General features: G+C 63.2%; 44 protein-coding genes, 1 tRNA gene and 1 pseudogene (1 of these 46 running past the window's edge). 31 read left to right on the top strand and 15 right to left on the bottom strand.

Going from position 1 to position 57,671, the window contains the following annotated elements:
* The 3 genes in view from tssK to tagH are tightly spaced (at most 50 nt apart) and all read right to left on the bottom strand, a layout consistent with a single transcriptional unit that may run on beyond the window.
* On the bottom strand, positions 1-1,179 hold the 5' portion of the coding sequence (gene tssK, locus QBK88_RS24560) for a type VI secretion system baseplate subunit TssK (RefSeq protein ID WP_268146537.1). 156 nt of this gene lie to the left of the window's left edge; 1,179 of the gene's 1,335 nt are visible here — the first part of the coding sequence; its start codon is at positions 1,177-1,179; the stop codon falls past the left edge of the window.
* 15 nt (positions 1,180-1,194) lie between these two features.
* Positions 1,195-1,677: a type VI secretion system lipoprotein TssJ gene (tssJ, locus tag QBK88_RS24555; protein WP_277964049.1), complete on the bottom strand. Its 483-nt coding sequence runs from the start codon at positions 1,675-1,677 to the stop codon at positions 1,195-1,197.
* Positions 1,678-1,727: 50 nt separating this feature from the next.
* Positions 1,728-3,065 carry a type VI secretion system-associated FHA domain protein TagH gene (gene tagH, locus QBK88_RS24550; protein WP_268146533.1) on the bottom strand — a complete coding sequence of 446 codons (1,338 nt, stop codon included), beginning with the start codon at positions 3,063-3,065 and terminating at the stop codon, positions 1,728-1,730.
* Positions 3,066-3,398: 333 nt separating this feature from the next.
* Between tagH and tssA the strand changes: the two genes are divergently transcribed.
* The 16 genes from tssA (at position 3,399) to QBK88_RS24470 (ending at position 25,640) form a co-directional block, all read left to right on the top strand.
* Positions 3,399-4,403 carry a type VI secretion system protein TssA gene (tssA, locus tag QBK88_RS24545; protein ID WP_277964056.1) on the top strand — a complete coding sequence of 335 codons (1,005 nt, stop codon included), beginning with the start codon at positions 3,399-3,401 and terminating at the stop codon, positions 4,401-4,403.
* Positions 4,404-4,492: 89 nt separating this feature from the next.
* A complete protein-coding gene (gene tssB / locus QBK88_RS24540; protein ID WP_268146531.1) occupies positions 4,493-5,008 on the top strand; it encodes a type VI secretion system contractile sheath small subunit in 516 nt (171 codons plus the stop codon).
* 13 nt (positions 5,009-5,021) lie between these two features.
* Positions 5,022-6,515, top strand: a complete 1,494-nt coding sequence (gene tssC, locus QBK88_RS24535) for a type VI secretion system contractile sheath large subunit (protein WP_268146529.1) — start codon at positions 5,022-5,024, stop codon at positions 6,513-6,515.
* Positions 6,516-6,582: 67 nt separating this feature from the next.
* Positions 6,583-7,071, top strand: a complete 489-nt coding sequence (locus QBK88_RS24530) for an Hcp family type VI secretion system effector (protein ID WP_268146527.1) — start codon at positions 6,583-6,585, stop codon at positions 7,069-7,071.
* Positions 7,072-7,138: 67 nt separating this feature from the next.
* Entirely contained in the window at positions 7,139-7,660 is a 522-nt protein-coding gene (gene tssE, locus QBK88_RS24525) for a type VI secretion system baseplate subunit TssE (protein WP_277964048.1), read from the top strand.
* Complete coding sequence (tssF, locus tag QBK88_RS24520; protein ID WP_268146523.1) at positions 7,657-9,516, top strand: type VI secretion system baseplate subunit TssF; 1,860 nt, start codon at positions 7,657-7,659, stop codon at positions 9,514-9,516. The genes tssE and tssF overlap by 4 nt, the downstream gene beginning before the upstream one ends.
* The gene (gene tssG, locus QBK88_RS24515) at positions 9,480-10,520 is read left to right on the top strand and encodes a type VI secretion system baseplate subunit TssG (protein ID WP_277964047.1); all 1,041 of its coding nucleotides are present in this window, start codon (positions 9,480-9,482) and stop codon (positions 10,518-10,520) included. The genes tssF and tssG overlap by 37 nt, the downstream gene beginning before the upstream one ends.
* Positions 10,513-13,179, top strand: coding sequence for a type VI secretion system ATPase TssH (tssH, locus tag QBK88_RS24510; RefSeq protein ID WP_277964046.1), 2,667 nt, complete (start codon positions 10,513-10,515; stop codon positions 13,177-13,179). Before tssG ends, tssH begins: the two co-directional genes overlap by 8 nt.
* A 2-nt stretch (positions 13,180-13,181) precedes the next feature.
* Positions 13,182-15,128 carry a type VI secretion system Vgr family protein gene (locus QBK88_RS24505; RefSeq protein WP_277964045.1) on the top strand — a complete coding sequence of 649 codons (1,947 nt, stop codon included), beginning with the start codon at positions 13,182-13,184 and terminating at the stop codon, positions 15,126-15,128.
* Complete coding sequence (locus QBK88_RS24500; protein WP_277964044.1) at positions 15,125-15,559, top strand: DcrB-related protein; 435 nt, start codon at positions 15,125-15,127, stop codon at positions 15,557-15,559. Before QBK88_RS24505 ends, QBK88_RS24500 begins: the two co-directional genes overlap by 4 nt.
* 2 nt (positions 15,560-15,561) lie before the next feature.
* Positions 15,562-19,947, top strand: a complete 4,386-nt coding sequence (locus tag QBK88_RS24495; protein ID WP_277964043.1) for an RHS repeat-associated core domain-containing protein — start codon at positions 15,562-15,564, stop codon at positions 19,945-19,947.
* 7 nt (positions 19,948-19,954) lie between these two features.
* Complete coding sequence (locus tag QBK88_RS24490) at positions 19,955-20,494, top strand: imm11 family protein (protein ID WP_277964042.1); 540 nt, start codon at positions 19,955-19,957, stop codon at positions 20,492-20,494.
* A 24-nt stretch (positions 20,495-20,518) separates the two neighbouring features.
* Positions 20,519-21,754 carry a sel1 repeat family protein gene (locus tag QBK88_RS24485; RefSeq protein WP_277964041.1) on the top strand — a complete coding sequence of 412 codons (1,236 nt, stop codon included), beginning with the start codon at positions 20,519-20,521 and terminating at the stop codon, positions 21,752-21,754.
* Positions 21,709-22,911: a DUF3142 domain-containing protein gene (locus tag QBK88_RS24480; protein WP_277964040.1), complete on the top strand. Its 1,203-nt coding sequence runs from the start codon at positions 21,709-21,711 to the stop codon at positions 22,909-22,911. The genes QBK88_RS24485 and QBK88_RS24480 overlap by 46 nt, the downstream gene beginning before the upstream one ends.
* Entirely contained in the window at positions 22,898-25,285 is a 2,388-nt protein-coding gene (locus tag QBK88_RS24475; RefSeq protein WP_277964039.1) for a hypothetical protein, read from the top strand. The genes QBK88_RS24480 and QBK88_RS24475 overlap by 14 nt, the downstream gene beginning before the upstream one ends.
* A gap of 1 nt (position 25,286) precedes the next feature.
* The gene (locus QBK88_RS24470) at positions 25,287-25,640 is read left to right on the top strand and encodes a hypothetical protein (protein WP_277964038.1); all 354 of its coding nucleotides are present in this window, start codon (positions 25,287-25,289) and stop codon (positions 25,638-25,640) included.
* Between the two features lie 184 nt (positions 25,641-25,824).
* Here QBK88_RS24470 and QBK88_RS24465 read toward each other — a convergent pair.
* Positions 25,825-25,901, bottom strand: a tRNA-Arg gene (locus QBK88_RS24465).
* Positions 25,902-26,251: 350 nt separating this feature from the next.
* Here QBK88_RS24465 and gabD point away from each other — a divergent pair.
* The 3 genes from gabD (at position 26,252) to QBK88_RS24450 (ending at position 30,517) form a co-directional block, all read left to right on the top strand.
* On the top strand, positions 26,252-27,694 hold the full coding sequence (gene gabD / locus QBK88_RS24460; RefSeq protein ID WP_158154145.1) for an NADP-dependent succinate-semialdehyde dehydrogenase: 1,443 nt from the start codon (positions 26,252-26,254) through the stop codon (positions 27,692-27,694).
* A gap of 180 nt (positions 27,695-27,874) precedes the next feature.
* Positions 27,875-29,155: a 4-aminobutyrate--2-oxoglutarate transaminase gene (gene gabT, locus QBK88_RS24455; protein WP_277964037.1), complete on the top strand. Its 1,281-nt coding sequence runs from the start codon at positions 27,875-27,877 to the stop codon at positions 29,153-29,155.
* A gap of 153 nt (positions 29,156-29,308) precedes the next feature.
* Positions 29,309-30,517, top strand: a complete 1,209-nt coding sequence (locus tag QBK88_RS24450) for a response regulator (RefSeq protein ID WP_277964036.1) — start codon at positions 29,309-29,311, stop codon at positions 30,515-30,517.
* A 24-nt stretch (positions 30,518-30,541) separates the two neighbouring features.
* Here the strand turns inward: QBK88_RS24450 and QBK88_RS24445 are convergent, their stop codons facing one another.
* Entirely contained in the window at positions 30,542-31,531 is a 990-nt protein-coding gene (locus QBK88_RS24445; protein ID WP_268151248.1) for a GGDEF domain-containing protein, read from the bottom strand.
* Between the two features lie 150 nt (positions 31,532-31,681).
* Positions 31,682-32,866, bottom strand: a complete 1,185-nt coding sequence (gene desA / locus QBK88_RS24440; protein WP_277964035.1) for a delta-9 fatty acid desaturase DesA — start codon at positions 32,864-32,866, stop codon at positions 31,682-31,684.
* Positions 32,867-33,014: 148 nt separating this feature from the next.
* Between desA and dibA the strand changes: the two genes are divergently transcribed.
* The 6 genes from dibA (at position 33,015) to QBK88_RS24410 (ending at position 39,094) form a co-directional block, all read left to right on the top strand.
* Positions 33,015-34,916, top strand: a complete 1,902-nt coding sequence (gene dibA / locus QBK88_RS24435; RefSeq protein ID WP_277964034.1) for a phosphodiesterase DibA — start codon at positions 33,015-33,017, stop codon at positions 34,914-34,916.
* A 120-nt stretch (positions 34,917-35,036) separates the two neighbouring features.
* Entirely contained in the window at positions 35,037-35,219 is a 183-nt protein-coding gene (oscA, locus tag QBK88_RS24430) for a sulfur starvation response protein OscA (RefSeq protein WP_007941032.1), read from the top strand.
* Positions 35,220-35,282: 63 nt separating this feature from the next.
* The gene (locus QBK88_RS24425) at positions 35,283-36,296 is read left to right on the top strand and encodes a sulfate ABC transporter substrate-binding protein (RefSeq protein WP_277964033.1); all 1,014 of its coding nucleotides are present in this window, start codon (positions 35,283-35,285) and stop codon (positions 36,294-36,296) included.
* Between the two features lie 99 nt (positions 36,297-36,395).
* Complete coding sequence (gene cysT / locus QBK88_RS24420) at positions 36,396-37,214, top strand: sulfate ABC transporter permease subunit CysT (protein ID WP_277964032.1); 819 nt, start codon at positions 36,396-36,398, stop codon at positions 37,212-37,214.
* 14 nt (positions 37,215-37,228) lie between these two features.
* Entirely contained in the window at positions 37,229-38,101 is an 873-nt protein-coding gene (cysW, locus tag QBK88_RS24415; RefSeq protein WP_158154137.1) for a sulfate ABC transporter permease subunit CysW, read from the top strand.
* 3 nt (positions 38,102-38,104) lie between these two features.
* Positions 38,105-39,094 carry a sulfate/molybdate ABC transporter ATP-binding protein gene (locus QBK88_RS24410; RefSeq protein WP_176569585.1) on the top strand — a complete coding sequence of 330 codons (990 nt, stop codon included), beginning with the start codon at positions 38,105-38,107 and terminating at the stop codon, positions 39,092-39,094.
* A gap of 34 nt (positions 39,095-39,128) precedes the next feature.
* Here QBK88_RS24410 and QBK88_RS24405 read toward each other — a convergent pair whose 3' ends face one another.
* Both QBK88_RS24405 and QBK88_RS24400 read right to left on the bottom strand, forming a co-directional pair.
* Positions 39,129-39,626 carry an Mpo1-like protein gene (locus tag QBK88_RS24405; RefSeq protein WP_277964031.1) on the bottom strand — a complete coding sequence of 166 codons (498 nt, stop codon included), beginning with the start codon at positions 39,624-39,626 and terminating at the stop codon, positions 39,129-39,131.
* A 25-nt stretch (positions 39,627-39,651) separates the two neighbouring features.
* A complete protein-coding gene (locus QBK88_RS24400) occupies positions 39,652-40,656 on the bottom strand; it encodes an AraC family transcriptional regulator (RefSeq protein WP_277964030.1) in 1,005 nt (334 codons plus the stop codon).
* Between the two features lie 100 nt (positions 40,657-40,756).
* Between QBK88_RS24400 and QBK88_RS24395 the strand changes: the two genes are divergently transcribed.
* Positions 40,757-41,827 (top strand): fatty acid desaturase, encoded by a 1,071-nt coding sequence (locus tag QBK88_RS24395; RefSeq protein WP_277964029.1) that lies wholly within the window; start codon positions 40,757-40,759, stop codon positions 41,825-41,827.
* 75 nt (positions 41,828-41,902) lie between these two features.
* Here the strand turns inward: QBK88_RS24395 and QBK88_RS24390 are convergent, their stop codons facing one another.
* Genes QBK88_RS24390 through QBK88_RS24380 form a run of 3 tightly spaced genes read right to left on the bottom strand, consistent with a single transcriptional unit; the run spans position 41,903 to position 45,950 of the window.
* Positions 41,903-43,513: an arylsulfatase gene (locus tag QBK88_RS24390; RefSeq protein WP_277964028.1), complete on the bottom strand. Its 1,611-nt coding sequence runs from the start codon at positions 43,511-43,513 to the stop codon at positions 41,903-41,905.
* A 17-nt stretch (positions 43,514-43,530) separates the two neighbouring features.
* Positions 43,531-44,346 carry an ABC transporter ATP-binding protein gene (locus tag QBK88_RS24385; protein WP_445764992.1) on the bottom strand — a complete coding sequence of 272 codons (816 nt, stop codon included), beginning with the start codon at positions 44,344-44,346 and terminating at the stop codon, positions 43,531-43,533.
* A gap of 5 nt (positions 44,347-44,351) precedes the next feature.
* A complete protein-coding gene (locus QBK88_RS24380; RefSeq protein WP_277964026.1) occupies positions 44,352-45,950 on the bottom strand; it encodes an ABC transporter permease in 1,599 nt (532 codons plus the stop codon).
* 295 nt (positions 45,951-46,245) lie between these two features.
* Here QBK88_RS24380 and QBK88_RS24375 point away from each other — a divergent pair, with 295 nt between their 5' ends.
* Positions 46,246-47,238, top strand: a complete 993-nt coding sequence (locus QBK88_RS24375) for an ABC transporter substrate-binding protein (protein WP_277964025.1) — start codon at positions 46,246-46,248, stop codon at positions 47,236-47,238.
* Positions 47,239-47,349: 111 nt separating this feature from the next.
* Here QBK88_RS24375 and QBK88_RS24370 read toward each other — a convergent pair whose 3' ends face one another.
* Positions 47,350-48,270 carry a LysR family transcriptional regulator gene (locus QBK88_RS24370; RefSeq protein ID WP_268146475.1) on the bottom strand — a complete coding sequence of 307 codons (921 nt, stop codon included), beginning with the start codon at positions 48,268-48,270 and terminating at the stop codon, positions 47,350-47,352.
* 149 nt (positions 48,271-48,419) lie between these two features.
* On the opposite strand from QBK88_RS24370, the gene QBK88_RS24365 reads away from it, so the two are divergent.
* Positions 48,420-49,325 (top strand): TauD/TfdA dioxygenase family protein, encoded by a 906-nt coding sequence (locus tag QBK88_RS24365; RefSeq protein ID WP_277964024.1) that lies wholly within the window; start codon positions 48,420-48,422, stop codon positions 49,323-49,325.
* 19 nt (positions 49,326-49,344) lie between these two features.
* Here the strand turns inward: QBK88_RS24365 and QBK88_RS24360 are convergent, their stop codons facing one another.
* From QBK88_RS24360 to QBK88_RS24350, 3 genes are all read right to left on the bottom strand, one after another.
* Positions 49,345-50,949, bottom strand: a complete 1,605-nt coding sequence (locus QBK88_RS24360; RefSeq protein WP_277964023.1) for an alkaline phosphatase family protein — start codon at positions 50,947-50,949, stop codon at positions 49,345-49,347.
* Positions 50,950-50,964: 15 nt separating this feature from the next.
* Positions 50,965-52,014, bottom strand: a complete 1,050-nt coding sequence (locus tag QBK88_RS24355; RefSeq protein WP_277964022.1) for an ABC transporter substrate-binding protein — start codon at positions 52,012-52,014, stop codon at positions 50,965-50,967.
* Between the two features lie 146 nt (positions 52,015-52,160).
* Positions 52,161-53,111, bottom strand: coding sequence for a LysR family transcriptional regulator (locus tag QBK88_RS24350; RefSeq protein WP_277964021.1), 951 nt, complete (start codon positions 53,109-53,111; stop codon positions 52,161-52,163).
* A 177-nt stretch (positions 53,112-53,288) separates the two neighbouring features.
* On the opposite strand from QBK88_RS24350, the gene QBK88_RS24345 reads away from it, so the two are divergent.
* From QBK88_RS24345 to QBK88_RS24335, 3 genes and pseudogenes are all read left to right on the top strand, one after another.
* Positions 53,289-55,652, top strand: a complete 2,364-nt coding sequence (locus QBK88_RS24345; RefSeq protein WP_277964020.1) for a TonB-dependent receptor — start codon at positions 53,289-53,291, stop codon at positions 55,650-55,652.
* Positions 55,653-55,672: 20 nt separating this feature from the next.
* Positions 55,673-57,007, top strand: a complete 1,335-nt coding sequence (locus QBK88_RS24340; RefSeq protein ID WP_277964019.1) for an aryl-sulfate sulfotransferase — start codon at positions 55,673-55,675, stop codon at positions 57,005-57,007.
* 227 nt (positions 57,008-57,234) lie between these two features.
* Positions 57,235-57,671, top strand: a pseudogene (locus QBK88_RS24335) (energy transducer TonB); the annotation flags it as partial.

The raw sequence follows: 57,671 nt of genomic DNA, 5'->3' as shown, positions 1-57,671 counted from the left end.
GGCCACGGGCAACGGCAGCAAGCCGATGCCGGGCAGTTGCAGGTTCACCAGGTCGCGGATGTGCTCAACCGACCCTACCTTGCTCTGCTGGGCGAAGCGTCCGCGAAGGGTTTCCCCAGGTACGTCGGCGCGCACCACCAGAATGAAGCTGGCGTTGTCGATCAGGGTGCGGTCGGCGAGCATCGCCACGTGCACCCCATAAGCTTTCTCGACGATAGGAATCGGCGTGGCCTTGCTGTCCATCAGCATCGAGAGCGCGGCACGCAACGCGAGCATCACCGGCTCGAAACTCGGCGCCAGGTTGTCGTGCTGGTATAGCCCGAAGTCTTCGGGGCGGCGGTTGTCGCTGGCAAACGTGGCGAATTCGCCGGCCAGGCTGACCAGCTCGCTGTACAGCCGCTCGGGGTGCAGGGGGCTCAAGCGTGCAAGATGGGCGACCAGAGGCTGGGCGCGGTTGACCAGTTGCAGCAGCATGAAATCGGCGATTTCCGAGGCGCCACCGGCGTTGCTGGCCACCACCCGGCCGCCCAACGCTTCGCCACGCTGATGCAGCAGGCCTTGCAGTTCCCGGGTAAAGGCGCTGAGCACTTTGCTGGCGGCCACATCCAGTACCGGCGGGATGTAGCGCTCGTCCAGCACCAGCGCGCGGTCGGCACGCTTTTCCACCACTCGCACCACGCCCAGCGCAGCCTGGTCGTCCAGGCCATCCTGATCGGTCAGCAGGCGCAAGGCGCGGTTGCCAACGGCCACGGGGGCGCGGTTCTCGAAGGGGGCATTATCGTCACGCACTTCGCGAACCTGGCTCTGATAACGCGCCGCACCTGCGGCCTCGCCTTCCTCCACAGTGTCGCGCACGCCTGCGCGCTTGAGCGGCAAGGCCAGGTAAACCAGCCCGTCGCGCAGGTGTTCGTCGATATCCAGGGGCGCTGGCGCCGGGTCATCTGCCGGAATGTTGAACGGTGTGCCGTCGGGCAGCAGGCCGCGGGCGCTGAGGATCGCCAGCTTGCCTTGGCCCAGCAATGCCTGGTCAACCAGCAACTCCGAGAAACCCCAGCTACCCGCCACGAATGGCCGGCTGCGGGCGTCGATCAGGGTTTCCAGATAGCGGTCGTGCTGCTGGAAATGCTGCGGGCGCAGGAACATCCCCTCCGACCACACCACTCGATTGTTCCAGGACATGGGTTCTCCTCAGGATTAGGGGGTGACGACCGCGGCGCTGCGCACCGCATTGACGTCGAGGCTGATCTGCAATTCACCGCCTTCGCCGGGCGCTACCGCAATCACGTCGCGCCACAACGCCTGGTCAAGGGCGCGATAGCCCACCACCAAGCCGAGGTGACGGGTACCTGGGTTCAGGTGGCGGGTGACCTGGCGGTATTCACCGGGCTGCACCAGCACTTCATCCTGGTCCAGCAGGTCGCTGCCCAAGGTGGCCTGGGCACGGTCGGCCAGGGCGAAATAATCGGCCCGGGAAAACACCGCAGCGTTCTTCAGCTCGTACAGCCGCACGCGCACGGGGGCTGGCTGGCCGTCCGCGCCGGGGTTGAGCCCGGCGATGGCCTGCAGGTGCAATACCAGGGGCGCCGCGGACGTATCGGCCACCGCGGGCGCCGGGTCCTTGGCACAGGCTGCCAGCAGCAGGGTCGCCGCAACGGCCAGTAAAACGCTGATCCTCATCCTTTGTCCTCAATGACAACTGCTACGTATCCGTTTGTTCCTGTTGCCGCTCAGGGGCGACGCAGTCGGCTGGTGTGTTCCTCGTAGGCGCGGCTGAATTCGCGGCCGAACAGGTCGTGGAAATCGTCCTCGGCTTCGCCGGCGATCTGCTGGTAAAGCTCGGTGAATTGCTGCCAGTAGCGCGCCTGCCGCGAGCCGGCCAGCAACCCGGCCAGCCCCCCGGGGCTTTCCAGCCGGGCTTGCAGTGCGGCGGGTTCGAAACGCTTGAGCAGGTGGCCGATGGCGGCCTGCACCCCCGCCATCACCGCCAACTGATGAGCCTTGAGGTCTGCAAAGCTGTCGGTGATGGCCTGCTCGGGGGCCATGAATGCCTGGTTGCCATGGCGCAGCAACAGCAGCAGGGCTTCGTCGGCATTGGGGGCGAACTTCAGTGGGTTGTTTTCCACTGGGCGGATCAGAGTCTGCTGCATACGGAACTCGCCCTTGAGGCTGGCCCGTGCGCGCAATACGTCGATAAGCCCTTCAACCATCAGCCGATAACTGCGACCCAGGTTTTCCATCTGGGCCGCGGCCTGTTGGTCGTCGATGCGCAACTGGCCCAGGCCAGCGCCACGCAGAAACGCCTGCAGTGACGCATCGCCGGTGCCCGGTTGGGGCGCTGGCGGCGTGGCCGCCGTCTGTAACGGCTCGGGAGGCAGGGCAACGTGCTGCGCAACGGGCTCAGGCGTGGGCTGGGGTTGGGGCGCCGGGGTATTGCCCAGCAAGTCCCAGCCCTCGGGAATCAAGGCGGCCGGTTGCCGCGGCTCCGGCACAGGTGCCGGTGCGGTTGGTTGGGGCGGGGTAAACGCATGCTGCTGGGCCGGTACATGGTCTGGCTGGGTGGCAGGTGCCAAAGGCGCAGGGGCGAGAAAATCGAACAGGTCGGGCAAGGTGTCGCCGGCCGAGGCCTGCTCGAATTGAGCGGGCAGGCGCACGGGGCTTGCCGGCTGGGCCTGCGCACCCATCAACGCATCGAAACTGATGGCTTCACTGTTATGGCTAGCACTATCACCCATGAACGCAAGTTCTGCGCTGATACTGGCCTGTATCTCGTAATCGCCGATACGAATAACTTCGCCGTCAACAAGACGCTCGCTGTTCCCTCTGCGCAAACGGATAGCTGAGGTGACCAGTTCCACTCCATTTGTACTGTTATCGGTCAGCAGGTAATTGCCGTCACGATATTGAACAGTGCAGTGGCTAGTTGATATCAGTCGTTCAGGGTCTGGTAATACCCAATCATTCTCGGGGCCGCGGCCTATTTTCAGGACGCCACTGTCCAGCATCACTTCCGAACATTGGCCGGGCGTGATCTTGTGATAGCTGGTAATTGTCAAACGCAGTGACATCGAGCCTCCTTGCTGCCATGCGCCTCGCTTCCGAGTAAGAGCGTAGTGCGCATTTTAATGCTGATTTTCCGTTTTTAAGGCGCTTTAATCAGCATTTTCGTCGAATTTAATATCTGTGTAGCCAGTTGCCACAGGAGGTGACCCAGTGGCAAGGGGCCATAGCTTACCTTGACAAGGCCCCTTAACTACACCAAAAATGTCGGACTTTCTACAATGCAGTAGTGGCTCGGTGATATCGCCGTGTTCATTTCTGGCGCGAGGCAGTTCGATAAAGCAACTGGAACTTCCGTGCCATTACCCGCCCGCCAGCGGGGATAAGGAGATCAAATCTTGGTGGATGTCGCGTTGCTGTTGGCGCCTGTTTCCGAAGACTTCCCGTGTGGTGAAGATTTGGAATACGACCCGCAGTTCCTGCAATTGGAACGGGCCGCGGTTGGGCAACCGGAACGCATCATGGGCGACGCCGTACTTGCAGCCGAACCCCCGCAATGGCGCGATATAAGCCAGCAGGCCGAGCAACTTCTGCAACGCAGCAAAGACCTGCGAATCTGCCATTTCCTGCTTCAGGGCTCATTGGCCGTCGAAGGCCTGAAAGGTCTGGCCGACAGCCTGCTGCTGGTGCAGGGTCTGCTTGAAAACCACTGGCCCCATCTGCACCCGTTGCTCGATGCCGACGACGATGATGACCCTACCTTGCGCCTCAATGCCCTGGTGGGGCTGGCCGGCGATATCACCCTGACCCTGCTGCGCGATACCCCACTGGTGCGTTCGCGGGCATTCGGCAACATCAGCCTGAGGGCCGCCGCCAACGCCAGCGGCTTGCAGCATTTCCAGGGGGAAAACCTGGGCGCTGAGCAGTTGCGTGGTGCCCTGCAGGATAGCGATCCCGAGCAATTGCAGGCCACTCGTGAGGCGCTGCAGCAGGCGCGCCAGGCCTTGCAGGGCATCGAAACCCAGGTGGCCGCGCAGTTGGGTGTGGCACAGGGTGTCGACCTGAGCGCACTCGACCGGCCCTTGAAACTCGCTCAGCAGATCCTCGGCACGGGTGTGCCCGAAGCCGAGCCTGCACAGCCGGCTGCGGCCGGCGTGGGTGCGCAGGTGCATCACCTGCCTGCAGCCCCGCGTAACCACGGTGAAATCAACAACCGTGACGATGTGCAGCAAAGCCTGCAGAAAATCCTCGATTACTACGCCCGCCACGAGCCCTCCAGTCCCGTGCCGGTATTGCTCACCCGCGCCCGCCAACTGGTCAGCGCGGATTTTGCCGCCATCGTGCGCAACCTGATTCCCGATGGCATGCACCAATTCGAAAACTTGCGCGGTCCCGACGCCGAATAGGCGCCGAAGACCTCGTCGTACAGTCAGTGGCCGGCTGCCTCAGCAGGCCATGACCTCAACAGGTCGCCCAGGCGACAAGGAGGAGCAACGTGGCCACTACCAGTTCCCAGAAGTTCATTGCGCGCAACCGCGCCCCGCGCGTGCAGATCGAATATGACGTCGAGCTGTACGGCGCCGAGAAGAAGGTCCAACTGCCCTTCGTCATGGGTGTGATGGCCGACCTCGCCGGCAAGCCGGAAGAGCCCCTGGCCCCTGTCGCCGAGCGCAAGTTCCTGGAAATCGACGTCGACAATTTCGATTCGCGCCTCAAGGCCATGAAGCCACGCGTGGCCTTTCACGTGCCCAACGAGCTGACTGGCGAAGGCAACCTCAGCCTGGACATTACCTTCGAAAGCTTGGACGACTTCAGCCCGGCTGCCGTGGCCCGCAAGGTCGACGCCCTGAACCAACTGCTGGAGGCCCGTACCCAGCTGGCCAACCTGCTGACCTACATGGACGGCAAGACCGGCGCCGAGGACGTGATCATGAAGGCCATCCAGGACCCAGCGCTGCTGCAGGCCCTGGCCAGTGCGCCGAAACCCCGCGACTCCGAGCCCAACACCTGATCAGGAACCCCCCATGTCCGAGTTGATGAAAGACAGTCAGCCGCAACCGGCGGTGACCGAGCAGGCCAGCGAGTTCGCCTCTCTGTTGCTGCAGGAATTCAAGCCCAAGACCGAGCGTGCCCGCGAAGCGGTGGAAACTGCTGTGCGCACCCTGGCCGAGCAGGCACTGGCGCAGACCAACCTGGTGTCCAACGACGCCATCAAGTCGATCGAATCGATCATCGCCGCCATCGACGCCAAGCTCACCGCTCAGGTCAACCAGGTGATCCATCACCCCGAGTTCCAGAAACTGGAAAGCGCCTGGCGGGGCCTGCACTACCTGGTGAACAACACCGAATCCGATGAGCAACTGAAGATTCGCGTGCTTAACATCGCCAAGCCGGAGCTGCACAAGACCTTGAAGAAATTCAAGGGTACGGCCTGGGACCAGAGCCCGATCTTCAAGAAGATGTACGAGGAAGAGTACGGCCAGTTCGGCGGCGAACCTTACGGTTGCCTGGTGGGCGATTACTATTTCGACCAGTCGCCACCCGATGTCGAACTGCTGGGCGAGCTGTCCAAGGTCTGCGCGGCCATGCACGCGCCTTTCATCGCCGCGGCCTCGCCAACGGTGATGGGCATGGGGTCATGGCAGGAACTGTCGAACCCGCGCGACCTGACCAAGATCTTCACCACCCCGGAATATGCTGGCTGGCGCTCGCTGCGTGAGTCCGAGGATTCACGCTACATCGGCCTTACCATGCCGCGCTTCCTGGCGCGCCTGCCGTATGGCGCCAAGACCGACCCGGTGGAAGCCTTCGCTTTCGAAGAAAACACCGACGGCGCCGACAGCAGCAAATACACCTGGGCGAACGCCGCCTACGCCATGGCCGTGAACATCAACCGATCGTTCAAGCACTATGGCTGGTGCTCGCGCATTCGCGGCGTTGAATCGGGTGGTGAAGTACAGAACCTGCCGGCGCATACCTTCCCCACCGATGACGGTGGCGTGGACATGAAGTGCCCGACCGAAATCGCCATTTCCGACCGTCGCGAAGCGGAACTGGCCAAGAACGGCTTCATGCCGTTGCTGCACAAGAAGAATACTGACTTCGCCGCATTCATCGGCGCCCAGTCTTTGCAGAAGCCGGCCGAATACGATGACCCGGACGCCACCGCCAACGCCAACCTGGCCGCGCGGCTGCCGTACCTGTTCGCCACCTGCCGCTTCGCGCATTACCTGAAGTGCATCGTGCGCGACAAGATCGGCTCGTTCAAAGAGAAGGATGACATGCAGCGCTGGCTGCAGGACTGGATTCTCAACTACGTCGACGGCGATCCAGCGCACTCCACCGAAACCACCAAGGCCCAGCACCCGCTGGCCGCCGCCGAGGTGGTGGTGGAGGAAGTGGAAGGCAACCCGGGTTACTACAACTCCAAGTTCTTCCTGCGCCCGCATTACCAGCTTGAGGGCCTCACCGTTTCCCTGCGCCTGGTTTCCAAGCTGCCATCGGCCAAAGGCGCCTGACACCGACACAGCGACGCGGCGCGCCAAGGCGCCGTGTCATCGCCACTAACGCATTCCAGGAGGAATCATGGCAGTAGACATGTTCATCAAGATCGGCGACATCAAGGGTGAGTCCCAGGACTCGGCCCACAAAGACGAAATCGACGTCCTGTCATGGACCTGGGGCATGTCCCAGAGCGGTTCCATGCACATGGGCAGCGGCGGCGGTGCCGGCAAGGTCAATGTCCAGGACCTGTCGATCACCAAGTACGTCGACAAGTCGTCGCCGAACCTGATGATGGCGTGCTCCAGCGGCAAGCATTACCCGGAAGCCAAGTTGGTGATCCGCAAGGCCGGCGGCGAAAGCCAGGTCGAGTACATGATCATCACCCTCAAGGAAGTACTGATCTCCTCCCTGAGCACCGGCGGCACCAACCATGATGACCGTCTGACCGAAAACGTCACCCTCAACTTCGCCCAGGTGCTGGTTGACTACCAGCCGCAGAAAGCCGACGGCAGCAAGGATGGCGGCCCGGTCAAGTACGGCTGGAACATCCGTCAGAACGTCAAGCTCTGATAGCCCCGGCAGCGGCGTTCTGGCGCCGTTGCCGCTTGTCTGCCCTTGCCCCTTCGGTGCCTGAACCATGGCCACGCCTTCCAATGTCCTCAACCCCCGCGAGCGCTTGCAGCCGTCGCTGCTCGACCGCCTGAGCGACGACCGGCCGGGCGTGCTCGATGAACCGGCCGAACAGCGCGCGCTGTCGCTCAACCAGCTCAAGGAGTCGGTGCTGCGCGACCTGACCTGGCTGCTCAACAGCACGTGCCTGTTCGATGCCGACACCAGCCAGAACACCCCGGCCGGCTCCTCGGTGCTCAACTACGGGTTACCGGCACTGGCGGGCAACAGCGTTTCCAATGTCGATGTCGAAGCACTGGAACGCATGATTCGCCAGACCATCATCACCTTCGAACCGCGCATTCTGGCCGCCAGCGTGCGGGTAAAGGCCGCGCTGGCGCCCGGTGAAATGAACCATAACGCCTTGTGCTTCGCCATCGAAGGTGACCTGTGGGCGCAGCCGGTACCGCTGCGTCTGCTGTTGCAGACGGACCTGGACCTGGAGTCCGGCCATGTGCGCGTGGTGCAGGCCGAGCGGAGGCGTTCATGAACCCGCGCCTGCTGGAATTCTACAATCAGGAACTGCAACACATCCGCGACGGTGCCGCGGAGTTCGCCCAGCAGTACCCCAAAATCGCCGGGCGCCTGTCGCTCAATGGTATCGACTGTGCCGACCCCTATGTGGAGCGGCTGCTGGAAGGATTCGCCTACCTCACGGCGCGGGTGCAGCTCAAGCTGGATGCCGAATACCCGACCTTCACCCACAACCTGCTGGAAATTGCCTACCCGCATTACCTGGCACCGACCCCATCGATGACGGTGGTGCAGTTCAACCCCGATACCGAGGAAGGCACGCTGGGTGCCGGCTTCACCCTCAAGCGTGGCACCGCCTTGCGTGCAACCCTGGGCCGTGACAGCCAGACCTGCTGCGAATACCGCACCGCCCACCCGGTCACGTTGTGGCCGGTGGCGCTGGCCCAGGCCGAGTACTTTGGCAACCCGCAGGCGGTGCTCGGGCGGCTGGCAGCCAGCGAGCCCAAAGCCCGCGCCGGCCTGCGCCTGACCTTGCGCACGGGGGCCGGGCAGGCCTTCAACGAACTGGGCCTGGACGAATTGCCGCTGTACCTGCACGGCGCGGGTGAGCAGCCTTCGCGCTTGTACGAGCAACTGCTTGGCAACGCTTGTGCGGTTTTCATCCGTGAACCCGGCGGTGACTGGCTCGAGCGGCTACCCGCCGACGCACTGCGTTCGCGGGGTTTCGACGACGCCGACGCGGCATTGCCGGTGGTGCCGCAAGCGTTCCAGGGTTATCGGCTGCTGCAGGAATATTTCGCTTTGCCGCAGCGCTTCCTGTTCGTCGAGCTCGCCGGTTTGCAAGGTGCCGTCAAGCGTTGTGCCAGCCAGGCCCTGGAAGTGATCGTGTTGTTCAGCAGCCATGACAAGGCGCTGGACGGGCAGGTCGATGCCAGCCATTTCAAGCTGTGGTGCACCCCGGCCATCAACCTGTTTGCACGGCGCCTGGACCGCATTCACCTGTCGGATCGGGTCAACGAGCACCACGTCATCGCCGACCGCACCCGGCCGATGGATTTCGAGGTGCACTCGCTCACCGACCTCAGCGGCCACGGCACGGGCCCTGACCAGGCTTTCCTGCCGTTCTACGCTGTGCGTGACCCGTCGCGCTACGGCCGTGATCAGGCCTATTACGTTGTGCGCCGGGAGGAACGGGTCCTGTCCAGTAACCAGCGCCGCCTGGGCCCGCGTTCCAACTACGTGGGCAGCGAGACGTTCATCAGCCTGGTGGACGCCACCCAGGCGCCGTACCGTCATGACTTGCGCCAGCTCGGCGTGGGCGCCCTGTGTACCAACCGCGACCTGCCACTGTTCATGAACGTAGGCGGCGGCAGCACCGACTTCACCCTCTCCGACAGCGCCCCCGTGCTGTCGGTGCGCTGCCTGGCCGGGCCGAGCCGGCCACGGGCCAGCCATGCGCACGACGGCAAGGCCTGGCGGTTGATCAGCCAACTGTCGCTCAACTACCTGTCGCTGACCGAGCAGGGCCAGGGCGCTGCGGCCTTGCGCGAGCTGCTGCGCCTTTACGGCGATGACAAGGACCCGGCCCTGCAACTGCAGATCGAAGGCCTGCGCGAGGTCAGTGCCGTGCCCTGTACCCGCCGCCTGCCGATGCCCGGTCCGATCGTGTTCGGGCGCGGCCTGGAAATTACCTTGACCTTCGACGAGAACGCCTTTCGGGGCGCGGGGGTGTTCATGCTGGGCGCGGTGTTCCAGCGGTTCCTGACCCGCTATGTATCGATCAACAGCTTTACCGAAACCGTGGTCAAGACCACCGAACGCGGCGAGATCATGCGATGGAAAGCCCAGCCCGGCGCGCGGCCGACCCTGTGAACAGCCAGCCCGCCATGCACGCGGCCCCTTGGGAGTTCGATTTCTTCCAGGCACTGCGACGCTTGCAATGCGAGGCCCCCGAACTGCCACGGCTAGGGCATTCCCGCCGCCTCAGCGAAGACCCGCTGCGCTTGGGCCAGCGCGCTGACTGCACCTTCGCCCCGGCGACCCTCGCCGCCCTGACCCCAGGTGATGCCGGGCAGGCGCCGCGCCTTGAGCAGTTCTTCTTCGGCCTGGGTGGCCCCAATGGCCCCATGCCGCTGCCCATGACCGAGTACGTACGCGACCGTGAGCGTAACCAGGGCGACAGCACCACCAAGCACTTCCTGGACATGTTCCACCACCGTCTGCTCAGCCTGTTCTACCGGGCCTGGGCCGAAGCGCGGCCGACGGTCAGCCATGACCGCCCCGATGACGACTACTGGTCGGCGCGCCTGGCGGCCTTGTGCGGCCGCGGCATGGACAGCCTGCTCGGCCAGGGGCCGCTCGCCGATAGCGCCAAGTTCCACTACAGCGGCCACCTCGCGGCGCAGACCCGATACCCCGATGGCCTGCGCTCGATCCTGAGCGAGTACTTCGGCGTTCCCGTGAGCATCGAAGAGTTCGTCGGCCAGTGGTTGCCCATCCCTGACCGCAATCGCCTGGGCGTGCAGCACTGCCGCCTGGGTGAAGACCTGTGCCTGGGCAGCCATGTCTGGGACCGTCAGCACAAGTTCCGCCTGCGCATGGGCCCGTTGCCACTGGACCGCTACATGGCCCTGTTGCCCGGGGCCAGCCTGTTCCTCGAGGTGGCGGCCTGGGTGCGCGAGTATCAGGGCGATGAGCTGGACTGGGACCTGAACCTGGTCCTGCAGCAGGGACAGATCCCCCCCGCCACACTGGCCGGCGAAAGCCGCCTGGGCTTCAACACCTGGCTTGGCAGCCCCGGCGCGGATGCTGCCGACCTGCTGCTGTCACGGCATTACGCCGACCCTCACATTGCAAAGGACTTGACCCATGGGTGAAATCAGCCGCGCCGCGCTGTTCGGCAAACTCAACAGCGTGGCCTACAAGGCTATCGAAGCCGCCACCGTATTCTGCAAGCTGCGCGGCAACCCCTATGTGGAGCTGGCGCACTGGTTCCACCAGTTGCTGCAACTGCAGGACAGCGACCTGCACCGTATCATTCGCCAGTTCAACCTGGACCCGGCACGTGTTGCCCAGGGCCTGACCGAAGCCCTGGACCGCTTGCCCCGTGGCTCGACGTCGATCACCGACCTGTCCTCGCAAGTCGAGGAGAGTGTGGAGCGCGGCTGGGTGTACGGCAGCCTGATGTTCGGTGAAAGCCAGGTGCGCACCGGCTATCTGGTTATCGGTATTCTCAAGACCCCAAGCCTGCGCCACGCGCTGCTGGGCCTGAGTGCCGAGTTCGACAAGCTCAAGGTGGAGAGCCTGACCGAGCGCTTCGACGAATACGTGGGCGACTCGCCGGAAAATGCCCTGGCGGCTACCGATGGCTTCACCTCGGCGGCGCCCGGGGAGGCCAGCGGCGCCATTGCCCCCAGCGCGCTGGGCAAGCAGGAAGCACTCAAGCGCTTTACCGTCGACCTCACCGAGCAAGCGCGAAGTGGCAAGCTCGACCCTATCGTGGGGCGCGACGACGAAATCCGCCAACTGGTGGACATCCTCATGCGTCGCCGCCAGAACAATCCCATCCTCACGGGGGAGGCCGGTGTGGGCAAGACCGCCGTGGTCGAGGGCTTTGCCTTGCGCATCGTTGCCGGTGACGTACCGCCCGCGCTCAAGGACGTGGAACTGCGCAGCCTGGACGTTGGCCTGCTGCAAGCCGGTGCCAGCATGAAAGGCGAGTTCGAACAGCGCCTGCGTCAGGTCATCGAAGACGTTCAGGCCTCGCCCAAGCCGATCATCCTGTTCATCGACGAAGCCCACACCTTGGTCGGTGCCGGTGGCGCCGCCGGCACCGGCGATGCTGCCAACCTGCTGAAACCGGCGCTGGCCCGCGGTACCCTGCGCACTGTTGCCGCCACTACCTGGGCGGAGTACAAAAAACACATCGAAAAAGACCCGGCCCTGACCCGTCGCTTCCAGGTGGTGCAGGTGGCCGAGCCTTCCGAGGCCAATGCCTTGCTAATGATGCGCGGCGTGGCCTCGACCATGGAAAAACACCATCAGGTTCAGGTACTCGACGAAGCCCTGGAGGCCGCGGTCAAGCTGTCCCATCGCTACATTCCCGCGCGCCAGTTGCCGGACAAATCGGTCAGCCTGCTGGACACCGCCTGTGCCCGTGTCGCCATCAGTCTGCACGCGGTACCCGCCGAGGTGGATGACAGCCGCCGGCGTATCGAAGCGCTGGAAACCGAGCAGGCCATCATTGCCCGCGAATACGCCGTGGGCGTGGATGTCAGCCAGCGCCAGGCCGCGGTGGACGATGCGCTCGGCACTGAACGCGCGCGGCTGGCCGAGCTGGAAGGCCGATGGAGCGAAGAGAAGGCCCTGGTGGACGAGTTGCTGATGCTGCGTGCCAGCCTGCGTGAAAGCGCCGGTGTGGTAGACAGCGAAGACGGCCACCATGCCCAGCGCGCCCAGTTGCGCGATGTGCAACGACGCTTGGGTGAATTGCAGGGCGAAACACCATTGATTCTGCCTACTGTCGACTACCAGGCCGTGGCCGCGGTGGTCGCCGATTGGACCGGTATTCCGGTGGGGCGCATGGCACGCAATGAAATAGAGACGGTGCTCAAGCTCGACCAGCTCATGGCCAAGCGCATCATTGGCCAGGACCACGCCCTGAAGATGATCGCCAAACGCATCCAGACATCCCGCGCCGGGCTCGACAATCCCAGCAAGCCGATTGGCGTTTTCATGCTCGCCGGCACATCTGGCGTGGGCAAGACCGAAACGGCCCTGGCCCTGGCCGAGGCGTTATATGGCGGTGAGCAGAACATCATCACCATCAACATGAGCGAATTCCAGGAGGCGCATACCGTGTCCACCCTCAAGGGCGCACCGCCCGGTTACGTGGGCTATGGCGAAGGCGGCGTGCTGACCGAAGCGGTACGGCGCAAGCCCTACAGCGTGGTGCTGCTGGACGAGGTGGAAAAAGCCCACCCCGATGTGCATGAGATCTTTTTCCAGGTCTTCGACAAGGGGGTGATGGAAGATGGTGAAGGCCGCTTGATCGACTTCAAGAACACCTTGATCCTGCTGACCACCAACGCCGGCACCGAAACCATCGCCACCCTTTGCCAACCGGGGCGTGCCGCGCCGGACCCGGACGATATCGCCAAGGCCCTGCGCCCGTCGTTGCTGGAAATCTTCCCGCCGGCCTTGTTGGGGCGCCTGGTGACCATTCCGTACTACCCGCTCAGCGATGACATGCTCAAGGCCATCACCCGCCTGCAACTGGACCGCATCAAGCGGCGCGTGGAAAGCACCCACAAAGTAGCGTTCGAGTACGATGACGCGGTTATCGACCAGATCGTCTCGCGCTGCACCGAGAACGAAAGTGGCGGGCGCATGATCGACGCCATTCTTACCAATAGCCTGCTGCCTGACATGAGCCGCGAGTTCCTCACCCGCATGCTCGAAGGCAAGCCCCTGGCCGGGGTGCGTATCACGGCCCGTGACGGCGACCTGCAGTACGACTTCGGTAGCAGCCACTGACCATGTTCTTCAGCCAAAGCTCACGCCTGGTTCAGGTCTACAGCCCCCTCGCCGACAATGTCCTGTTGCTCAAGGACATGGGGGGCGTGGAGGAGCTGGGGCGGCTGTACGCCTACGATCTGCAACTGACCTCTCAGGACCCGGATATCGACCTCAACTTGCTGTTGGGCAAACCCATGTCACTGGGCCTGCAGCTGGATGACGGCAGCACTCGCTATTTTCATGGTGTGGCAGCACGCTGCAGCCAGAACAATGGCCGGGGCCAGTTCGCCAGCTACCAGGTGACCCTGCGACCCTGGCTGTGGCTGTTGACGCGCACCTCGGACTGCCGGATTTTTCAGCACATGACCGTGCCGCAGATCGTCAAGCAGGTATTCCGCGACCTGGGTTTCTCGGATTTCGAAGACTTGCTGACCCTCGCCTATCGCGAGTGGGAATACTGCGTGCAGTACCGGGAAACCAGTTTCGACTTCGTCAGCCGACTGCTGGAAAAGGAAGGTATCTACTACTACTTCCGCCACGAGAAAGACCGCCACGTACTGGTGCTGGCCGACGCTTATGGCGCTCACGTCAGCGCCCCGGGTTATGCGACGGTGCCGTTCTACCCCCGTGACGGCCAGCAGCGTGAGCGCGACCATTTGTTCGACTGGCGCCTGGCGCAAGAGGTGCAGTCCGGCTCGGTGGAGCTCAACGACTACGACTTCCAGCGCCCCAGCGCGCGCATCGACGTGCGTGCCGAAGTGCCGCGGCCGCACGACTACGCCGACTACCCGCTGTATGACTACCCAGGCGCCTACGTGCAGAGCCAGCACGGCGAGCACTACTCGCGCACCCGTGTAGAGGCCCTGCAAAGCCTGCACGAACGCGTGGAATTGACCGGCAACGCCCGCGGCCTCGGCGCAGGGCATCTGTTCAGCCTGAGCAATTTCGCGCGCCAGGACCAGAACCGTGAGTACCTGATCGTCGCCAACCGCTACTTCATCACCCAGGAAGACCTGGAAAGCGGGCAGGGCGCCAGCCAATTGCAGTTCGAAAGCCACCTGAGCTGCATTGATGCCCAGCAAAGTTTCCGGCCGCTGGCACTGACCCACCGGCCTATCGTGCGCGGCCCGCAAACGGCCGTGGTGGTGGGCCCTGCCAACGAGGAAATCTGGACCGACCAATACGGCCGGGTGAAGGTGCACTTCCATTGGGACCGGCACGACCAGTCCAACGAAAACAGCTCCTGCTGGATTCGCGTGTCCCAGGCCTGGGCCGGCAAGAATTGGGGGTCGATGCAGATTCCCCGTATCGGCCAGGAAGTGATCGTCAGCTTTCTGGAAGGCGACCCCGACCGACCGATCATCACCGGGCGGGTGTACAACGCCGAGCAGCCGGTGCCTTACGACCTGCCTGCGAACGCCACCCAGAGCGGCACCAAGAGCCGTTCCAGCAAGGGCGGCACGCCGGCCAACTTCAATGAAATCCGCATGGAAGACAAGAAGGGCGCCGAGCAGTTGTTCATTCATGCCGAGCGTAATCAGGACATTGAGGTGGAGAACGACGAGACCCATTGGGTGGGGCATAACCGCACCAAGACGGTCGACTTCAGCGAGGTCGCGACCATTGGCGAAAACCGTGTGCGCGCCGTGAAGGACAACGACGTGCTGATGGTGGGCGCCACCAAGAAAGACAGTATCAGTGTCAGCTACCTCATCGAGGTGGGTGAAAACCTGCGCCTGGTGTGCGGTGAAAGCGTGCTCGAACTCAACGCCAGCGGCCAGATCAACCTGACCGGCAAAGCCATTAATTTCTTCGCCAGCAAGGACGCGCAGTTCAACACCGGCGGCAACCTCAACCTCAATATCGGCGGCGAAGCCGGTGCTACCCCGGACGGCCAAGGCGTCAAGGGCAGCATCGACAGCAACGTAGCCGCCATGTTTCCCAAGCCCCAAGGCAGTGGCTCATGACTTACCGTACCCACGAACTGCAATTTCAGCTGCCCGATGCTGAAGTGCAGGACGCCTCCATCAACATCCTCAAGTTTGCCGCCCTGGGCACTTCGCTGATCATCAGCCGCAGCGTGCTGGCCGAAGGTGAAACCCTGCAAAGCAACTTCGAAGGCCAACTTCAGCGCATGCAGCAACAAATCCAGGACCTGCGCTTTCAGGCTCCAATGGCGGTGCAGGTAGGTCAGGCGGGGGATGTGCCGGCCTTCGAACTGCAAAGCCAATTCAGCAAAGGCGCTGAAAAGGTATTTCAGTACCAGTTGGCGCTGGTGCTGCCCGGTACCCGCCAGATGCTCGCACTCAGCTATGTGAAGCCGCAGCCCCTTGGCGATGCAGAGGCGGCGCACTGGGCGGCGATCAAGCAGACGCTCGTTCTTCAGCCGACCTCCTGATCATGTCTGACGCCTTGTGGGCCGCTCGCCAGGGCGACGCCCTGATGCATTCGTCGATGATGGCGGACATCCTCGGTGGGGTGCTGGAGGTGGCGGCCTACGCAGCCATCGGTGCGTTGGCGACGGCTGCGGTCGTGGCCGCCACCGGTATCACAGTTGCCACCGGCGGCCTGGGTGCCTGCGTGTTCGGCGCGGTCATGGGCGTGGCCGTGGGCATGGGCATGAGCGCCACGGGGCTGGACAAGGGGCTGACGACTGTCTGCGATGGCATTGCCAATGCCCTGTTTCCGCCAGTGGTTGCGGCCAACATCCTCACCGGCTCCGGCAATGTCTTCATCAATGGCCAGCCTGCTGCCCGCGCCGCCGGGAAACTGGGCACCCCGGCGCAGGCCGCTGGTACCGATATCGCCCAGCCCGAGCCCGAGGAAGGCAGCTTCCTGGACATGGCCAAGGGCTTTTTCTCACAACTGTGGCAGCCCACGGTTGCCATGGCTTCGCCCCTGGCCGTGCCCTGTCCGGACGACATGGTCATCTGCACCAAACACCCACCCGGTGCGCCGCAGTTCCTCGCCGAAGGTTCGAGCAAGGTCAGCATCAATGGGCAGCCGGCGGTGCGCAGTGGCGATCGCAGCACCTGCGAAGCCACGGTCGTCAGCAGCGGCCTGATTTCGTCCAACGTGCGCATCGGTGGTGGGGCGGTAGTGGTGCGCGACATCCGCAGCGGCAAAACGCCCGGCGTCGGCCTGGCGATCAGCGTGTTGCTTGCATTGCGCGGCGGCAAGGGCAAGTTCTTCAGCCGCCTGCCGTGCATGGCCCTGGGGATGGTGCGCGGGTTTGTCGTCGATCAGGCCATCGGCGCGGCGGCCAACGCCATCATCGGCTCGCCCCATCCGGTGCATGCGGCCACGGGCGCCAAAGTGCTCACCGGCGATGACGATACCGATTTCGTCTTGCCCGGCATCATGCCGTTGGCATGGCGACGGTTCTACAGCAGTGCCGACTTGCGCCAGGACGGCCTGTTTGGCGCAGGCTGGAGCGTCGAGTTCGAGGTGCAAGTCGAAGTGCTGGCGCACCCCGAGGGTGGCGATCAGTTGGTCTACACCGATGAGCAGGGCCGGCGCATCGAGATGGGCTCGATCTCCCTTGGCAGCGCGGTGTTCAGCGCGGGCGAGGGCCTGAGCGTACGCCGGCATATAAACGGCCAATTGCTGATCGAAAGCGTGGATGGCCTGTATCGTTTGTTCGAGCCCGTCAGCCCTTCCTTACTGCGACTTTCGCAACTGGGCGACCGTAACGACAACCGCCTGTACCTGACCTACGACGACCTTGGCCGATTGGCGCGTATCCACGATGATCGTGAAGTGGTGCAGGCCGAGGTGCTCTACGACGCGCAGTGGCCGCGCCGCGTGGCGGCCGTGGATCGCGTCTGGCCAGACCACAGCCGCGAGCGTTTGGCATCGTACCGTTACGATCACGCTGGCGACCTGGCCGCAGTCATCGATGCCGAGAACCGTCAGGTACGCCACTTCACCTACGATGGCGGCCGGCGCATGGTCGAGCACCAGCTGCCCACCGGCTTGCGCAGCTTCTACGAATGGGCGTATTTCGCCGACGGCGACTGGCGTGTGACGCGCAGCTGGACCGATGACGGTGAGCACTACCAGTTCGACTACGACCTGGACCTGGGCCTGACCGTCATCACCGATGGGCTGGGCCGCCGCAGCACACGGCAGTGGAACCCGCAGTTCCAGATCATTCGTTCCACGGACAACCTCGGGCAGGCATGGCACTTCGACTGGAACGACGAACGCCAACTGCTGGGCGCCGTCGACCCCAAGGGCGGGCAGTGGACCTTCGCCTATGACGAATCCGGCAACCTTGCCGTTTCCACCGATGCCCTGGGCCAAACCCAGAGCACCGCGTGGCTGGACATCTGGTCGTTGCCGCTGGCCGAAACGGACGCTGCGGGCAACAGCTGGCGCTACCGTTACGACCCACGCGGCAACCTGATCGAAGAAATCGACCCCTTGGGCCATGCCACCTGCTACCGCCATGATGGTCATGGGCAGGTGGTGGAAATCATCGATGCAACCGGCAAGTCCAAGAAGCTACGCTGGAACGATGCCGGGCAGATCGTCCAGCACGTGGACTGCTCGGGCTACCCCACGGAGTTTTCCTACGATAGGCGTGGGCATCTGGAAGCCGTCACCGACGCCTTGGGCGAAAGCTCCCTGTACCACCACGATGCCTTGGGTCGCCTCATCCGCAGCGAATTGCCTGACGGGCGCAGCGAACAATTTCTGCGTGATGCCAGCGGCCAGTTGCTCGCCTACACCGACCCTGCAGGCCACACCACCCGTTACCAGCGAGACAGCCGAGGTCAGGTACGCCAGCGCCTTGATCCCCTCAATCGCCGGGTGCAATTCAGCTACGACGCTTATGGCCGCCTGCAGGCGCTGACCAATGAAAACGGCGAGAGCTACCGCTTCACCTGGGACGCTGGTGACCGCTTGATCGAACAGCAGGACCTGGACGGCAGCGCCCGGCGCTACGGCTACGATGCGATGAACAGCGTGATTGCCGTGCAATACCGCCCGGCGCCCCATGGCACCGGCTTGGCTGTGGTAGAGGATGGCGCACCGATCCTGCATTGGCTGGAGCGCGACGCCATCGGCCAGTTGCGAGCCAAGCTGACCGACGATGGCCGTACTGCCTACACCTACGATCCTGTCGGCCAGCTCACCGAGATTGGTTTCACTGGCTGGGACGGCAGCGAACAGACTTTGAGCTTCGCCTACGATGCCCTCGGCCAATTACTGCAAGACACCAGTGCCGCTGGCACCTTGCAGCACCACTACGACGAACTCGGCAACCTGATCCAGACCCAATTGCCGGACGGCCGCTGGCTGAACCGTCTGTACTACGGCAGCGGCCACCTGCACCAACTCAACCTCGACGGCCGCGTGATCAGCGACTTCGAGCGCGACCGGCTGCACCGCGAAGTACTGCGCACCCAAGGCCAACTCAATACCCGCAGCGACTACGACCGCAGCGGCCGTTTGCTCAGCCGCAAACGCCGGGTAAGCAGCTTGCCGGCCGTGCTGCCGGCACCGGTACAGAAGCGATACGAATATGACCCCAGCGACAACCTGATCGGCCGCTTCGATCAGCAAAACGATGAGCGCCGCCAGGACCTGCTGCACTACGACGCCACCGGCCGAATCATGGCCGCCCAATCCGGCGCCCGCACCGAAACCTTCGCCTACGACGCGGCCGCCAACCTGCTCGACGGCCCGGGCGTGGGCGCAGGACTGGTGGTGCACAACAAACTGCTGACCTATCAGGACAAACGCTACCGCTACGATGGCTTTGGCCGGCTGATCGAGAAGCGCAAGGGCAGCCATGTGGTGCAGCGGTTCAGCTATGACGCTGAGCATCGCATCAAAGAGATTCGGACCCAGGATGGGCACCGCGAGACAGTGCTGCGCATGACGTACGACCCGTTGGGTCGGCGGATTGGCAAAAGCGAGCATGACGCCAAGGGCTTTCCGCTGGGCGAGACGCGGTTTGATTGGGATGGATTGCGGCTGCTGCAGGAGCATCGCCAAGGCCACAGCAGCCTCTATCTCTACTCCAGCGAAGGCAGCTACGACCCGCTGGCGCGGGTCGACGGCATTGGGCCTGAGGCGCGGATTCGCTATTACCACAACGACCTGAACGGGCTGCCTGAACAACTGACCGAAACGGACGGCCATACCGTGTGGCGGGCCAAGTATCAGGTGTGGGGCAACACGGTCGAGGAGGTGCGGGAGCCGTACTACATTGAAGAGCAGAACCTGCGGTTTCAGGGGCAGTACCTGGACCGGGAGACGGGGCTGCACTACAACACGTTTCGGTTTTATGATCCGGATGTGGGGCGGTTTGTTTCGCCGGATCCGATTGGGTTGGTGGGAGGGGAGAACTTATATCAGTACGCCAACAATCCTGTAACTTGGGTTGATCCCGCTGGGCTGTGCTCTATTAAGTTAGGCAATAAGATGGTGGAAAGTGGTGTTTCTAGGCCGCGGAATACCGCTGCGCACCATTTGGTAGGTGATACTTCAAAGATGGCGGATCCAGCCAGGAGGATATTGAGGAATCATGGTATTGATGTCGATGGTGCGGAGAATGGTGTGTTTCTTCCGAATCGACACAATATGGATAGTAGTGTGCCGGGTATATTGCATAACGGAAGGCACCCCAATTCTTATGTGACCGCTGTCAATGATATTATCATTGCCGCAGATAGGGCCGGGGGCAAACAAGCTGTGTTGAAAGCACTCGCCGGTATCCGAGAACAGCTGCTCTCCAGCGGCAGAAATGCGAAATGGTCCGACCTGTTTAATTGAGGTTTTGATGAGAAAATTTTACGTGCTGGTGCAGGATGACAAGTTTAAATCGCTTTTGGATTCTCCGAGCTCTCTTGGACTTTATGAATTCTCTGTCGCCCTTGCGTATGGTGAGGCTACTGTAGATGAGGAGGCCGGGGTCTACGATCTGGTTTACAATACCGAGCACAAGAGAGGGAAATCTGCATCTGATGTTTTTACGTATTTTCGTCCTGTTATTGTTTTTTCTCGGAAGGTCTATGATGGGTTGGATTACTTGAAGAAGTTTCCACAGGTACGTATAAATAGTCCGGTAAAAAGTCATGTTGCAATATTCATTGATACTTCGTTGGTAGGGATTTTTGATAGGCAGCGCTCTAAGTATGATGAGTGGCCTGATGGTTATGTTGTCTATGATTTGGTGTTGCGCGATATGGATGATGTTACTTGTGATATATTCAGGGTGGCGGAGTCGCCAAAGGTGGTAGTGGTCTCGCAAAAATTTAAGGATGATGTGGAGTCGATGAATGTCAAAGGGTTTTCATTTCGAGAGTTGAAAGTTTCTTAATGTATTTGATCCGGAATGCGAGGCATGATTTTTTCTAGGGTTGTAAAGCGCTGGTGTGTGCTGTGTTTCGTATGGCTGATGCTTTTGCTGCCAAGCTTTGGGTATGCCGATCAGCCAGTTAGTCAGTGTCCCTCTAACGATTTTAATCAATTCTTAACCGCCTTCTCCACCAACACAACCCTCCAATCCAACTACCACCAACACTACATCCGCAAACTCACCCTACTCAAATCCCCCTCCGGCCCCCTGCTTCCCTACCAGCCGCTGGTGGACTCCCGCGCCCTGCATTACCCCCTGATGCCTGCCGCCGAGCCATCCGTGACGTCAGTCGTCATCAGCCCGGACGGCAACTCAGCCACCTACACCGACAAACGGGGCGGGCTGGGCAACATCAAGATCTACACGTTCCAGCACAGCAACACCTGCTGGCTGCTGTCAGGCATTGAAGACTGGTCCGTCCGCGATGCCCAACTAACCCTGCCCGACAGACCAGGCATGTCCCCTGTCGAGCAGCGTTGTGCGGGCAGAGCAGACTTGTACGGTCAATTGGGCGGCCCGGAACGTTATCCACTGACGGCCGAGTTTTTTCAGGCGTCCATGGATTACCTTGTCTGCGCAGCCGCATCCGGGGACCCGGAGTCAAGTTATGGTGCCGCAGGCCTCGGGCTTTCGGGCATGGCGGCGTATCCGGGCTATGCCGAGACGGAGCGGCTTTTCAAGGCGGCGGCCAAGACCATCCCGGATGCGACATTGGCGTTGGCCACTTTCTACTGCGATGGGGGCGATACGCCGCGTGAAGGTGCATGCGTTGCGCCGCAGAAAGCCCAGGGTGTGCTGGAAGCGGCGGCAATGTCCGGAAGCGCGAGAGGGCTTCACGATTTAGCCGAGGCACTCGGGGCGGGCGACCTGATTGCGAAGAACCCGCCACGCGCTTTGGCGTGCTACCGGGCGGCGATGAAGGCAGGAGATACCGCCGCGCAAGCCTCCATTGACCGGCTGCTGTCCAGCGGCGTGAAGAACGATGCATCGGTACCCTGCCTGGCAGCGAACCCGCAGCCGCTGCCGAAGGCTGCGCTGGCCCTGTGCCTCACTGCATATCTCCAGCGCACATGGGGGCCAGCGCAGCCTGTCGGCAGCGGCTACAGGGCTGACCGTGCACACGGCCCATGGGGTAAACTCCCCACCCCGCGACACGGAATTCGCCTCTCCCCATCATGCCCCTATCCCTCGTCCGCCTTGCCCTGGCCACGCTGCTGCTGACCATCGCCCAAGGCTGCTCACGCCCACCCGTGGTGCTGCCCAACGACGCCTATATCTGGCAACGCCAGTGGACGCCCGCGCTGGTAGCCGCCGTGCAGTCCAACAGCGACATCATCAGCCACTGGCGCGTGCTGGCCGCGCAGGCCGATGCCAACGGGCAGTGGCAAACCACGGCGCCGGACTGGGCTGCACTGAAGGCCAGCGGCAAACCGATCATCGCCGTCATACGCATCGACGGCCAGCTCGCCAAGTTCGATGAGAAGGTCCTGCTGCAACAAGTCGAGGGTACCCTGCAGACATGGCGCGCCAGCGGCGTCCCGTTGGCCGGGATAGAAATCGACCATGACTGCGCCACCGCCCGGCTCCCAGCCTACGCTCACTGGCTGGCCAGCCTGCGCGCCACGCTGCACGGCAACGAACATCTGTCGATCACCGCCTTGCCCACCTGGCTCAACAGCGCTGCGCTAGACAGCCTGCTGGGCCAGGTTGACGAAGCCGTGCTGCAAGTCCACGCCGTACAGAACCCCCGGGTAGGGCTGTTCGACCCCAAGGCCGCCCGCACCTGGCTCGACGCATTCGCCGCCCATATGCACAACCCCTGGCGCGTCGCGCTGCCTGCCTATGGCAGCCGTGTGGCCTGGGACCGCGACGGTCGCGTGGTCAGCATCGAAAGCGAGCGCTCGATGCTGGTCACCGGGATGGAATCCCACGAACTGATGGCCGACCCGCAAAACCTTCAGGATTTCACCCGCCAGCTGTCAGCCGATCCGCCCAAAGGGTTGGCGGGCATTGTCTGGTTTCGCCTGCCCACCGAGCAGGACACCCGCGCCTGGAGCCCGTCGACGTGGCGCGCGGTATTGACGAACTCGCCCATCGATCCGGTCATCTCCGCGCAATTGCGTGGCACCGGTGACGCGCAGTTGTTCGACCTGGTGCTCACCAATACCGGCGTAGGTGATGGCTTGCCCCCTGCCGCCGTCAAGGTGTCCGGGCGCTGCGCGGCGGCAGACGGTATCAATGGTTATTTCATGGAGCGCACGGCCGATGGCTTGTTGTTCCAGGCGCGCGAACCCGGGCTGCTTCGGCCTGGCAAGCAGCGCCCCATCGGTTGGCTTCGTTGTGAACAAGGAAAGGAATCGCTGCATGTGGAATCGTAAAAAACTGGCGACGGTCATCGCCGTCGCCCTGTCGACCGGCACCGTGGCGGTGATGGCCTGCGGGCCGTTCTTTCCGCTGCAGGTGCTGGATGATCGTGCGCAGGCATTGGCGTCGCCGCCCGGCAATTCGTTCGCCTTCGAGGCAACGCATTGGATTACACCTGCGGACGCGCTCAAGGCCTATGAGCGCGACAACAACCCTTATGGCGAACCAGTGACCCCCGACAAGCCTGATCAGGCTTCGCTGCCCGCGGCCCAATGGACTGCCCTGCAAGCCATGCGTCAAGCCGACAGCGACGCCGCGGCTTATGCCTTGGGCAGCGCGCTGCCGCCTGCCTTGCGGCTGTACACCACCGGTGCGGTGGATCTGAAGGCGGCGCAACGCTGTACGACAGAGGCGCAAGGGTGCGTGGATGAATCCCAGGCCCTGGCCGCCCAGCGTTTCCAGGCGGTGCTGGACCTGCCTGCCGAACAGGGCGCGGCCCGTTCGGTTTGGGCGGCGTACGCATTGGGCCGGTTGCATGCCGAGCGTGGCGAGCAAAGTGCCGCAGCGCAGGCCTTCAACCAGGCTCGCACCCTGGCACTGGCCGGGGCTTCCGACCCTTGGGGCCTGGCCGTCAGCAGTTACGGTGAAGAAGCCCGCCTGTACCTGGTAAATGGCCAGCAACGCTGCGACTACACCGACTTTACCAATGGCACTGAGTGCCCCAACGGCATCACCCCCGCCAACCTGCAGCGTGCCATTGCGCTGTATGCCGAGCAGGCCGCGCGTGGCTCGGACATCGGCCTGCAGTCGTTACGCATCCTCGCCGAGTGGCTGCTCAGCGACGGCGATACTGCCGCGTCGGTGATCGATGATCCGCTGAGCCAACGGCTGCTGGTGGCCTACGCCATCGGGCGAGCCAGTGATGTGCTGGGTGAAAACGCCGACACCCCCGCCGACTACACCAGCAATGCTGTGCTGAAGACGCTGGTCGAGGCGATCCGCAAAAAAGAGATACAGCACGTGCAAGGCGCCGACCGCCTGGCCGCGCTGGCGTACCGCGTGGGTGACTACAGCATGGCCCAGGCCCTGGTCGACAAGCAGTCCAGCGCCTTGGCCGGTTGGGTACGGGCCAAGCTGGCCCTGCGCCAGGGCAATACACCCGCCGCCGCGCAGGCCTACGCGCAGGCGTCCCAGTCGTTCCCCACGCTGGATAACAGCGTCGAGCCGGTGGTGGGTGCGCAGATCAAGGGCGAGCAGGGCGTGCTGACCCTGTCGCGTGGCGACTACGTGCAGGCGCTGGATCAGTTCTACGTGGCGGCGCAGATCGCGGCCGGTGGCAGCGAGTACAGCGGCGGTGATTACTACGGCGACATGGCCTACGTGGCCGAGCGCGTGCTGACGGTCGACGAGCTCAAGGCTTACGTCGATCAGCATGTGCCCGCTTCCGCTGTTCCGGCAACGCCTGCCGGTTTCAAGGATTTCAGCCCGCAGGAATTTTCTGCGTGGAGTACGCAGAACGCCTACCCTCGCTTTACCCAGGGTGACCGCTTGCGTTCACTGTTGGCTCGCCGCCTGGTGCGGGAAGGGCGTATACAGCAAGCGCTGCCTTACTTCCCCGAGGACAGCGACCCGCGCAACGTGGACACCAGCTATGACCAGACAACCGAAAAGCCTTACCTGGTGACCGCTACCGCTCGTGGCTGGGCCAAGGCCTACGGCGCCGCGCTGGACGATGCCCAGCACGCCTGGCGCGACACCACCCGCGCCCGCGCCTGGTATGCGGCCGCCACGCTGGCGCGGCAGCACGGCATGGAGATCATGGGCTACGAACAGGCCCCGGACTTCGCTGAATTCGGCGGCGCATACACCTATGGCGCCGGCCGCTACAGCTATCCTCGCAACGGCGCCGACGGCAAGCCGCTGCCACGCGATACCGCCGAGCAGCGCGCCGTCTCCGACTTGCCAGGCCCGCTGGTCACCGACGGTGAGCGTCAGCGCTATGCCGCCACCGAGCCGCAGCCACAGCGTTTCCACTATCGCTACGTGGCCGTGGAGCATGCCCTGAAAGCGGCGGACAACGTGCCTGAACGCTCTCAGGCGTTTGCGGCGGTGCTGTGCCAGGCCACGCACTTCGTGCAGAACGATCAGGAGCGGGCGGAGAAGGTGTACCTGCGTTACGTCAAAGAGGGCGCAGCCGTGGCCTTCGCCGAGGATTTCGGCCATCAGTGCGTGGAGCCGGACTTCGATGCGGCCGCGCGCTTCCCGTACGTGCACGCCTGGCGGGATGCGCGGTCGTGGGCGCATCCGTATCGCTACGCGGTGATTGCCGTGCTGGTGCTTGGTTGTGCAGGGCTGATTGCCTGGCGAGTTCGGCGCAGGAAGGTCTGATATGCCGCTGGTGCTAAACCTGGCCTGCCACAGCGGTGCGATGGTGGCCTACGTGCTGCTGTGGACATACAGCTTCAGCCTGTATCGGCACTGGGGTGGCGTGATCACACGGGGCATCGACATAGGCATGGCATCGCAGCTGATTTTCCATGTGCTGGTGGCGATCAACCTGGTGGTCGCTGTGCTGCCGTCCAGGCGAGTGAAGTACGCGTTGGCCGTGTTGGCGGGGGCGCTGATCCTGGCTTACCTGCTACCGGACTACCCCTTGCGCGCACCGCTTTTCGCTGTGCTTGCAACAGGCACCACCAGCCTTGCCGTGTGGTGTTCGGGATTCAAATCATTGCGTAGGCAGTAGTTACCGCACGCATTGTGGGACCGGGCGAAGCTCGGGAAGAGGCCCGGCGGGTAACCGAGTTGTTCGCTTCCCGAGCTTCGCCCGGTCCCACAAACGGCCCGACCACACCGCCGATGCCCAGATGGCCGCAGCGGCTAAAACGCAAAAAGCCCCGAGGCGCAAACCTCGGGGCTTTTCTTTTATATGGCGCACTTGGCGGGATTCGAACCCACGACCCCTGCCTTCGGAGGGCAGTACTCTATCCAGCTGAGCTACAAGTGCAACGCGGGCGCCATCATACCCATCTAGGCGGTGGTCGTCTATTGCGGTGATGTGTGGACGATTCCGCACAGTTTGCGGTCCAACCGCTACGCCAGTCAGAAAACCCTGCCGTTGGGGGTAATTTTGTTCTTTTTTCCGAACAGGCTATTGTCCTTTACCCCCATTGCTCCTAGGATTCGTTTGAGATTTCAAACGCTCCCCAGTCCGGTGCTGCGCTCGCACGGGTAATATCCTGTGCGCATTTGGTGTTTTGCCCGGCGTATGATTTCCTGACGGCAGTTCCACACGGAACGCCTTTCCAATAATCAACAATCGCCCCGTGCGCGCACGGTGCTGTTAAGGAAGCCGACATGCAGCTTAAAGACGCTCAGTTGTTCCGCCAGAAAGCCTACCTCAACGGTGTATGGGCTGACGCGGACAACGGCCAGACCATCAAGGTCACCAACCCGGCCACGGGTGAAACCCTGGGTACCGTGCCAAAGATGGGCGCCGCTGAAACCCGCCGTGCCATCGAAGCCGCCGACAAGGCCCTGCCAGCCTGGCGCGCCCTGACCGCCAAAGAGCGTTCGGGCAAGCTGCGCCGCTGGTTCGAGCTGATGATCGAGAACCAGGACGACCTGGCCCGCCTGATGACCCTGGAGCAGGGCAAGCCATTGGCCGAAGCCAAGGGCGAAATCGCCTACGCTGCTTCCTTCATCGAGTGGTTCGCTGAAGAAGCCAAGCGCGTGTACGGCGACACCATCCCGGGCCACCAGCCGGACAAGCGCCTGATCGTGATCAAGCAGCCAATCGGCGTGACCGCGGCCATTACCCCGTGGAACTTCCCGGCGGCGATGATCACCCGTAAAGCCGGCCCGGCCCTGGCCGCTGGCTGCACCATGGTGCTCAAGCCTGCTTCGCAGACCCCGTACTCCGCCCTGGCCCTGGCCGAACTGGCCGAGCGCGCCGGCATCCCGCAAGGCGTTTTCAGCGTGGTTACCGGTAGCGCCGGCGACATCGGCAGCGAGCTGACCGGCAACCCGATCGTGCGCAAACTGTCCTTCACGGGTTCCACCGAGATCGGCCGTCAGCTGATGTCCGAATGCGCCAAGGACATCAAGAAAGTGTCCCTGGAGCTGGGTGGCAACGCTCCCTTCATCGTGTTCGATGACGCTGACCTGGACAAGGCTGTCGAAGGCGCGATCATCTCCAAGTACCGCAACAACGGCCAGACCTGCGTCTGCGCCAACCGCATCTACGTGCAGGACGGCGTCTACGACGCCTTCGCCGAGAAGCTCAAAGCCGCGGTGAACAAGCTGAAGATCGGCAACGGTCTGGAAGAGGGCACCACCACCGGCCCGCTGATCGACGAAAAGGCCGTGGCCAAGGTCAAGGAACACATCGCCGATGCCCTGAGCAAAGGCGCTACCGTGCTGACCGGCGGCAACGCGATGGAAGGCAACTTCTTCGAGCCGACCGTACTGGTCAACGTGCCGAAGAACGCTGCCGTGGCCAAGGAAGAAACCTTCGGCCCACTGGCGCCGCTGTTCCGCTTCACCGATGAAGCCGAAGTGATCGCCATGTCCAACGACACCGAGTTCGGCCTGGCGTCGTACTTCTACGCCCGCGACCTGAGCCGGGTGTTCCGCGTGGCTGAAGCGCTGGAGTACGGCATGGTGGGTATCAACACCGGCCTGATCTCCAACGAAGTGGCGCCGTTCGGTGGCATCAAGGCGTCGGGCCTGGGCCGTGAAGGCTCCAAGTACGGCATCGAAGACTACCTGGAAATCAAATACCTCTGCCTGTCCATCTGACCGGGCAGCGGTATTGCAACCGCCGCAGCGCGAGAGCGACGTTGCGGCGGTCTTTTGTAGCACCAAAACCCTTTCGGTAGCCGGGAGGCCGTGGCAGTCGATCATCGTATGCTGCCACCGTTGACCCCTGCTGCTTTGTCCTTGAACCACGCCGCCCGATGAGCGGCGAATGAGGAAAACATGAGCAAGACTAACGAATCCTTGATGCAACGCCGCCAGGCAGCCGTCCCACGTGGCGTTGGTCAAATTCACCCGATCTTCGCCGACTCGGCGAAGAACGCTACCGTTACCGACGTCGAAGGTCGCGAGTTCATCGACTTCGCCGGCGGTATCGCGGTACTGAACACTGGCCACGTGCACCCGAAGGTCATCGCCGCCGTCGAAGCTCAATTGCACAAGCTGACTCACACCTGCTTCCAGGTGCTGGCCTACGAGCCATACGTTGAAGTGTGCGAGAAAATCAACGCTCGTGTACCAGGCGACTTCGACAAGAAAACCCTGCTGGTCACCACCGGTTCCGAAGCCGTTGAAAACGCCGTGAAGATCGCCCGTGCCGCCACTGGCCGTGCCGGCGTGATCGCCTTCACTGGCGCCTACCACGGCCGCACCATGATGACCCTGGGCCTGACCGGCAAGGTCGTTCCGTACTCGGCCGGCATGGGCCTGATGCCAGGCGGCGTGTTCCGCGCCCTGTACCCGAACGAACTGCACGGCGTGAGCATCGACGATTCCATCGCCAGCATCGAGCGCGTGTTCAAGAACGATGCCGAGCCGCGTGACATCGCTGCCATCATCATCGAGCCGGTTCAGGGTGAAGGCGGTTTCTACGTCGCGCCAAAAGAATTCATGAAGCGCCTGCGCGCCCTGTGCGACCAGCACGGCATTCTGCTGATCGCTGACGAAGTGCAGACGGGCGCCGGCCGTACCGGTACCTTCTTCGCCATGGAACAGATGGGCGTCGCGCCGGACCTGACCACCTTCGCCAAATCCATCGCTGGCGGTTTCCCGCTGGCCGGTGTGTGCGGCAAGGCCGAGTACATGGACGCCATCGCTCCAGGTGGCCTGGGCGGCACCTACGCCGGTAGCCCGATCGCCTGCGCCGCGGCCCTGGCCGTGATGGAAGTGTTCGAGGAAGAGCACCTGCTGGACCGCAGCAAGGCCGTGGGCGAGCGCCTGGTGGCTGGCCTGCGCGAGATCCAGGCCAAGCACCCGATCATCGGTGACGTGCGTGCCCTGGGCGCCATGATCGCGGTTGAAGTGTTCGAAGGCGCCGACAACCACAAGCCGAACGCCGCTGCCGTGGCTTCGGTGGTTGCCAAGGCTCGCGACAAGGGCCTGATCCTGCTGTCGTGCGGTACCTACGGCAACGTGCTGCGCATCCTGGTTCCGCTGACCTCGCCGGACGAGCAGCTGGACAAGGGCCTGGCCATCATCGAAGCGTGCTTCGCCGAACTGGCGTAAGCGTTTTCGCTGAACAAAAAACCCGCCTCGGCGGGTTTTTTTGTCTGGGGGGCTGCGGCAGAGTGTGATGCAGGGCATATTTTTTTGCCTGAACCAAGGCGCTGCCCGTAATGTCTGGATAACCTGTAGGCAATGCCTTCGGAGTAACAGCCAATGAGTGCGCAGGATAGCCCGGCAGTACCCCGGGTATTGATTGCCGAAGCAGACCCCTGGACCCGGGACCTGCTGACGCAAATGTTGTTGAGTGTGCGCTGTGACGCGCACCTCGACGTCTGTACCGATGGCCAGGACGCTTTGCAATTGCTGCAGCGCCAGCCTGACCTGGTGATTGCCGCCCGCGAATTGCCCGGCGTCGATGGCCTGGACCTGCTGCGCACTGTGCGGCACAAGAGCCAGCGCCGGGCTACGCCCTTCATTCTGATCAGCGAGCGCAGTGACGCGGCCAGCGTGCGCGAAGCAGTGCCGTTGACCCCCACCGCCTACCTGACCAAGCCATTGAACCTGGAATCGCTCAAGGAGCGCCTGCACGGCCTGTTGCTGGCAGTGGGGCAGCAAGTGTTCTGCGAAGTTCCAGCGTTGACCGCCGGTGTGCAGCTTGAGGCTTTTCTCGAGGAGCGCCGCCAGTATTCCGATGGCGGCCCGCTGATGGCCGACGTGCAGGTGGCGGTCAAGCGCGCCTTGAACGCTCAAGGCCTGAACTTGCGCCAGCTGGAAGAAGAGATTCGAACCGACCCGCAGATCACCGCGGTACTGATCGCGGCCGCCAACAGCGCCGCCCATCATCGTGATGCCCCGGCGCAGACGCTGCTGCAGGCCTTGCAGAAGCTGGGTGCTACCCAGAGCATGAACCTGATCCTGGGGCTGGCGCTCAAGCGCAGCGCGCGGTTGTCGGACCCGGAGCTGGCCCAGTACGCCGAACGGTTCTGGAGCGACTCCCTGCATGCGGCCGAATACGCCCGCACCCTGGCGCGCAACCTGGACGTGGACCAGGAGCGCTGTTACTGCGCAGGCCTGCTGCATTGCCTGGGCGACCTGGCGTTGCTGCGTGCCCTGCAGGAATGGCGGCTGGCTGGCGGTGTGCTGGTGCCGGGGCAGGTGGACAAGGCCTTGAAGGAGTTCGGCGCGGCGTTTGGGTCGGCCCTGCGTACTCGCTGGCGCTTGCCGCTGGAGCTGCGCGAGTTGATCGCGGCCATTTATCAGCTTGGGGGCGGTGTCTACAGCCGAGATACGCTGGCCATGAACCTGGCGGGGCAGTTGGCGCGGTTGCCGGCGGGGGCGAGTCTGGAGCCGATTGCCAATGGCAAGACGGCACGGCTATTGAAGATGGATTTGGCGGACCTCACGCGCCTGCGGCGCAGTTGAGTCGATGGTTTTGGTTTTCGGATATCAGCCAAGCACGATCTGGTTCTTGCCCTGGCGCTTGGCCTGATACATGGCCGCGTCGGCGCGGGCGAACAGGCTGTCGAGGATCCCGTCCTCGTCGGTGCGCCCCGTCAGGCCCTGGCTGACGGTCACGCCGTACACCTGCCCGTCATGGTTGAAGCTCAAGCGCTGAATCTCGCGCTGCAGGCGCTCGGCGATCTGTTGAGCCACCTCGGGGGAGCACCCCGGGAAGACCGCGGCGAATTCTTCACCGCCGATACGGCCGAACAGGTCACCCCGGCGCAACACCGCGCGGCCGGTCTCGGCAATGCGCTGCAGCACCACGTCACCTTCCTGGTGGCCATAGGTGTCATTGATCACTTTGAAGTCATCGATGTCCAGCAACAGGAATGAGATATCCAGGCCCGCGAGGCGTGCCTGCTCGAACTCCCGATGGGCGCATTCGAAAAAGTGGCGACGGTTGCTGCTCTGGGTCAGTACGTCGATGGTCGCAAGGCGTTGCAGTTCGCCTTCCAGGTGCTTCTTTTCAGTAATGTCCTCGGCGATGCCGACCACGATCACCCGCTGGTCCGGGCTGCTTTGCTGGCTGACAAAGCACTTGTCGCTGAGCCAGCGGATCTGGCCGTCGGCCCTGATGATGCGATATTCGCGGTCTTCCACCGCTCCTTTTTCCAGTACCTCGGCAAGGCTGCGCTCGGCGTAATCCAGGTCATCGGGGTAAATGCTGTCGCGCCACTCGTTGTAGTCGGCCAGCAACAGCCCGGCCGAGCGCCCGAAAATGCGCTCGTAGGCGGGGCTTACGTAGATCATGCGCTGGGCTTCCCAGTCAAAAGCCCACAACACTGCGTTGACGCTGACCAGCAACGAACTGAACAGCTGTTCACGTTCACTCAACCGCGCCACTTCACCCTGGGCATGCATCAGCGCCAGCAGCGTTTCGGCGGCGGCCGGCATCTGGGCAAAAGGTGGCGATTGCGGTTGCTTGTTGACCATCATCACGAATTCTCGAATGTCACGTTAGGCCGGGCATGAGCAGCTGGGTGCGTCAGGCCCGCCCGCGTTGGCGATCCATTCGTGAGATTAATATTTTGTAATGAAGTTCCAGTCGGCACGCCCTTCGCAAGGGCGCGCCGATGGACGGCGTCAGGCCAGGGCGGGGCGCAGCGAGTAGGTCTTGAGTTGGGCGGCGAAGTCGCGCAGTGACTGGATACCGCTGGCTTCGGCCTCGTGAATCCAGTCCTTCATGGCCGCCAGCATGTCGTGGCCGTTGGAGCTGGTACGCGCCCAGATCTGCTGCAGCGCCAGGCGCTTCTCGTAGATCACCTTCAGGGCCTGGCTGTGTTCGAGCATGGTCTGGATGCGCACATGATGGCGGTCGTCCAGCAGGCTGGTCTCCCGCGACAGCAAACGCTTGGCGCGGCGGAACTGGTGGCGCACGGAGGCATCGACCCGCGCCAGCTCCTGGGTAACCAGGGGCGCGATCACCAGCTTGCGGTACTGAGCCATGATCTGGAAGCGGTTGTTGAGGATGGCCATGGCGGTATCCATGTCCAGGTGGCCCTTGCCCTCTACACGGTGAGCAATGGGAGCTACCCGCTGCACCTTGGCCAGGCGCATGAACGAGAGGATGCGAATCCACATCCAGCCCATGTCGAATTCCCACTTGCGCACCGACAGCTTGGCCGAGTTGGGGTAGGTGTGGTGATTGTTGTGCAGTTCTTCGCCGCCAATGATGATGCCCCAGGGCACCAGGTTGGTGGCCGCGTCACGGCATTCGAAATTGCGGTAGCCCACGGCATGGCCCAGGCCGTTGACCACGCCGGCCGCCCAGAAGGGGATCCACATCATCTGGATGGCCCACACGGTGAGGCCGATGGCGCCGAAGCAGGCCAGGTCGATGGCCAGCATCAGGAAAACGCCGGCCAGGCGGTGGCGCGAGTACAGGTTGCGCTCGATCCAGTCTTCGGGGCAGTTCTTGCCATAGATGCGCAGCGTCTCAGCGTTCTGCGCTTCGGCACGGTACAGCTCGGCTCCGCGGCTGAGCACGGTTCCCAGGCCCTTGACCACCGGGCTGTGCGGGTCGTCCGCGGTTTCGCATTTGGCGTGGTGCTTGCGGTGGATGGCGGTCCACTCGCGGGTGTTCTGTGCCGTGGTCAGCCACAGCCAGAAACGGAAAAAGTGCTTGAGCCCGGCATTCAGTTCCAGCGAGCGGTGGGACGAGTAGCGATGGAGGTAGATGGTGACGCTGACGATCGTCACATGGGTCATCAACAGGGTGACTGCCACCATTTGCCAGGCTGACAGGTCAAGAAAACCGTTGTACCACATAGGCTGCAGGGCCCTCGTTTAATAAAAAGTAACATCAGAGTGCATTATCGGCATGCTGGCCGATAAAACCAGCGCGGGTTTTAGATAAGAGTCGCTGAATGTTTCTGCTTTATAATGTCCGACTTTTCGAGTGGGCTTGTTCGAACATATGCCTGGTTCCTCTCGCGGCGCCTTGCGGGCCGCCTTGCTTTACCTGCTGGCCTCGCTCCTCTGGCTAGTGCCGGTTGGTCAAATATTGAGCAGCCTTTTCGATGATTCGGCTCAGGCCATGCGCTGGCAGCTGATCAATGGTTACGCCTGGGTATTGGCCACAGCCGTGCTCATCTTCCTGTCCCGTGCCCGACTGCTGCGCTGCTTCGGCCTGGGCGACCAGGGACGTATCGAGCGCGAGCGGCTGCGCATGGCGGCGGCCGTGTTCGACAGCACCCTGGAAGGTGTTCTGGTGACTAACCGCCTGGGCAACATCGTGCACGTCAACCGGGCGTTCATGGACATCACCGGTTACCACGAGGATGAAGTGCTGGGCCACAACCCCAGCAAGTTCAAGTCGGGCCGCCATGACGTGGCGTTCTACCGGCAGATTTTCCACAGCCTCGATCAGGACGGGCGCTGGAGCGGCGAGATCTGGAACCGGCGCAAGAGTGGTGAGATCTACCCGCAGTGGCAGACCATCCGCGCCATTCAAAACGATGCTGGCCACGTCAGCCACTACGTGGCGGTGTTCTCGGATATCAGCGCGCTCAAACGCTCCGAGCGCGAGCGTGCCCATTTGATCCAGCATGACCCGCTCACCGAGCTGCCCAACCGCCTGCTGTTCCACGACCGCGCCGAGCAGGCCCTGGCCGCGGCCCAGGCCAACAAGCGTGGCTGTGCCCTGTTGCTGCTGGACCTTGACCATTTCCAGAGCATCAACGACAGCCTCGGCCATGCGGTAGGCGATCAGTTGATCAAGGCGGTGGTCACGCGCCTGCAAGGCCTGATGAAAAACGGCATGACCCTGGCGCGCATGGGCGGCGACGAGTTTGCCGTGTTGCTGGAGGATACGCCCCAGGTGGCTGACGCGGCCACCCTGGCTCAGGCGATCATCGACAGCCTCAAGCAGCCATTCCTGGTCGACGGCCATACCCTGTTCATCAGCGCCAGCATCGGCATCAGCCTGTTTCCCAGTGACGCCATCGGCCCCGAACAGTTGCTGCGCAACGCTGACTCGGCGTTGTTCAAGGCCAAGGGTAACGGCCGCGGTGGTTATGCGCTGTACACCGAAGAGCTCACCGCCCACGCCCAGCAACGGGTGGAAATGACCGCCGAGCTGCGTCGCGCGCTGGCCCAGGAGGAATTGCGGGTTTATTACCAGCCAGTACACGACCTGGCCAGCCGTCAGTTGGTCGGTGTGGAAGCACTGGTGCGCTGGATGCACCCGGAGCGTGGCCTCGTGCCCCCCGGTGATTTCATCCCTGTTGCAGAGCGCAGTGGCCTGATCGCTGAAATCGATGCCTGGGTGATGACCCGTGCCTGCCAGCAAATGTGTGCCTGGCAGGCTCAAGGGCACTCGTTGGACTTCATCGCGGTGAACGTTTCCAGCCGCCTGTTCGGCCATCAGGACCTGTATCAGCAAGTGGCGCGGATTCTGGCCGACACCGGCCTGAACCCGGCGCGTCTGGAGCTGGAAGTGACGGAGAGCGCGGTGATGGAGGACCCGGAAGCAGCCCTGGAGCAGATGCATCGCTTGCGCGAACTGGGCCTGCGCCTGTCCATCGACGACTTTGGTACCGGCTATTCGTCATTGCTGCGCCTCAAGCGGTTGCCGGTGCAGAAGCTCAAGATCGACCAGGGATTCGTTGCCGGCCTGCCGCTGGACGAGGACGACGCCGCCATCGTCCGGGTGATCATCGCCCTGGCGCGCAGCATGGGCATGCAGGTGCATGCCGAGGGCATCGAGCAGCCTGAGCAGGCGCAGTTCCTGTTGCAACATCAATGTGAGCTGGGCCAGGGCTACTGGTTCGGCCGCCCCATGCCTGCCGCCGAGCTTGCCTGGTCCCAGCCTCGTTAGGTGCACGTCTTGATAGGGTGGTTTTCTGGTTATATGGGCATTCTTAAATAGTATTTTTAAGTATAACCCGGCGTATCTACTATAGCGTTCAAGACACCTCTCACACTAAGGAGCATGATCATGAGCGCATCTCTGCGTAGCGTCGACGGCCAGGACGAAGCAACCATTCTGCGCGAAATCCAGAGCGCGCTACGTGACCTGCGCTTTGGCGCAGTGGAAATCACTGTGCACAACGCCCAAGTGGTGCAGATTGAACGCAAGGAAAAATTCCGCCTGCAGAACCCGGGCAACAAGCCCAGCTGAGCCACCGCGCCAGCCATAAGAAAAGCCAACAGAAAAACTACAAAGTCATCCAGGAGCTTCACCATGTCTATCCGTCACTATGCGTTGGCGGCGCTCGCCAGTGCGCTGTTCGCAGGCTCTGCGGTCGCCAAGGACTACGAGCTGCTTAACGTTTCCTACGACCCTACGCGCGAGCTGTATCAGGATTACAACGCCGAGTTCGTGAACTTCTGGAAGAAGTCCCACCCTGACGACAAAGTCGACATCAAGCAGTCCCACGGTGGCTCGGGCAAGCAGGGCCGTGCCGTGATCGACGGCCTGCGCGCCGACGTGGTGACCCTGGCCCTGGCCGGCGACATCGACGAAATCGCCAAGTTGGGCAAGACATTGCCGGAAAACTGGCAGACCAAACTGCCGGACGCCAGCACCCCTTACACCTCGACCATCGTGTTCCTGGTGCGCAAGGGCAACCCCAAGGGCATCCATGACTGGGACGACCTGATCAAGGATGGCGTGTCGGTCATTACCCCGAACCCGAAAACCTCTGGCGGCGCACGCTGGAACTTCCTGGCGGCCTGGGCCTACGGCCTGAAAGCCAATGGCGGTGACGAAGCCAAGGCCAAGCAGTACATCCAGACCCTCTTCAAGCACGTGCCGGTACTGGACACCGGTGCCCGCGGCTCGACCATTACCTTCGTCAACAACGGCCAGGGTGACGTGCTGCTGGCCTGGGAAAACGAAGCCTACCTGGCACTGAAGGAGGACGGCGGCAAGGACAAGTTCGATATCGTTGTGCCGTCGGTGTCTATCCTGGCTGAACCGCCGGTGGCCGTGGTCGAGAAAAACGCCGAGAAGAAGGGCAACGCGGAAATCGCCGAGGCCTACCTCAAGCACCTGTACAGCAAGGAAGGCCAGGAAATCGCCGCCAAGAACTTCTACCGGCCACGGGACAAGGACGTAGCGGCGCAATACGCCAAGCAGTTCCAGGAAGTGAAGAGCCTGGCGACCATCGACAAGGACTTCGGCGGCTGGAAAACCGCACAGCCCAAATTCTTCAACGATGGCGGCGTGTTCGACCAAATATACCAGGCACAGTAAAAGCAGCTGCAAGCTGCAAGTGATGAGCTGCAAGGGGTCTGCTTCCAGCCTGGAGCATGCCGCTTGCAGCTTGATGCTGCTTCCAAACCAAGGACTCATATGTCGCGTCGTATCTCCCCCGTCATACCCGGCTTCGGGCTGACGCTGGGCTACACCGTCGTGTACCTCAGCCTGATTGTGCTCATCCCGCTGGCCGTCATGTTTGTCCACGCCGCCCAGCTGACGTTCGAACAGTTCTGGGCCATCATCAGTTCCCCGCGTACCCTGGCCGCGCTCAGGCTCAGCTTTGGTACCGCCCTGTGCGCGGCCATCATCAACGGCATCATCGGTACCCTGCTGGCCTGGGTGCTGGTGCGCTATACCTTCCCAGGGCGCAAGATCATCGATGCCATGATCGACCTGCCGTTCGCGCTGCCCACGGCGGTGGCCGGCATTGCCCTGACCGCGCTGTACACCCCCAACGGCCTGGTCGGGCAGTTCGCCGAGAGCCTGGGCTTCAAGATCGCCTATACCCCACTGGGCATCACCCTGGCGCTGACCTTCGTGACCCTGCCATTCGTGGTGCGCACGGTGCAGCCGGTGTTGGCCGATATCCCGCGTGAAGTGGAAGAAGCCGCCGCCTGCCTGGGGGCCAAGCCGCTGCAGGTGTTTCGCCATATTCTGGCGCCGGCGCTGTTGCCCGCCTGGCTGACCGGCTTCGCCCTGGCGTTCGCCCGTGGGGTGGGTGAGTACGGCTCGGTGATTTTCATCGCCGGCAACATGCCGATGAAGACCGAGATCCTGCCACTGCTGATCATGGTCAAGCTCGACCAGTACGACTACACCGGCGCCACCGCCATCGGCGTGATGATGCTGGTGGTTTCCTTCATTCTGTTGCTGCTGATCAACTTGCTGCAGCGGCGCATCGAAACCCCTTGAAGGAGGCGCTGAACATGTCTGCATCCACAACGCTCACCGCTTCCAGCGCCAATGCCGCCCGCCGGGGCAGCGCCCTGTCGCGTCGGGTGCTGATTGGCCTCGGCTGGCTGATCTTCTTTCTGTTCCTGCTGTTGCCGCTGTTCATCGTCGTGTCCCAGGGCCTGAGCAATGGCCTGGGGGCGTTCTTCACTGCGATCCTGGAGCCCGACGCCCTGTCGGCGCTGAAACTCACGGTGATCGCCGTGGTGATTTCGGTGCCGCTCAACGTGGTGTTCGGCGTCAGCGCGGCCTGGTGCGTGAGCAAGTACTCCTTCCGTGGCAAAAGCGTGCTGGTGACCCTGATCGACCTGCCGTTCTCGGTGTCGCCGGTCATCGCCGGCCTGGTCTACGTGCTGATGTTCGGTGCCCAAGGCCTGTTCGGCCCATGGCTGGCCGACCATGACATCCAGATCGTCTTTGCCTTGCCGGGTATCGTGCTGGCGACCATCTTCGTCACCGTGCCGTTCGTGGCCCGGGAGCTGATTCCGCTGATGCAGGAACAAGGCACCCAGGAAGAGGAGGCTGCCCGCCTGCTGGGCGCCAACGGCTGGCAGATGTTCTGGCACGTCACCGTGCCCAACATCAAATGGGGCCTGATCTACGGCGTGGTGTTGTGTACAGCGCGTGCCATGGGCGAGTTCGGCGCCGTGTCGGTGGTGTCCGGGCACATTCGTGGTGTCACCAACACCCTGCCGCTGCACGTCGAGATCCTCTACAACGAGTACAACCACGTCGCGGCCTTCGCGGTAGCGAGCCTGTTGCTGGTCATGGCGCTCTTCATCCTGCTGCTCAAGCAGTGGAGCGAGAACCGTATTAACCGCCTGCGCCATAGCGCTGCGGAGGAATAATTCATGTCGATCGAAGTTCGTAATGTCAGCAAGCGCTTCAACGCCTTCCAGGCCCTGAACTCCATCAATCTGGACATCCAGAGTGGCGAGTTGGTAGCCCTGCTTGGCCCCTCCGGCTGCGGCAAGACCACCCTGTTGCGCATCATCGCCGGCCTGGAAACCCCGGACCAGGGCAGCATCGTGTTCCATGGTGAAGACGTCTCGGGCACTGACGTGCGTGATCGCAACGTCGGTTTCGTGTTCCAGCACTACGCCCTGTTCCGCCACATGACGGTGTTCGACAACGTGGCGTTCGGCCTGCGCATGAAGCCCAAGGCCGAGCGCCCGAATGAAAGCCGCATCGCCGAGAAGGTCCATGAGCTGCTGAACATGGTGCAACTGGACTGGCTGGCCGACCGCTACCCCGAGCAACTGTCCGGCGGCCAGCGCCAGCGGATCGCCCTGGCGCGTGCCTTGGCAGTGGAACCCAAGGTGCTGCTGCTGGACGAACCCTTTGGCGCCCTGGATGCCAAGGTGCGCAAGGAGCTGCGCCGTTGGCTGGCCCGCCTGCACGAGGACATCAACCTGACCTCGGTTTTCGTGACCCACGACCAGGAAGAAGCCATGGAGGTGGCCGACCGCATCGTGGTGATGAACAAGGGTGTGATCGAGCAGATCGGCTCACCGGGTGAGGTGTACGAAAACCCCGCCAGCGATTTCGTTTACCACTTCCTGGGCGACTCCAACCGCCTGCACCTGGGCGAAGACAACCACGTGCTGTTCCGCCCGCACGAGGTGTCGCTGTCGCGCTCGGAAGTGGAAGGCCACCACCCGGCTGAGGTTCGCGACATCCGCCCGTTGGGCGCCACCACGCGGGTCACCTTGAAAGTGGAAGGGCAGAACGACCTGATCGAAGCCGAGGTGGTCAAGGACCACGACAGCCTGTCGGGCCTGGCCAAGGGGGAAACCCTGTTCTTCAAACCCAAGGTCTGGCAAAAGGCCCCGAACCTTTGACCGCACCCCCTGTAGGATCGAGCTTCGCCCGGTCCTACAGGGGGTGCAAGCGAGCTTCGATGTCGCGGTTCAGCCCCCGGCGCATTCCCAGCAGGAACGCCAGCTCTGCCACCACGAACAACGGCCCCACGATCAGCCCCATCACATCATCCACGAATGCCGGTTTGCGCCCCTCCCAGTAGTGGCCGACAAACTGGATAGCCCAGCCCACCACGAACAACCCCACTCCCGCGCCAAGCCACATGGCTGTGGCTTGCGCCGCCAGCACCGCCCCAAGCCATAGGCACAGCGCCAGCAGCACGCTCATGACCGCGCCCAGCGCTCGGTCCAGCCGCAGGTAAAACCACGCCGACGCCAGCGCCACGAACAGCGCCGGGCTTATCCACAGCCCCAGAAAATCCGCCCCTGGTCGCGACAGCAGCACGGTGACCGCCACCACGATCAGCGGGATGCCGATGAAGTGGCTGGCGATGTTGCGTGGGTCACGGTGGTAGGCCGCGTATTGGCTCAGATGGTCGACGAGGTTTTTCATTGTTGTGTCCTCATTGGTGAAAGGGCTAGACCATGCGATCGCGGAACTGGCCCGGCGATAGCCCGGTCCAGCGCTTGAAGGCGCGGTTGAAACTGCTGGCGTCGGCGAAGCCCAGGCGGTAACCGATCTCGCTCAGGGCCAGCTCGGCTTCGCGCAGGTACGCCAGCGCCAGGTTCTGCCGGCTTTGGTCCAGCAGAGCGTCATAGCGGCAGCCTTCGTCGGCCAGATGGCGCTGCAGGCTGCGCAGGCTCAAGTGCATGGATTCGGCGATCTGGTCGGCCGAGGGCACGCCCTTGGGCAGGTGCAGTTCTATGGCGTTGCGTACCCGGCGCTCCCAGGTCAGCGGGTGCAGCAGCTCCAGGGTCCGGTTGAGCACCGCTTCGTTGTGTTCGGCCAGCTCGGGGTTGGCGTCGTCCAGGTGGCATTCAAAGTCGCAGCAGGCGAATTCCAGGCGGTTCTGCGCGGCGGCGAAATGGATGGGGGCGCGAAACACGGTGTGCCAGGGCGTCGGGTCCACGGGAGCGGGCCGCGTCAGCCATACGCCCAGGGGCGCATAATCGCGGCCCAGGCGGTTGCGGCAGGTGCGCACGTAGATGGCCGCGAAAGCGTCCATGGCTTCAGGCGCCGGTGGCGGGCTGTCGTCCGGCACTTCAAGGCAGAACACATACCGGCCATCCTCGCGGCTCAGGTGCGGCACCACGGCGTCGCTGACCACCTGGTGGTAGCGCACGATGCGTTCGAACACTTCACGCAGGTTTTCGCTCGCGACCAGCGCATAGCCCAGCGCGTGGAAAGTGGTGGGGCTGACGTAGCGCGACACTCGCAGGCCGATGGCCGGGTCGCCGCTGGCTTCAACCGCCAGGCGCCACAGCTGGGTGGTGGCTGACAATGGGTACCGGGCCTTGGGGTCGTCCATGGTATGCAGGTCGAGCCCGGCCTTCTCGCACAGCGCGGCGCTGTCGAGTCCCAGGGCGTCCAGTTGCTTGCGCAAGGCGCGGGTCCAGCTGGCAAGCGAGGTCGGTTCAGGCATGGTCAATGGCGCCTGAGGTCAACAGGTTGGCGTCCACGGCTAGCGTCCTTTTGCTATAGCTGCTGCACAGTGTGCCCATCAATAACAAGAGGATGGAAGCATGGACCGCACTTGTGCAAGCCCCGACAGACTGAATGCACAACAACGCAGTGCACATATTCGCCAGGTGGTGATGGCCCGGGGCGATGAATTGCGTCGCCAGTACCCGATACTCAAGCATCAGGATGCCATCGGCGCCAGCATCCTGGCCTTCGCGCTGGCCGCCATGGTGGGCAGCGCGGCGCTCTATCTCGGCGGTTACATAGCGTGGTGGGCGTGCCTGTTGCTCAACGCCTTCTTCGCCTCGCTGACCCATGAGCTGGAGCATGACCTGATTCACAGCATGTATTTTCGCAAGCAGCGGGTGGTGCATAACCTGATGCTGGCGCTGGTCTGGCTGGCGCGGCCCAGCACGATCAACCCTTGGATCCGCCGCCATCTGCACCTCAACCACCACAAAGTGTCGGGTACCGAGACCGACATGGAAGAGCGCGCCATTACCAATGGTGAACCCTGGGGCCTGGTCAGGCTGTTGATGGTGGGCGATAACGTGATGTCGTCACTGATCCGCATGGTGCGGGCCAAGACTTGGGCGCACAAGTGGAGCATCCTCAAGCGTACTCTGCGGGTCTACGCGCCGCTGGCGCTGATGAACTGGAGTGCGTGGTACGTGTTTCTGGGCTTTCATGCCGCCAACGGCGTCGCTTGGCTGGTGGGGGCGCCTATCGAATGGTCGGCCAGCACCCTGGCGGTCATGCATTGGGTGGACATCGCGGTGGTGGTGATTGTCGGGCCGAACGTGTTGCGCACCTTCTGTCTGCATTTTGTCAGCTCGAACATGCATTACTACGGTGATGTAGAGCTGGGCAATGTGATGCAACAGACCCAGGTGCTCAATGCCTGGTGGCTGTGGCCATTGCAGGCGTTCTGCTTCAACTTCGGCAGCACCCATGGCATTCACCATTTTGTGGTGAAGGAGCCCTTCTACATTCGCCAGATGACCGCGCCGGTTGCGCACCGGGTAATGGCTGAGATGGGCGTGCGGTTCAATGATTTCGGTACCTTTGGCCGGGCGAACCGCTTTACCCGGCAGCCCGCAGAGGCTCCCGTGGGCGCAAGCTCTGCTGCCTGATACACCGCGGTGCTCTTTTCCCGAGCTTGGCCCGGTCCCACAGGGGGCGGGCGAAGCTCGGGAAGGGCGTGACACTCAGTCAGGTTGGAACGGGGACTGGCTCAGCACCACTCCGGTCTCCTCGACATATTTCTGCCATTCCCCGATCAACGCCGCCAGTTTGTCCGGGTGGCTGGCAGCCAGGTCGTGGATCTCGCCACGGTCCTGGCTCAGGTCGTAGAGCTGCCAGGTAGCAGGCCCAACGGGCCCTGGAATCCAGACGGCCTTCCAATCCCCCTGGCGAATGGCCCGCTGGCCGAACAGCTCCCACCCGGTCACGGTCTTGTCGTCATGCACCGTGGCGGTTTCGCCGGACAAGTACCCCAGCCACGAACGCCCCCGCACTGGCGCCACCTCACGCCCCCGCCAGCGTTTGCCCGGATGGCGCACGCCCGCCAGGTCGAGAATGGTCGGGGTCACGTCCATCACCGTGCCGAAGCCATGGCCTATCTGCCCCTGGCGGGCCAGCGCCGGGTAATGGATGAGCGCCGGCACGCGGATGCCGCCTTCGGTGGTGAAGGCCTTGAACAGCCGCGACGGCGCGGTGGCGGCCTGGGCCCAGCCCGGGCCGTACCAGACATAGGAGTTGGCCCGGCCGATATTGTCCAGGCTGTTGTCGTAGTGGGTGTCCAGGTAGCTCATCAGCTCTGGACCGAAGGTCGGGAAGGCTTCCAGCAACGCGCCTTCAGCGCCGTTGTCGGACAGGAACAGGATGAAGGTGTTGTCCAGCTGGCCCTGCTGGCGCAGGTACTCCACTACCCGGCCAATGTTCCAGTCCATGCGCTCGACCATGGCGGCATAGACCTCCATCGCCCGGGCCGAGGCCTGGCGCTGGCTGTCATCGAGCTTGTCCCATTCCGCGTTCAATTCCAGCAGCGGGTGCGCTTCGGTGTGTTCGCCGATCAGGCCCAGCTCGCGCAGCCGGACCAGGCGTTCCTGGCGCAGGGCGTGAGGGCCGGCGTCGTAGCGGCCCTTGTACTTGGCCACCAGGTCGGTAGGTGCCTGCAGCGGCCAGTGCGGCGCCGAAAAGGGCAGGTAGGCGAAGAAGGGGCGGCTCTGGTCACGTTCCTTCAGGTACTGCAGCAGCTTGTCGCCGAAGGCGTCGGAGGAATAGAAGTCCGCGGGCAGTTCGTCCACGAAGGTATCGTCCTCGATGTATAGCGCTGGTGTGGCCTTGAGCAAGCCGGGGGTGGTGTCGTCGAAGGTGGGTTCATAGCCGTAGTGGTTGGCGGCGCCGGGCAGCAGCGAGAACGAACGCTCGAAGCCGCGGGCGTGGGGGGCCAGCTCGGCCGTCAGGCCCAGGTGCCACTTGCCGCTCATCAACGTCTGGTAGCCCGCTTCGCGCAGCAGCTCCGGCAGGGCTACCACGCGGTCGTTGAGGTAGCCCTCGTAGCCCGGTTTGCCGATCAGCTCGGGTGTCAGGGCTTCGGCCATGGTGCCGATGCCGGCGATGTGGTGGTCGGTACCGGTCAGCAGCATCGAGCGTGTCGGCGAACACGTGGGCGCGGTGTGAAAGTCGGTCAGGCGCAGCCCGGCCAGGGCCAGTTTGTCCAGGTGGGGTGTGGCGATTTCGCTGCCAAAGGCGCCGATGTCGGAAAAGCCGAGGTCGTCGGCCAGGATCACGAGGAAATTGGGACGTTGGGGCATCAGGCGGGTACCTCTGCTCAGCAGGCGATAAAGGCCGGGTGCAGATCGCGGATCTGCTCGGGCTGGGGCGCGACGTAGTGCCCGTCGCTGGTCAATTCATGCAGCAGTTCTTCGCGCAGTTGGTGGAAGTCGAAACTGCTGCGCTGGCGCGGATGTGGCAAGTCGATGTTCACCACGCGTTTGATGCGCCCTGGCCGGGGCTCCATGACCACCACGCGGTCGGCCAGGAAAATGGCTTCTTCGACATCGTGGGTGACCAGCACCGTGGTGATGTGCGCTCGCTCGCGAATGGCCAGCAGTTCGTCCTGCATCTGCTGCCGGGTAAGGGCGTCGAGGGCCCCGAAGGGTTCGTCCAGCAGCAGGATCCGCGGGCTGGCCACCAGGCCGCGCGCGATGGCTACCCGCTGGGCCATGCCGCCGGAGAGCTGGTGCGGGTAGGCGCGGGTGAAATCCTTCAGGCCCACCAGGTCGATGAAGTCATGCACCCGGCGCTGGCGCTGTTCGCTGCTCAGGGGTTCGTTGACCAGGCCCAGGCCGATGTTTTCTTCCACGGTCAGCCAGGGGAACAGGCGGTGCTCCTGGAAGACGATGCCGCGCTCGCTGCCAATGCCGGTCACGGCCTTGCCGTCGACCTGAATCTCGCCTCGGAAGTCAGTGTCCAGGCCGATCAACAGGCGCAGCAGGGTGGACTTGCCGCAACCGCTGGAGCCGACGATGGCGACGAACTCGCCCTCGGCGATCTGCAGGTTGAATTCACGAATGGCTTCCAGGCTGCCGCCGTCCACTTCGAACAGTTTGCCGACGTGGTTGAAGCTGACGATAGGGTGGGTCAGTGCGTTCATGCGTGTCTCCAGCGCGTGGCGCGCGCTTCGATGCGTTGTCCGAGGGCGTTGAGCAGGGCGCCGGTGAGGCCGACCAGGAGCATGCCGCTCATGATCAGGTCCATGCGCATCAACTGCTGCGCGCCGATCATCAGGCTGGCGATACCGCCGTTGGACGGCATGAAATACTCCGCGCCGATGGTACCCAGCCAGGCGTAGATCAGGCTCAGGCGCAAACCGGCGAAAATACCCGGGGCGGCGCCCGGCAAGACCAGGCGGCGCAAGCGTTGCCACAGGTTCAGGCGTAGCACCCGGGCTGCCTCGGCCAATTGCGGCGACAGGTTGGCGACGCTGCGGTGGGTGGCGATGAAAAGCGGGAAAAATGCCGCCAGCGCAACGAACACCCATTTGGCCGGTTCCCCCAGGCCAAACCACGCGGTGATCAATGGCACCCAGGCGAAGATGGCGATCTGGCGCAGCGCCGCCAGGCTAGGGCCCAGCACGCGGTCAGCCGGCTTCCACAGGCCCAGCAACAGGCCCAGGCCAAACCCCAGCCCGCCGCCCAGCAGCAGGCCGCCGACGGTGCGGCCCAGGCTCAGGCCCATGGCGGTCAGCAACGAGCCGTCCAGCAACCCGGCCCAGGTGGTGCGCAGCACGGCCAGGGGCGAAGCGAGGATATTGGCATCCACCCACTGCAGCTGGCTGGCGAGCTGCCACAGCACCAGCAGCGCCAGGGGCAACAGCCAGGGTGTCAGGCGGTCCAGGCCTCGGGCGCGACGGTTGCGGGGCAGGGCGGCGGTGGCTGCGTGGGGCCAGTGCACCAGTTTGCTGTCGGCCAGGGCGATGCCCTTGTCCATGGCCACGCCGATGACGCCGATGACCACTACGCACACGAAGACGATATCGAGCATGAACAACTGTCGCGCCCACACCATCAGGTAACCGATGCCTTCGCTGGACGCCAGCAGTTCCACCGCCAGCAGCGAAGACCAGCCCGCCCCCAGGGCCAGGCGTACGCCGGCCATGAACGACGGCAAGGCCGCTGGCAGTACCAGCCGGCGGACCAGCAGGTGTGGCGGCAGCCGCAGCACGGCGGCGGCCTCGCGCAGCTTGGGTTGGGCGTCTCTTACACCTACCAGGGTGTGCAGGGTCACGGGCACCACGATGGCCTTGATCAGCACCACCAGCTTAAGCAGTTCGCCGATGCCGAAGAACACCATGAACAGCGGAATCCAGGCCAGGGTGGGGATCTGCGCCAGGGCCGTGAACGTGGGTAGCACCAGGCGTTCGGCACGCCGGCTGAAGCCCAGCCAGGCGCCCAGTACCGCACCGCTGCCGATACCGGCGAGCAGGCCCCAGAACAGCCGCTGCAGGCTGATCCACAGGTTGCTCGGCAAGTCACCGGTGGCCAGTTCCAGGGTGCTCTGCCAGACCAGCGACGGCGCTGGCAGGATCTGTTCGCTCATCCAGTGGTTGCGGCTGGCCAGCCACCACAGCGCGAAGAGCGCAGCGGGCAGGTAGAAGGCTTGCAGCCTTTGCCAGGGCGACGGCCCGGCACGCCGCTTGGCAGCCGCAGGCTTGGCCAGGGGCAGGCTGAGGAGGGAATCACGGGCCATGTCAGACCTCCGTTGTCGGCTACTGCTTAAGGCTATTTGTATATTCTTATTGGATCTATCAAAAATAGAAGTGATTCAATAAAGAGATAAGAGGTGCCATTTAAGGCCTCTGCGCGCTCGGCATCCAATGCATTTGAAGAATATTTTCGATGCGCGCCATGCATGATCTGAGCGCAAGGCCTGTTTTGCCTGCTTATTCTTTTTAGTAACTAAAATGTGAATTTATAGTATTTAATTAAATACTGAGGTATGTGCCTGACTGTGCGCCATCCGTGATCAGCCAAGAGCGCCCGCCATGAAAAAAAACCTAACTCGCCTAGCCCGTCTTGTTGCGTTGCCAGCGCTGCTGGCCTGCCTGCCACTGGCTGCCCATGCCGACGCGGTCAAGGAAATTCGCATCGCCGTGCCTGACCTCAGCGCAGGTACTGAACACAGCGGTGGCGGGGTGGTTGATGTGCTGCGCCAGCAACAGGCGTTCGAAAAAGCCTTCGCCGCCGATGGCATCCATATCCAGTGGCAATTCTTCAAAGGGGCCGGCCCGGTCATCAACGAGGCTTTCGCCAACGGCCAGGTAGACTTCGCCTACCTGGGTGACCTGGCCGCCATCATCGGCAAGTCCAATGGCCTGGATACCCGCCTGCTCAGTGCGACTGCCCGGGGTATCAAGCAATACCTGGCCGTGCAACCGGGCTCGGGCATCAAGACCCTGCAAGACCTCAAGGGCAAGCGCGTGGGGCTGTTCCGTGGCACTGCCAGCCAGCTCTCGTTCGATGCCGCGCTGGCCAGCCAAGGCTTGAGCGAGAAGGATTTCAAGATCGTCAACCTGGACTACAGCGCCGCCCAGTCGGCCCTGGCGGCCAAGCAGATCGATGCCACCTGGGGCTTGCTCAATGCAATCGTGCTGCAACAGCGCGGGTTGGCGGATATCCCGCTCAATACCCGCGACCTGGGCGGCGCGGGCAGCATCCAGAGTGTGCTGGTGGGCAATGGCGCGTTTGTCGACGCCCACCCCGACATCGTCGCGCGGCTGATCAAGGCCCAGGACAGTGCGGTGCAATGGTTGACCCAGGACGGCAACAAGGACGCTTACGTACAGTTGGTTTCCAAGCAGGCCAGCTATCCGTCGGCGCTGGTGGCCCAGGACCTGCAGGCCGACAAGCTCAGCGAAGTGTTCCCGGCGACGCTGGATCCGCAGTTCCTTGGCAAGTTGCAATCCTCCGTGGACCTGGCAGCCCAGGAGCGCCTGATTCGCAAACCGTTCAAGGTGGCTGACTGGGTGGCCCGCTAACTGAGGCCTGCCGCACGCGGGGTGCCTGGTGCTGCGCGGCGTTCGTGACGCGGCCAGGTTACACGGGTTTCAACGGGCCCGTCGGACGTGGCATGCCGGGGGGGCGTAGCGTCAGCCCGCCTTGGCGGCGGGCTGGGCATCGATCTCGACGATGGTGTCGATCATCGCCCGCGCCGCCGGTGACAGCCGGTACCCCATGCGGCTGACGATGCCGCAGCGGGCACTGAGGCTTTCGAGGTTCTGCGGCAGGTTGCGCCAGTGCAGCCTGCCCAGTTGCAGGTTCCTGGCGTTCTCTTCGAAGCTCTCTTCGGTCGTCAGCCCGATGGCATCGGAGTCCAGCACGATCTTCACCAGCGCTGGCACGTGCTCAGTCTGGATATGCGGGCTGAAATCGGTCTTGCCGCTGAGGTTGGCGAGTAGCTTGCGCACGCCGGGCGGGATCAGTGCCGCGGCCAATGGATAATCGAACAGGTCGTTGGTCGACAGGCTTTCCTTGCCCAGCAAGGGGTGCCCCGGCCGGCAGAAGAATACCCCGCGCTTGGGGGTCAGCTCCTGGGTCTGGAAATTGGGGTCGGCCTCGAAGTGGCGGATGTCGGCGATGAAGAACTCGATCTCCTCGCGGCTCAGTGCACGGCTGAGTTTCTCCCAGTTGTTCACCTCGAAGTAAGTACGCACCTTGGGGTGTGCGCGCACGAAGCTCGACACTGCCTCGGGCACCAACCGCACCGCCGGCGCCGGGCCGCAGCCAAAGCGCAACTCACCGGCATCGAGCTTGGTCATCTGCGTGACTTCGCTGGCCAGCAGCGCCGCCCCCTGCACCAGGCTCAGCGCATGTTGCAGCACCACCATGCCTTCGGGCGTAGGCCGCAGGTCCTTGTTGGCGCGGTCTACCAGCACGCAGCCGAACTCCTGCTCCAGGCCTTGAATGCTGCGGCTGAAGGCTGGCTGGGTGATGCCCATGGCGTCGGCGGCACGGACAAAACTGCGGTGTTCGTTGAGCGCGATGAAGTACCGCAGTTGGCGCAGGTCCATATGCATTCCCGGCATCTGAAAAATAGGTCGAAGGTATTGGTACAGCGGGTGGGTGAAGGTTTTAAATGGAAGCTCTTATTCCGTCAACGAAGCATTGGTGATTTATTTAGAACCAATACTTATATCTATAGAAAGATGAGGAGCCGACCATGAGCAATGCCACTCTCGCTGCAAACACCGCCGCCGTAGCCCTGGACATTCATCCGGTGGCTGGCCGCATTGGTGCCGAAATTCGCGGCATCACCCTGGGGGCTGAGTTGGATGCCCCTACCGTGGCGGCCATCCAGGCCGCGCTGGTGCAGTACAAGGTGATCTTTTTCCGCGGCCAGACTCACCTGGATGACCAGAGCCAGGAAGCCTTCGCCCACTTGCTCGGCGAGCCGATCGCCCATCCCACCGTGCCGGTACGTGACGGCACCCGTTACCTGATGCAGCTCAGCGGCGCCGATGGCCAGCGGGCCAACTCGTGGCACACCGATGTGACCTTCGTGGACGCTTATCCGAAGGCTTCCATCCTGCGCTCTGTCATCGCCCCTGCTTCAGGTGGCGACACGGTATGGGCCAACACCGCTGCCGCCTACAACGAGCTGCCAGCCCCCCTGCAGGAGTTGGCGGACAAGCTCTGGGCGGTGCACAGCAACGAATACGACTACGCCGCGGCCAAGCCGGACGTGTCAGCCGAAAAACTGGAAAACTACCGCAAGGTCTTTACCTCGACCGTGTTCGAGACGGAGCACCCGGTGGTGCGCGTACACCCCGTCAGCGGCGAAAAAACCCTGCTGCTCGGCCATTTCGTCAAGCGTATCAAGGGCTACTCGGCCAGCGATTCGGCGCACCTGTTCGCGGTGCTGCAAAGCCACGTGGTACGCCTGGAAAACACCGTGCGCTGGCGCTGGGCCGCGGGTGATGTGGCCATCTGGGACAACCGCGCTACCCAGCACTATGCGGTGGACGACTATGGCACCCAGGAGCGCATCGTGCGCCGGGTGACCTTGCAGGGCGAAGTGCCGGTGGGTGTCGCTGGGCAACGCAGCGTGACCACCCGCGGCCTGTAGAGCGCCTGTACGGCGTCTGTCACCAGACGCCGATCGGCACCAGTTTTTCGGTTTCCGGCTCGCCATAGCGGAAGCGCCGGCCGCGGATGTCGATCTCCTGGTTGCTGATGGTGGTGCGGCGTTTCAGGCCGCGCAGCCAGTCGAACAGGTAGCCCTGGTGTTGCTCGCGGACCGCGGCGAACGCCGGGTCGGTGCCCAGGTCGCGCAGCTCCTGAGGGTCTTCCTGCAGGTCGAATAGCTGCGGCCGGTAACCGTCGTAAGCCAGGTACTTGTAGCGTTCGCTGCGCACCATGTACATGCGGCAGCGGTCGATCGCCTGGCCCAGGCGCTCGCGGGCGGGTGCCTGGAACGCATAGTCATACTCGGCCACGGCGAAATCGCGCCAGGCTGGTTGCTTGCCATGCAACAGCGGGATCAGCGAACGCCCTTCCAGGCGGTGGTCGGCGGCTGGCAAGCCCAGCGCGTCGAGGAAGGTGGGCAGGGCATCGATGGTCTCGGCCAGGTGTTCGTCCACCGTGCCACGGGTCACGTCGGCCTGCGGGCGGGGGTCACGCACTATCAATGGCACCCCTACCGCCGGTTCCAGCAAGAACTCCTTTTCGCCCAGGAAGTGGTCGCCCAGGTAGTCACCATGGTCACTGGTGAACACGATCAGGGTGTCGTCCCAGCGGCCGTTGCTTTGCATGAAGTCGAACAGGCGCCCCAATTGATCATCTACCTGCTTGATCAGGCCCATGTAGGTAGGGATCACGTTCAGGCGCACTTCTTCGCGGGAGAAATTCAGGCTCTCCTCGTGCTGGCGGAAGGCGTTGTACACCGGGTGATCGTTTTCGGCTCCCGGGGCGGGGCGCACGGCTGGCAGCACCTGATCTTTTCCGTACAGCGCGTGGTAGGGCGCCGGCGCTATATAGGGCCAGTGCGGTTTGATGTACGAGAGGTGCAGGCACCAGGGTTGTTCGCCCTGCTCGTCGATGAAGTCGATGGCACGGTCGGTGGTATAGACCGTTTCCGAGTGCTGCTCGGGAATGCGTGCCGGCAGGTGCGAATTGCGCATTTTCCAGCCACTGAGAATTTCACCGTTGGCGCCTTCGGCGGCGTTGGCCCAGTCGTGCCACGGGTTGCGGCCTTCGAAGCCCAGGCCACGCAGGTGGTGGGTGTAGGGCGAGCCTTCGCGTTTGCTGTCGAAGATCGGGTCGTCGGGGAACAGGCCATCGTGGCGGAAATAAGCCTCGAAGCCCACTTCATTCAACTGCTCGGCTTCGTTGCTGTCCGGTGCCATGGCCAGGCGCTGCTGGGCATCGGTATTGGGCGTGGCGTGGGTTTTTCCCACAAGTGCGGTGCGGATGCCAGCCGGGCGCAGGTAGTCGCCGATGGTCAGTTCGTCCAGCGGCAGGGGAACGGCGTTCCAGGCCACCTGGTGGCTGCTGACGTAACGGCCGGTATACGCTGACATGCGCGACGGCCCACAGATGGTGCCCTGTGTGTAGGCGCGGCTGAAACGTACGCCGGCAGCTGCCAGGCGGTCGATGTTGGGGGTATGCAGGTGCGGGTGGCCGTAGCACGACAGGTAGTCGCGGCGCAGCTGGTCGCACATGATGTACAGCACGTTCTTGATGGCGGTCATGGGAATACCTGGGGGTCAGAGGGCTTTGCCATTGGCGTCGAAGGCGGGCCACAGGGTGCCGAGCTTGAGCTGTTCGATAGCGGCGTCGACGAAGCGGGGCTCTACCCAGTCGGCGGCATTGAAGGGGCGGCGCACCAGGCCCAGGGCCTTGGCCTGGTCGACACTGTCCTGCAGGCTGGCGCGCAGGAATGGGTCGATGCGAGGCGATTCGCGGAAGGCCAGGTTATCGCCCTTGGCCTCCTGTTCGAACAGCGCGGCGGGGATGGCGCTTTGCTCAGCCATCTGCTGGTTGTAGGCCGGCTGGTTCTGGGTGTCGGTCAACCACGCGGCGTTCTTCACCAGCACGGTGACCAGGCGCTGGGTCAGGTCGGGGTGCTGGTCGATGAAGGCCTGGGTGGCGACCAGCCCGGCCTGGGTGGTCGCCAGCGGTGGCAGTTGCTTGGTGCTCATCGGGAACTGGATGCCTTTCGGGCCCAGGGCGAGGATGCCCATGCCTGACCAGGTGGCGTCGATCTGCCCGCTGGCCAGGGCGGCGCGCGCTGCGCTCCAATCCAGGCTGATGATCTGCAGGTCATGTTCCTTCAGGCCCTGGCTTTGCAGTGCACGGCCAAACGACAGCTGGTCAGCGGTGCCTCGGTAGACCGCCACGCGCTTGCCCTTGAGGTCGGCCAGGCTGTGGACGTTCGAATTCGCGCTCGTGGCCAAGTACATGTTGTTGCCCCGTGCGCCCAGCAGCAGGCGGGTAGGCAGGCCGCTGGAGCGGCCGATGATCGCGGCCAGGTCGCCGAGCCAGGCGAAGTCCAGTTGCTGGTTGGCCAGCGCTTCGTTGACGGCGGGGCCGGCGCCTTTGAAGAAGTGCCACTCAACCTTCACGCCGTCGGCGGCGAATTCCTTTTCCAGCTGCTGCTGGATATGCGCGATACCTACCGGCCCGGCAATGAACGGCGTGGTGCCGGCGCCCTGGTCGGGCGAGCCAATGCGAATGGTCACCGGCTCCGCTGCGTGGGCCTGGCCGAGCAGGGCGGCCAGCACTAGGCCAAGCAAGGGTCTGAAGCGTTTTCTCATGGGCCTTCCTGTTTGCGCAAGTCACTGGAAATGCAGACTATTTCGCGTTCAGGCAGGGGTATTCGGCAAGCGCATTCCTTGAATACTTTGTATGCGCCGAATGCATACATACTCGTAGCCGCTGCCGAGGTTGCAACTGCGGTGGGTTACACCGCCAGGTTGTGAATGTCGTAGCCCGCCGCGGGCTCATCCTCTTCATCCACCCGCTTGATCTCTTCGATCATGGCCTCGGCCAGCGGCGACAGCCGATACCCCGCGCGGCTGACGATGCCGTAGCGGGTGTAGAGCTCTTCGCGCTGTTCATCAAGCCCTTCGACGCGCAGGCGCACCAGTTCTCCCCGGGCGCCATGGCCTCCGTCGCGGTAGGTGCCGCTGATGCCAATGGCGTCCGAGCGAAGCACCACGTTCAGCAAGGCAAAACTGCTTTCGCACTCCACGTTGGGGCTGAAGTCCGGCCGGCCGCTGAGGTCGGCCAGCACCTTGCGCAGGTTCGGGGGGCGCACGGTAGCGGCCATCGGGTAGCTGAGCAACTGCTCGGCGCTGACCGATTCCTGCTGCGCCAGCGGGTGCCCGGCCCGGCAACAGAAATGCCAGCGGCGCGGGCGCAGCCGGTGCGTGCGGTACTCGGGGTCGGCTTCGAACTGGCGGGTATCGGCAACGAAGAACTCGAACTCTTCGCTCAGCAGGCGCTTGCTCAGGCTGTGCCAGTCATCGATATGAAACTGCACACGCGCTTTCGGATAACGACCGATGAAGCTGCCCACGGCGGCGGGTACCAGCCCCGAGGCGGGGGCGGGGCCGCAGCCAAAGCGCAGTTCGCCGGCTTCCAGGCCGTTGAATTGGCTTATTTCGTTGCTCAGTTGTCGCGCACCGCTGACCAGCCGGCGCGCATGCTCGAGCACCACCTGGCCTTGTTTGGTAGGCGGCAGGTCCTTGCGCCCGCGGTCCACCAACTGGCAGCCAACGCTGTGTTCCAGTGCCTGGATGCTGCGGCTGAAGGCCGACTGCGAAAGGTTCACCGCCACGGCGGCGGCGACGAAGCTGCGGTGTTCGGCAAGGGCGATCAGGTGGCGAAGTTGGCGCAGGTCTATATGCATTTTTCACATTGAAAGTATCGGGCAAATGCATTTGCTATGCATCCGGTGCACTCCTTATAAAGGCAATCACTTATGCAGTAAATCTCTAGAAAAACATATGCAAATAACTGAAGGGAATATGCGCAGTGGCGAGCCCAGCGAAGGCCGTCCGCCAGTTCCCTCACCCAGGAGCCGTTCATGAGTCGTCAGTCACCTTCTGCTGTCCCTACTTCCGCGAGGCGCCTCAAGCGCCTGCCGCTGGCCTTGCTGTTGGCCGGCAGCGCCAGCTTTTCCCTGGCCCATGCGGCTGACGACGTGACCCCGACCAGTGCGACGGCCCCCGCCGCTCAGGATGACGGTGCCCATCTCAAGACCGTGACCGTGACCGCGCGACGCCGCGAAGAAAGTGCGCAGGACGTGCCCACCCCCATCAGCACCCTCGACGGCAGCACCCTGGAAAGCCAGCACGTGTACCGCATCCAGGACCTTCAGCAACTGGTGCCCAGCGTTAACGTAGCGTTCATGCACGCGCGCCAGTCCAGCGTGTCGATCCGCGGGCTGGGCAACAACCCGGCCAGCGATGGCCTGGAAGGCAGCGTCGGCCTGTACATCGACAACGTGTACCTGGGCCGCCCCGGCATGGCCGTGTTCGACCTGATGGACATCGACCAGCTGGCGGTATTGCGCGGCCCGCAAGGCACGCTGTTCGGGAAGAACACCACGGCGGGGGTGATCAATATCACCACTCGCGCGCCCAGCTTCACCCCTGAGCGCACCATCGAAAGCTCGGTGGGCCAGCACGGTTATGTGCAGACCAAGGGCACTATCTCTGGCCCCATCACCGATGAGCTGGCCGGGCGGCTGTCGGTGTACCGCAGCGACAGCGGCGGCACCATCACCAACGAGGAAAACGGTCACAAGCTGGGCGGTGGCGAGCGCGACGGCCTGCGTGGGCAATTGCTGTTCAAGCCCAACGAAGACTTCAGCCTGCGCGCCATCGTCGACTACAACGAGGAAGACTCCAGCTCTGGTACCCGCACGCTGTTCAGCACCGGGCCGACGGTCAATGGCGTCAACCTCTACGAGACCCGGGCCGCAGCGGCCGGGGCTACCCTGGTCAACCCCGGTTCGCGCAAGGTCAACCTGGACAACAGTCAGCACGTGACCGTGCACCAGGGTGGCGGCTCGGTGGAAGCCAACTGGAAGTTGCCGAGTGATTTCACCCTGACGTCCATCAGTTCCTACCGCTTCTGGAACTTCACCCCGCGTAACGACGACGGCTTGAACGTGCCGGCGTCCTACAACGCAGGCGTGTCGGTGGAGGACAAGCAGTGGTCTCAGGAATTTCGCCTGGCATCGCCCACCGGCGGCCCGTTCGACTATGTGCTGGGTGCCTACTATTTCGGTTCCAAGACCGACAACAAGTCGTTCTCGTATTACGGCCCGCAGGCTGATATCTGGAACGGTACAGCCACCGGCGCGCTGGCCAATGTGACGAGTATTGGCCGCGGCCACATCGACACCGACAGCTTCGCGCTGTTCGCTCAGGGCACTTGGCACCTCACGCCCAAGCTGGACCTGACCGCCGGCATTCGTGGCACCTATGAAGAGAAGAGCGCCACGGTAGAGCGCGATGCTCCCGTGGGCGGTGCCGCCGTGACCGGCGCCGCGGCCACGCAGCGCAATGCCCGTGCTGGCGCTTACAACTCCGGAGACTTGAGCCTTTACAGCGCCAGCCCCTCGGGCATGGTCAACCTCAGCTATCACTTCACCGACGACGTGATGGGCTACGCCACCCTGTCCCACGGCGAGAAATCCGGCGGCGTCAACCTGGCGGTCGGCAGCGCCCCCACGGCGGGTGCCGACTCCCTGCTGATCGGTTCCGAACGCGCCAATGATGCCGAACTGGGGGTCAAGAGCACTCTGTGGGATCGCCGTCTGCTGCTCAACGCCAACCTGTTCTGGACCACGGTCAACGGTTACCAGGCCAACGCCTACGACTCGAGTAACCGCGTGTCCTACCTGACCAACGCCGGCACCGTGCGCTCCCGCGGCCTGGAACTCGACGGCACGGTTATCCCGGTCAAGGGCCTGACTCTTAACTTCAACGGTACCTACAACGACGTTCGGTACATGTCGTACAAGGATGCCCCGTGCGCGCCTGAAGTCAGTGAACAGGCCGGTGCGCCGGCCTCCTGCAGCCTGTCCGGCCATCAGGTGGTCGGTGCCTCCAAATATGTGTTCAACACCAACGGTGAATACAAGTGGAACTGGGATAACGGCCTGGAAGAGTACGTCACCGGCAGCTACTCGTATCGCTCCCACGCTGTGGGCACCCTGGAAGATTCCGCCTCCGCGCAAATCCCGGGTTATAGCCTGGTCAACCTCAGCACCGGCTTTCGCGGCAACCTCGGCCAGGGCCAATGGGACGTTTCGCTGTGGCTGAAGAACGCCTTCGACAAGACCTATTACACCACCCTGTGGAACGAGAGCAACGGCGGCTACAGCGGCGTGCTCGGCGACCCGCGCACCCTGGGCGTGACCGCCCGCTATGACTTCTGACAACAACAAGGAGCGTAACCATGAAAGCGTTCAAGGCAACCCTGCTCGCCAGCGCCGTGCTGGCCTGCGCCGCTCACGCCGCGCCCAGCGTGTACCCCACCGGCGTGACCCGGTACGACCCGGCCAAGGCCTACAACCAGTACGTGATCTTCGCCGGTGCCGACAAGCAGACGCACCTCATCGACATGGACGGCAATGAGGTCAAGAACTGGCCGTACAACGGTTTTCCCTCGGCCATCATCGACCCGAAACTGGTGGGTGGCGAGCGCGGCCATGTACTGCTGCAACTTTCCGAGAAGGCGCCCGGGCCGCTGGGCGCGGCGGGCAACGGCCTGGCCAACCAGAGCGTCGGTGAGCTGGACTGGAGCGGCAAGGTGGTATGGCAGTGGGGCGACAAGGCCCCCGGTGGCGCCGCCCAGCAGCACCACGACCAGCGTCGCCTGAGCAACGGCAACACCCTGGTGCTGGCCAACAAGGTGCACAAGGTGGCCGGCTTCAAGGTGCCGGAACTGATTGATGACGTGGTCTACGAGGTCGACCCCCAGGGCCAGGTGAAATGGCAATGGCTGGCCAGTGACCACCTGACCGAGTTCGGCTTCACCCCGGCGCAGTTGAAGCTGGTGCACGCCACCGACAACCCCGACTACCTGCACATCAATAACCTGAGTGTGGTGGGGCCGAACAAATGGTTCGATGCCGGCGACAAGCGCTTTGCGCCGGACAACCTGCTGCTGGATTCTCGCAACTCCAACTTCATCGCCATCATCGACAAGACCAGCGGCAAAGTGGTGTGGCACCTGGGGCCGAACCTGCCGACCATCAACCCCAAGACGGCCCAGCAGGTGCCACGCCCACTGGACCAGTTCGTTGGCCAGCATGATGTGCACATCATCCCGGCCGGCTTGCCGGGCGCGGGCAACCTGTTGGTGTTCGACAACCAGGGCACTGCTGGCTACCCCTCGGCGCCGCTGGGGCTGACCCCAGGTTCGCGAGTGCTGGAGGTCGACCCGATCAAGCAGCAAGTGGTGTGGCAATACACCGCCGCCAGCTCCAAACAGCCTTCCTGGGCCTTCTATAGCTCATTCATCAGCAGCGCTCGGCGTTTACCCAACGGCAACACGCTGATCGACGAAGGCATGAACGGCCGCTTCTTCCAGGTCACTGACAAGGGCGAGATCGTCTGGGAGTACGTGAGCCCCTATCAGGGCAAGGCGCCAGGCAGCGATGCGGTCAGCAATTGGGTGTACCGCGCCTTGCCAGTGAGCTACGACTGGGTGCCTGAAGGTACGCCTCACGGCGAAACCGCCGTGGTAGCGCCCGATTCAGCGCTGAAAAACGCCAGCGCCAGCCGCTGAAACCCATGCCTTTTCTGAATATTTCAAATGCAGTCAAGGCATGGGCCGCCAGCCGCTCTGCTACAGGCCTTGCAGGGCGCGGCCTGGCGGCCGTGAGGGGTTTTACATATTCCATTCGGGCCTATGTATAACTTTAAAGATTACTTTAAGAGCTAAGCCTCGCGCGTCGATCATTCGTTCCGCGAGGCGTTCCTCGCCTTTTCGCTGAAAACCGCAGGAGTACAACAATGGGCAATGTCCAGACCGCAGCCAGTGCACCCCAGGCGTTTGTGCGCCAGGCGCCCGGTGGCGAGTTGGTCGACCTGGGCCGCGCGCACCGTGCGCCGCTGGTTCAGTCGCGTCTGCACACGACCCCCAAGGGTGTACTGAGCCGGCGTGAAGGGATTCTGCTGGGCGTGTTTGCGCTGGTGCTGCATGGCGCGGTGATTTACTGGCTGAGCCAGAAACCGCTGGCTGCATTGCCGGTCAAGCCGCCCGAGGTCCCGCCAATGACCATCGAGTTTTCCCAACCATCACCGCCGGTAGTTGCGCCACCGCCACCTCCGCCACCGCCCGTGGCGCAGCCCGTGGTAGAGCCACCGCCGCCGGTGGAGGACGAGCTGGCAACCAAGCCGCCGCCCAAGCCCAAACCCAAGCCCAAGCAGGTGGCCAAGCCGGTGCCCAA

Origin of the sequence: Pseudomonas sp. RIT-To-2 (assembly GCF_029623465.1) — a bacterium.
Classification (GTDB): domain Bacteria; phylum Pseudomonadota; class Gammaproteobacteria; order Pseudomonadales; family Pseudomonadaceae; genus Aquipseudomonas; species Aquipseudomonas silvicola.
The sequence above is the reverse complement of the archived record's forward strand: the minus strand, read 5'-3'. Positions and strand labels throughout refer to the sequence as shown.

What these genes read in the sequence shown, in the direction of transcription:
- tssJ (WP_277964049.1), bottom strand. Translation starts at nt 1,677, where the DNA reads ATGAGGATCAGCGTTTTACTGGCCGTTGCGGCGACCCTGCTGCTGGCA.
- tagH (WP_268146533.1), bottom strand. Translation starts at nt 3,065, where the DNA reads ATGTCACTGCGTTTGACAATTACCAGCTATCACAAGATCACGCCCGGC.
- tssC (WP_268146529.1), top strand. Translation starts at nt 5,022, where the DNA reads ATGTCCGAGTTGATGAAAGACAGTCAGCCGCAACCGGCGGTGACCGAG.
- QBK88_RS24530 (WP_268146527.1), top strand. Translation starts at nt 6,583, where the DNA reads ATGGCAGTAGACATGTTCATCAAGATCGGCGACATCAAGGGTGAGTCC.
- tssE (WP_277964048.1), top strand. Translation starts at nt 7,139, where the DNA reads ATGGCCACGCCTTCCAATGTCCTCAACCCCCGCGAGCGCTTGCAGCCG.
- tssF (WP_268146523.1), top strand. Translation starts at nt 7,657, where the DNA reads ATGAACCCGCGCCTGCTGGAATTCTACAATCAGGAACTGCAACACATC.
- tssG (WP_277964047.1), top strand. Translation starts at nt 9,480, where the DNA reads ATGGAAAGCCCAGCCCGGCGCGCGGCCGACCCTGTGAACAGCCAGCCC.
- tssH (WP_277964046.1), top strand. Translation starts at nt 10,513, where the DNA reads ATGGGTGAAATCAGCCGCGCCGCGCTGTTCGGCAAACTCAACAGCGTG.
- QBK88_RS24505 (WP_277964045.1), top strand. Translation starts at nt 13,182, where the DNA reads ATGTTCTTCAGCCAAAGCTCACGCCTGGTTCAGGTCTACAGCCCCCTC.
- QBK88_RS24500 (WP_277964044.1), top strand. Translation starts at nt 15,125, where the DNA reads ATGACTTACCGTACCCACGAACTGCAATTTCAGCTGCCCGATGCTGAA.
- QBK88_RS24495 (WP_277964043.1), top strand. Translation starts at nt 15,562, where the DNA reads ATGTCTGACGCCTTGTGGGCCGCTCGCCAGGGCGACGCCCTGATGCAT.
- QBK88_RS24490 (WP_277964042.1), top strand. Translation starts at nt 19,955, where the DNA reads ATGAGAAAATTTTACGTGCTGGTGCAGGATGACAAGTTTAAATCGCTT.
- QBK88_RS24485 (WP_277964041.1), top strand. Translation starts at nt 20,519, where the DNA reads ATGATTTTTTCTAGGGTTGTAAAGCGCTGGTGTGTGCTGTGTTTCGTA.
- QBK88_RS24480 (WP_277964040.1), top strand. Translation starts at nt 21,709, where the DNA reads ATGCCCCTATCCCTCGTCCGCCTTGCCCTGGCCACGCTGCTGCTGACC.
- QBK88_RS24475 (WP_277964039.1), top strand. Translation starts at nt 22,898, where the DNA reads ATGTGGAATCGTAAAAAACTGGCGACGGTCATCGCCGTCGCCCTGTCG.
- QBK88_RS24470 (WP_277964038.1), top strand. Translation starts at nt 25,287, where the DNA reads ATGCCGCTGGTGCTAAACCTGGCCTGCCACAGCGGTGCGATGGTGGCC.
- gabD (WP_158154145.1), top strand. Translation starts at nt 26,252, where the DNA reads ATGCAGCTTAAAGACGCTCAGTTGTTCCGCCAGAAAGCCTACCTCAAC.
- gabT (WP_277964037.1), top strand. Translation starts at nt 27,875, where the DNA reads ATGAGCAAGACTAACGAATCCTTGATGCAACGCCGCCAGGCAGCCGTC.
- QBK88_RS24450 (WP_277964036.1), top strand. Translation starts at nt 29,309, where the DNA reads ATGAGTGCGCAGGATAGCCCGGCAGTACCCCGGGTATTGATTGCCGAA.
- QBK88_RS24445 (WP_268151248.1), bottom strand. Translation starts at nt 31,531, where the DNA reads ATGGTCAACAAGCAACCGCAATCGCCACCTTTTGCCCAGATGCCGGCC.
- desA (WP_277964035.1), bottom strand. Translation starts at nt 32,866, where the DNA reads ATGTGGTACAACGGTTTTCTTGACCTGTCAGCCTGGCAAATGGTGGCA.
- dibA (WP_277964034.1), top strand. Translation starts at nt 33,015, where the DNA reads ATGCCTGGTTCCTCTCGCGGCGCCTTGCGGGCCGCCTTGCTTTACCTG.
- oscA (WP_007941032.1), top strand. Translation starts at nt 35,037, where the DNA reads ATGAGCGCATCTCTGCGTAGCGTCGACGGCCAGGACGAAGCAACCATT.
- QBK88_RS24425 (WP_277964033.1), top strand. Translation starts at nt 35,283, where the DNA reads ATGTCTATCCGTCACTATGCGTTGGCGGCGCTCGCCAGTGCGCTGTTC.
- cysT (WP_277964032.1), top strand. Translation starts at nt 36,396, where the DNA reads ATGTCGCGTCGTATCTCCCCCGTCATACCCGGCTTCGGGCTGACGCTG.
- cysW (WP_158154137.1), top strand. Translation starts at nt 37,229, where the DNA reads ATGTCTGCATCCACAACGCTCACCGCTTCCAGCGCCAATGCCGCCCGC.
- QBK88_RS24410 (WP_176569585.1), top strand. Translation starts at nt 38,105, where the DNA reads ATGTCGATCGAAGTTCGTAATGTCAGCAAGCGCTTCAACGCCTTCCAG.
- QBK88_RS24405 (WP_277964031.1), bottom strand. Translation starts at nt 39,626, where the DNA reads ATGAAAAACCTCGTCGACCATCTGAGCCAATACGCGGCCTACCACCGT.
- QBK88_RS24400 (WP_277964030.1), bottom strand. Translation starts at nt 40,656, where the DNA reads ATGCCTGAACCGACCTCGCTTGCCAGCTGGACCCGCGCCTTGCGCAAG.
- QBK88_RS24395 (WP_277964029.1), top strand. Translation starts at nt 40,757, where the DNA reads ATGGACCGCACTTGTGCAAGCCCCGACAGACTGAATGCACAACAACGC.
- QBK88_RS24390 (WP_277964028.1), bottom strand. Translation starts at nt 43,513, where the DNA reads ATGCCCCAACGTCCCAATTTCCTCGTGATCCTGGCCGACGACCTCGGC.
- QBK88_RS24380 (WP_277964026.1), bottom strand. Translation starts at nt 45,950, where the DNA reads ATGGCCCGTGATTCCCTCCTCAGCCTGCCCCTGGCCAAGCCTGCGGCT.
- QBK88_RS24375 (WP_277964025.1), top strand. Translation starts at nt 46,246, where the DNA reads ATGAAAAAAAACCTAACTCGCCTAGCCCGTCTTGTTGCGTTGCCAGCG.
- QBK88_RS24370 (WP_268146475.1), bottom strand. Translation starts at nt 48,270, where the DNA reads ATGGACCTGCGCCAACTGCGGTACTTCATCGCGCTCAACGAACACCGC.
- QBK88_RS24365 (WP_277964024.1), top strand. Translation starts at nt 48,420, where the DNA reads ATGAGCAATGCCACTCTCGCTGCAAACACCGCCGCCGTAGCCCTGGAC.
- QBK88_RS24360 (WP_277964023.1), bottom strand. Translation starts at nt 50,949, where the DNA reads ATGACCGCCATCAAGAACGTGCTGTACATCATGTGCGACCAGCTGCGC.
- QBK88_RS24355 (WP_277964022.1), bottom strand. Translation starts at nt 52,014, where the DNA reads ATGAGAAAACGCTTCAGACCCTTGCTTGGCCTAGTGCTGGCCGCCCTG.
- QBK88_RS24350 (WP_277964021.1), bottom strand. Translation starts at nt 53,111, where the DNA reads ATGCATATAGACCTGCGCCAACTTCGCCACCTGATCGCCCTTGCCGAA.
- QBK88_RS24345 (WP_277964020.1), top strand. Translation starts at nt 53,289, where the DNA reads ATGAGTCGTCAGTCACCTTCTGCTGTCCCTACTTCCGCGAGGCGCCTC.
- QBK88_RS24340 (WP_277964019.1), top strand. Translation starts at nt 55,673, where the DNA reads ATGAAAGCGTTCAAGGCAACCCTGCTCGCCAGCGCCGTGCTGGCCTGC.